This is a genomic window from Agrobacterium vitis (assembly GCF_037039395.1).
Taxonomy (GTDB): domain Bacteria; phylum Pseudomonadota; class Alphaproteobacteria; order Rhizobiales; family Rhizobiaceae; genus Allorhizobium; species Allorhizobium vitis_E.
In genome coordinates, this window is the sequence record NZ_CP146242.1 from 343,229 (window position 1) to 400,899 (window position 57,671).

General features: G+C 58.8%; 52 protein-coding genes and 2 pseudogenes (2 of these 54 running past the window's edge). 31 read left to right on the forward strand and 23 right to left on the reverse strand.

Going from position 1 to position 57,671, the window contains the following annotated elements; all coding sequences use genetic code 11:
- On the reverse strand, positions 1 to 478 hold the 5' portion of the coding sequence (locus V6582_RS04175; protein WP_156632342.1) for a glutathione S-transferase family protein. Its footprint begins 203 nt before the window's first position; the window shows 478 of its 681 coding nt (coding positions 1-478); its start codon is at positions 476 to 478; the stop codon falls past the left edge of the window.
- Between the two features lie 159 nt (positions 479 to 637).
- On the opposite strand from V6582_RS04175, the gene V6582_RS04180 reads away from it, so the two are divergent.
- Complete coding sequence (locus V6582_RS04180) at positions 638 to 2,521, forward strand: ABC-F family ATP-binding cassette domain-containing protein (RefSeq protein ID WP_071585308.1); 1,884 nt, start codon at positions 638 to 640, stop codon at positions 2,519 to 2,521.
- Between the two features lie 611 nt (positions 2,522 to 3,132).
- Positions 3,133 to 5,040: a HAMP domain-containing methyl-accepting chemotaxis protein gene (locus V6582_RS04185; RefSeq protein WP_156632343.1), complete on the forward strand. Its 1,908-nt coding sequence runs from the start codon at positions 3,133 to 3,135 to the stop codon at positions 5,038 to 5,040.
- Positions 5,041 to 5,113: 73 nt separating this feature from the next.
- Here the strand turns inward: V6582_RS04185 and V6582_RS04190 are convergent, their stop codons facing one another.
- On the reverse strand, positions 5,114 to 5,563 hold the full coding sequence (locus V6582_RS04190) for a DNA polymerase III subunit chi (protein ID WP_156632344.1): 450 nt from the start codon (positions 5,561 to 5,563) through the stop codon (positions 5,114 to 5,116).
- Between the two features lie 15 nt (positions 5,564 to 5,578).
- On the reverse strand, positions 5,579 to 7,072 hold the full coding sequence (locus V6582_RS04195) for a leucyl aminopeptidase (protein ID WP_156632345.1): 1,494 nt from the start codon (positions 7,070 to 7,072) through the stop codon (positions 5,579 to 5,581).
- A 356-nt stretch (positions 7,073 to 7,428) separates the two neighbouring features.
- Here V6582_RS04195 and V6582_RS04200 point away from each other — a divergent pair, with 356 nt between their 5' ends.
- From V6582_RS04200 to V6582_RS04215, 4 genes are all read left to right on the forward strand, one after another.
- The gene (locus V6582_RS04200; protein WP_156632346.1) at positions 7,429 to 8,235 is read left to right on the forward strand and encodes a phosphatase PAP2 family protein; all 807 of its coding nucleotides are present in this window, start codon (positions 7,429 to 7,431) and stop codon (positions 8,233 to 8,235) included.
- A gap of 225 nt (positions 8,236 to 8,460) precedes the next feature.
- Positions 8,461 to 9,645, forward strand: a complete 1,185-nt coding sequence (gene lptF / locus V6582_RS04205; protein WP_156632347.1) for an LPS export ABC transporter permease LptF — start codon at positions 8,461 to 8,463, stop codon at positions 9,643 to 9,645.
- Positions 9,642 to 10,730 carry an LPS export ABC transporter permease LptG gene (gene lptG / locus V6582_RS04210; RefSeq protein ID WP_156632348.1) on the forward strand — a complete coding sequence of 363 codons (1,089 nt, stop codon included), beginning with the start codon at positions 9,642 to 9,644 and terminating at the stop codon, positions 10,728 to 10,730. The genes lptF and lptG overlap by 4 nt, the downstream gene beginning before the upstream one ends.
- Positions 10,730 to 13,063, forward strand: a complete 2,334-nt coding sequence (locus tag V6582_RS04215) for an LPS-assembly protein LptD (protein WP_420360194.1) — start codon at positions 10,730 to 10,732, stop codon at positions 13,061 to 13,063. The genes lptG and V6582_RS04215 overlap by 1 nt, the downstream gene beginning before the upstream one ends.
- 108 nt (positions 13,064 to 13,171) lie before the next feature.
- Here the strand turns inward: V6582_RS04215 and V6582_RS04220 are convergent, their stop codons facing one another.
- Positions 13,172 to 13,516 carry a hypothetical protein gene (locus V6582_RS04220; RefSeq protein WP_156632349.1) on the reverse strand — a complete coding sequence of 115 codons (345 nt, stop codon included), beginning with the start codon at positions 13,514 to 13,516 and terminating at the stop codon, positions 13,172 to 13,174.
- Between the two features lie 201 nt (positions 13,517 to 13,717).
- Between V6582_RS04220 and V6582_RS04225 the strand changes: the two genes are divergently transcribed.
- Genes V6582_RS04225 through rsmA form a run of 3 tightly spaced genes read left to right on the forward strand, consistent with a single transcriptional unit; the run spans position 13,718 to position 16,541 of the window.
- The gene (locus tag V6582_RS04225; protein WP_156632350.1) at positions 13,718 to 14,665 is read left to right on the forward strand and encodes a SurA N-terminal domain-containing protein; all 948 of its coding nucleotides are present in this window, start codon (positions 13,718 to 13,720) and stop codon (positions 14,663 to 14,665) included.
- An 8-nt stretch (positions 14,666 to 14,673) separates the two neighbouring features.
- Entirely contained in the window at positions 14,674 to 15,714 is a 1,041-nt protein-coding gene (gene pdxA, locus V6582_RS04230) for a 4-hydroxythreonine-4-phosphate dehydrogenase PdxA (protein ID WP_156632351.1), read from the forward strand.
- Positions 15,714 to 16,541 carry a 16S rRNA (adenine(1518)-N(6)/adenine(1519)-N(6))-dimethyltransferase RsmA gene (gene rsmA, locus V6582_RS04235; RefSeq protein WP_156632352.1) on the forward strand — a complete coding sequence of 276 codons (828 nt, stop codon included), beginning with the start codon at positions 15,714 to 15,716 and terminating at the stop codon, positions 16,539 to 16,541. Before pdxA ends, rsmA begins: the two co-directional genes overlap by 1 nt.
- A 29-nt stretch (positions 16,542 to 16,570) precedes the next feature.
- On the opposite strand, the gene V6582_RS04240 is transcribed toward rsmA, so the two are convergent.
- The 8 genes and pseudogenes from V6582_RS04240 to fabD all read right to left on the reverse strand — a co-directional run bounded on the left by V6582_RS04240 (position 16,571) and on the right by fabD (position 24,379).
- The gene (locus V6582_RS04240; protein WP_234889710.1) at positions 16,571 to 17,251 is read right to left on the reverse strand and encodes a class I SAM-dependent methyltransferase; all 681 of its coding nucleotides are present in this window, start codon (positions 17,249 to 17,251) and stop codon (positions 16,571 to 16,573) included.
- 87 nt (positions 17,252 to 17,338) lie between these two features.
- Positions 17,339 to 18,001 (reverse strand): guanylate kinase, encoded by a 663-nt coding sequence (gmk, locus tag V6582_RS04245; RefSeq protein WP_156534253.1) that lies wholly within the window; start codon positions 17,999 to 18,001, stop codon positions 17,339 to 17,341.
- Between the two features lie 3 nt (positions 18,002 to 18,004).
- The gene (locus tag V6582_RS04250; RefSeq protein WP_156632354.1) at positions 18,005 to 18,895 is read right to left on the reverse strand and encodes a YicC/YloC family endoribonuclease; all 891 of its coding nucleotides are present in this window, start codon (positions 18,893 to 18,895) and stop codon (positions 18,005 to 18,007) included.
- Between the two features lie 55 nt (positions 18,896 to 18,950).
- Positions 18,951 to 20,192 (reverse strand): endolytic transglycosylase MltG, encoded by a 1,242-nt coding sequence (mltG, locus tag V6582_RS04255; protein WP_420360195.1) that lies wholly within the window; start codon positions 20,190 to 20,192, stop codon positions 18,951 to 18,953.
- A 333-nt stretch (positions 20,193 to 20,525) separates the two neighbouring features.
- Positions 20,526 to 21,788 carry a beta-ketoacyl-ACP synthase II gene (gene fabF / locus V6582_RS04260; protein WP_070167384.1) on the reverse strand — a complete coding sequence of 421 codons (1,263 nt, stop codon included), beginning with the start codon at positions 21,786 to 21,788 and terminating at the stop codon, positions 20,526 to 20,528.
- Between the two features lie 244 nt (positions 21,789 to 22,032).
- Positions 22,033 to 22,270, reverse strand: a pseudogene (locus tag V6582_RS04265) (acyl carrier protein).
- A gap of 295 nt (positions 22,271 to 22,565) precedes the next feature.
- Positions 22,566 to 23,303 (reverse strand): 3-oxoacyl-[acyl-carrier-protein] reductase, encoded by a 738-nt coding sequence (fabG, locus tag V6582_RS04270; protein WP_015915516.1) that lies wholly within the window; start codon positions 23,301 to 23,303, stop codon positions 22,566 to 22,568.
- Positions 23,304 to 23,434: 131 nt separating this feature from the next.
- A complete protein-coding gene (gene fabD, locus V6582_RS04275) occupies positions 23,435 to 24,379 on the reverse strand; it encodes an ACP S-malonyltransferase (protein WP_156632355.1) in 945 nt (314 codons plus the stop codon).
- A gap of 206 nt (positions 24,380 to 24,585) precedes the next feature.
- Here fabD and V6582_RS04280 point away from each other — a divergent pair, with 206 nt between their 5' ends.
- From V6582_RS04280 to V6582_RS04335, 12 genes are all read left to right on the forward strand, one after another.
- Entirely contained in the window at positions 24,586 to 25,629 is a 1,044-nt protein-coding gene (locus V6582_RS04280) for an aldo/keto reductase (protein WP_156632356.1), read from the forward strand.
- A gap of 156 nt (positions 25,630 to 25,785) precedes the next feature.
- Positions 25,786 to 26,691: an RTX toxin gene (locus tag V6582_RS04285; protein WP_156632357.1), complete on the forward strand. Its 906-nt coding sequence runs from the start codon at positions 25,786 to 25,788 to the stop codon at positions 26,689 to 26,691.
- Positions 26,692 to 26,846: 155 nt separating this feature from the next.
- Positions 26,847 to 27,890: a M4 family metallopeptidase gene (locus tag V6582_RS04290; RefSeq protein WP_349508918.1), complete on the forward strand. Its 1,044-nt coding sequence runs from the start codon at positions 26,847 to 26,849 to the stop codon at positions 27,888 to 27,890.
- A gap of 54 nt (positions 27,891 to 27,944) precedes the next feature.
- Positions 27,945 to 28,229 carry a protealysin inhibitor emfourin gene (locus tag V6582_RS04295; RefSeq protein WP_156632359.1) on the forward strand — a complete coding sequence of 95 codons (285 nt, stop codon included), beginning with the start codon at positions 27,945 to 27,947 and terminating at the stop codon, positions 28,227 to 28,229.
- Positions 28,230 to 28,534: 305 nt separating this feature from the next.
- Positions 28,535 to 28,996 carry a 30S ribosomal protein S6 gene (gene rpsF, locus V6582_RS04300; RefSeq protein ID WP_015915511.1) on the forward strand — a complete coding sequence of 154 codons (462 nt, stop codon included), beginning with the start codon at positions 28,535 to 28,537 and terminating at the stop codon, positions 28,994 to 28,996.
- A 12-nt stretch (positions 28,997 to 29,008) separates the two neighbouring features.
- Positions 29,009 to 29,257, forward strand: a complete 249-nt coding sequence (rpsR, locus tag V6582_RS04305; RefSeq protein WP_015915510.1) for a 30S ribosomal protein S18 — start codon at positions 29,009 to 29,011, stop codon at positions 29,255 to 29,257.
- A gap of 164 nt (positions 29,258 to 29,421) precedes the next feature.
- A complete protein-coding gene (locus tag V6582_RS04310; protein WP_337739286.1) occupies positions 29,422 to 30,459 on the forward strand; it encodes a DUF2232 domain-containing protein in 1,038 nt (345 codons plus the stop codon).
- 45 nt (positions 30,460 to 30,504) lie between these two features.
- Positions 30,505 to 31,080 (forward strand): 50S ribosomal protein L9, encoded by a 576-nt coding sequence (rplI, locus tag V6582_RS04315; RefSeq protein WP_060715864.1) that lies wholly within the window; start codon positions 30,505 to 30,507, stop codon positions 31,078 to 31,080.
- A 253-nt stretch (positions 31,081 to 31,333) separates the two neighbouring features.
- A complete protein-coding gene (locus V6582_RS04320) occupies positions 31,334 to 32,830 on the forward strand; it encodes a replicative DNA helicase (protein WP_156632361.1) in 1,497 nt (498 codons plus the stop codon).
- 146 nt (positions 32,831 to 32,976) lie between these two features.
- Entirely contained in the window at positions 32,977 to 33,759 is a 783-nt protein-coding gene (locus V6582_RS04325) for a transporter substrate-binding domain-containing protein (RefSeq protein ID WP_156632362.1), read from the forward strand.
- Between the two features lie 115 nt (positions 33,760 to 33,874).
- The gene (locus tag V6582_RS04330; protein ID WP_156632363.1) at positions 33,875 to 34,546 is read left to right on the forward strand and encodes an amino acid ABC transporter permease; all 672 of its coding nucleotides are present in this window, start codon (positions 33,875 to 33,877) and stop codon (positions 34,544 to 34,546) included.
- Positions 34,543 to 35,202: an amino acid ABC transporter permease gene (locus V6582_RS04335; protein WP_156632364.1), complete on the forward strand. Its 660-nt coding sequence runs from the start codon at positions 34,543 to 34,545 to the stop codon at positions 35,200 to 35,202. The genes V6582_RS04330 and V6582_RS04335 overlap by 4 nt, the downstream gene beginning before the upstream one ends.
- Before the next feature lie 41 nt (positions 35,203 to 35,243).
- Here V6582_RS04335 and V6582_RS04340 read toward each other — a convergent pair whose 3' ends face one another.
- Together V6582_RS04340 and V6582_RS04345 are read right to left on the reverse strand one after the other, a co-directional pair.
- Positions 35,244 to 36,125 carry an AraC family transcriptional regulator gene (locus V6582_RS04340; protein WP_156632365.1) on the reverse strand — a complete coding sequence of 294 codons (882 nt, stop codon included), beginning with the start codon at positions 36,123 to 36,125 and terminating at the stop codon, positions 35,244 to 35,246.
- A gap of 267 nt (positions 36,126 to 36,392) precedes the next feature.
- Complete coding sequence (locus V6582_RS04345) at positions 36,393 to 37,421, reverse strand: IS110 family transposase (RefSeq protein ID WP_060718548.1); 1,029 nt, start codon at positions 37,419 to 37,421, stop codon at positions 36,393 to 36,395.
- A gap of 155 nt (positions 37,422 to 37,576) precedes the next feature.
- Here V6582_RS04345 and alr point away from each other — a divergent pair, with 155 nt between their 5' ends.
- The 8 genes and pseudogenes from alr (at position 37,577) to V6582_RS04385 (ending at position 47,122) form a co-directional block, all read left to right on the forward strand.
- Positions 37,577 to 38,740, forward strand: a complete 1,164-nt coding sequence (gene alr, locus V6582_RS04350; protein ID WP_156634846.1) for an alanine racemase — start codon at positions 37,577 to 37,579, stop codon at positions 38,738 to 38,740.
- Between the two features lie 125 nt (positions 38,741 to 38,865).
- On the forward strand, positions 38,866 to 40,266 hold the full coding sequence (gene radA / locus V6582_RS04355; protein ID WP_015915501.1) for a DNA repair protein RadA: 1,401 nt from the start codon (positions 38,866 to 38,868) through the stop codon (positions 40,264 to 40,266).
- 136 nt (positions 40,267 to 40,402) lie between these two features.
- Positions 40,403 to 41,413 (forward strand): UDP-glucuronic acid decarboxylase family protein, encoded by a 1,011-nt coding sequence (locus V6582_RS04360; protein ID WP_156634845.1) that lies wholly within the window; start codon positions 40,403 to 40,405, stop codon positions 41,411 to 41,413.
- Entirely contained in the window at positions 41,404 to 42,384 is a 981-nt protein-coding gene (gene galE / locus V6582_RS04365) for a UDP-glucose 4-epimerase GalE (RefSeq protein WP_337739415.1), read from the forward strand. The genes V6582_RS04360 and galE overlap by 10 nt, the downstream gene beginning before the upstream one ends.
- A 113-nt stretch (positions 42,385 to 42,497) precedes the next feature.
- The gene (locus V6582_RS04370) at positions 42,498 to 43,814 is read left to right on the forward strand and encodes a UDP-glucose dehydrogenase family protein (protein ID WP_156634843.1); all 1,317 of its coding nucleotides are present in this window, start codon (positions 42,498 to 42,500) and stop codon (positions 43,812 to 43,814) included.
- A gap of 189 nt (positions 43,815 to 44,003) precedes the next feature.
- Entirely contained in the window at positions 44,004 to 44,627 is a 624-nt protein-coding gene (locus V6582_RS04375; RefSeq protein ID WP_156634842.1) for a CvpA family protein, read from the forward strand.
- A gap of 216 nt (positions 44,628 to 44,843) precedes the next feature.
- A pseudogene (gene purF, locus V6582_RS04380) lies at positions 44,844 to 46,335 on the forward strand (amidophosphoribosyltransferase).
- Positions 46,336 to 46,381: 46 nt separating this feature from the next.
- On the forward strand, positions 46,382 to 47,122 hold the full coding sequence (locus V6582_RS04385; RefSeq protein ID WP_156634841.1) for an SDR family NAD(P)-dependent oxidoreductase: 741 nt from the start codon (positions 46,382 to 46,384) through the stop codon (positions 47,120 to 47,122).
- 60 nt (positions 47,123 to 47,182) lie between these two features.
- On the opposite strand, the gene V6582_RS04390 is transcribed toward V6582_RS04385, so the two are convergent.
- From V6582_RS04390 to V6582_RS04430, 9 genes are all read right to left on the reverse strand, one after another.
- The gene (locus V6582_RS04390; RefSeq protein ID WP_349508919.1) at positions 47,183 to 47,683 is read right to left on the reverse strand and encodes a hypothetical protein; all 501 of its coding nucleotides are present in this window, start codon (positions 47,681 to 47,683) and stop codon (positions 47,183 to 47,185) included.
- A complete protein-coding gene (locus tag V6582_RS04395; RefSeq protein ID WP_349508920.1) occupies positions 47,677 to 48,264 on the reverse strand; it encodes a hypothetical protein in 588 nt (195 codons plus the stop codon). Before V6582_RS04395 ends, V6582_RS04390 begins: the two co-directional genes overlap by 7 nt.
- On the reverse strand, positions 48,261 to 50,210 hold the full coding sequence (locus V6582_RS04400) for a glycosyltransferase family 2 protein (protein WP_156634839.1): 1,950 nt from the start codon (positions 50,208 to 50,210) through the stop codon (positions 48,261 to 48,263). The genes V6582_RS04395 and V6582_RS04400 overlap by 4 nt, the downstream gene beginning before the upstream one ends.
- 241 nt (positions 50,211 to 50,451) lie before the next feature.
- On the reverse strand, positions 50,452 to 51,315 hold the full coding sequence (gene rfbA / locus V6582_RS04405; RefSeq protein WP_156533140.1) for a glucose-1-phosphate thymidylyltransferase RfbA: 864 nt from the start codon (positions 51,313 to 51,315) through the stop codon (positions 50,452 to 50,454).
- Positions 51,316 to 51,392: 77 nt separating this feature from the next.
- Entirely contained in the window at positions 51,393 to 52,298 is a 906-nt protein-coding gene (rfbD, locus tag V6582_RS04410) for a dTDP-4-dehydrorhamnose reductase (RefSeq protein WP_349508921.1), read from the reverse strand.
- Entirely contained in the window at positions 52,295 to 53,350 is a 1,056-nt protein-coding gene (rfbB, locus tag V6582_RS04415; RefSeq protein ID WP_156634940.1) for a dTDP-glucose 4,6-dehydratase, read from the reverse strand. Before rfbB ends, rfbD begins: the two co-directional genes overlap by 4 nt.
- Positions 53,351 to 53,403: 53 nt before the next feature.
- Positions 53,404 to 53,967 carry a dTDP-4-dehydrorhamnose 3,5-epimerase gene (gene rfbC, locus V6582_RS04420; RefSeq protein ID WP_156550836.1) on the reverse strand — a complete coding sequence of 188 codons (564 nt, stop codon included), beginning with the start codon at positions 53,965 to 53,967 and terminating at the stop codon, positions 53,404 to 53,406.
- 184 nt (positions 53,968 to 54,151) lie between these two features.
- Positions 54,152 to 55,786, reverse strand: coding sequence for a glycoside hydrolase family 28 protein (locus V6582_RS04425; RefSeq protein WP_349508922.1), 1,635 nt, complete (start codon positions 55,784 to 55,786; stop codon positions 54,152 to 54,154).
- 73 nt (positions 55,787 to 55,859) lie between these two features.
- Positions 55,860 to 56,015 (reverse strand): hypothetical protein, encoded by a 156-nt coding sequence (locus V6582_RS04430; RefSeq protein WP_156633575.1) that lies wholly within the window; start codon positions 56,013 to 56,015, stop codon positions 55,860 to 55,862.
- 116 nt (positions 56,016 to 56,131) lie between these two features.
- Here V6582_RS04430 and cysS point away from each other — a divergent pair, with 116 nt between their 5' ends.
- A complete protein-coding gene (gene cysS / locus V6582_RS04435) occupies positions 56,132 to 57,517 on the forward strand; it encodes a cysteine--tRNA ligase (protein ID WP_156633576.1) in 1,386 nt (461 codons plus the stop codon).
- A 129-nt stretch (positions 57,518 to 57,646) separates the two neighbouring features.
- On the forward strand, positions 57,647 to 57,671 hold the start of the coding sequence (locus V6582_RS04440; RefSeq protein WP_156633577.1) for a VOC family protein. It continues 368 nt past the right edge of the window; 25 of the gene's 393 nt are visible here — the first part of the coding sequence; the start codon lies at positions 57,647 to 57,649; its stop codon lies beyond the right edge, outside the window.

The window sequence follows — 57,671 nt, forward strand, 5'->3', positions numbered from 1 at the left end:
TTGCCGGAAAAGCCGCAATCGCGCCGTCGCGATCCGGGAAAATCTCTTCCAGCACCTTGCCGAACAGCGCTTCGCGGGTTTTGCGAAAATGCGCCTGATCGGCGGGAGAGATCATGTTGTAGATATCCATAAGGGCGATGGCACTGATGGCCGGATGGATGGTGGATTGCGAATAGCCTTCCACAAACCGTGCCAGCGCCTTGCCGCCCTCGCCGCGAAACAGGCTTGGGCGATCTGGATAGGCCTCCTCCAGATAAAGCGCGATCTGGAAACTGTCCGCGACCACCTTATCGCCATCGCGCAGGATCGGCACCAGTTTCGAGATCCCCTCCTCCACCGTTGGAATTTCGGTAAAGGCCAGCGGCTTTTCCTCGAAGCTCAATCCCTTGTGGCGCAGCGCCAGGATGATCTTCCAGCAATGCGGTGAAAACGGACGAGTGAGGTCCGTGCCTGCAAGTGAGTAGAGAAGTCGGGTCATCGGTGGTGGCCTCCGGTCGAAACAATCCGACTATCGGATGTCAATCGTCCCAACTATTCAAATCAAAAATGCTTATATCAGCCATCAACATCAAGACTGACGCCCTTCCCCACTCCCGCCCCCTTGCCTTCCCGGCCATCATCGGCCAAAACGCCAGCCATGATTACCATCAATGACGTCTCCGCCCGTATTGCAGGCCGCCTGCTGATTGACCACGCCAGCATTTCGCTGCCAACAGGCACGAAAGCGGGTCTTGTCGGCCGCAATGGTGCCGGTAAATCCACCCTGTTCAGGGTGATCACCGGCGACCTGGGAGCCGAAAGCGGCTCGGTCTCCATTCCCAAGAATGCCAAGATCGGTCAGGTGGCGCAGGAAGCCCCCGGCACCGAGGATAGCCTGATCGAAATCGTGCTGGCGGCCGACAAGGAGCGTACGGCATTGATGGCGGAGGCCGAGACGGCCACCGACCCGAACCGGATCGCCGACATCCAGATGCGGCTGGTGGATATCGATGCCCATTCGGCGGAAGCGCGCGCCTCCAGCATTCTTGCCGGTCTCGGCTTTAACCAGGAAGCGCAGTTGCGCCCGGCCTCGGCTTTTTCCGGCGGCTGGCGGATGCGCGTGGCGCTGGCCTCGGTGCTGTTTGCCGAGCCGGACCTTCTGCTGCTGGACGAACCGACCAACTATCTCGACCTTGAAGGCACGCTGTGGCTGGAAGACTATATCCGTCGCTATCCGCACACCGTCATCATCATCAGCCATGACCGCGACCTGCTTAACAATGCGGTCAATGCCATCGTCCATCTCGACCAGAAGAAGCTGACCTTCTATCGCGGCGGCTACGACCAGTTCGAGCGCCAGAAGGCCGAGAACGACGAATTGCAGATGAAGTCGAAGGCCAAGAGCGATGCGGCGCGCAAGCATCTTCAGGCCTTTATCGACCGGTTCAAGGCCAAGGCCTCCAAGGCCAAACAGGCCCAGAGCCGCGTGAAAGCGCTGGAGCGCATGGGCACGGTCTCCGCGGTCATTGAAGATCATGTCCAGCCGATCACCTTCCCCGAGCCGGAAAAGCAGCCGGCATCGCCGATCATCGCCATCAATGGTGGTTCTGTTGGTTACGAACCCGGCAAGCCGATCCTGAAAAACCTCAACCTGCGCATCGATGCGGATGACCGCATCGCGCTGCTGGGATCGAACGGCAACGGTAAATCCACCTTCGCCAAATTCATTTCCGGTCGTCTGCCGCCGGAAAGTGGAGACCTGCGGCTGGCTCCCAGCCTGAAGATCGGCTTCTTCGCCCAGCATCAGCTGGACGATCTGGTGCCGGAGGATACGCCGGTGGAACACGTGCGCCGGCTGATGCCGCAGGCGCCGGAAGCCAAGGTGCGCGCCCGCGTCGCCCAGATGGGTCTGGCCACCGAAAAGATGGCCACCGCCGCCAAGGATTTGTCCGGCGGCGAAAAGGCCCGGTTGCTGATGGGCCTTGCTGCCTTTCACGCCCCCAACCTGCTGATCCTCGATGAGCCGACCAACCATCTCGACATCGACAGCCGCCGTGCGCTGATCGAGGCGCTGAACGATTACGACGGCGCGGTCATCCTGATCTCCCATGATCGCCACCTGATCGAGGCAACGGTGGACCGGCTCTGGCTGGTCAATAACGGTACCGTCACCACATTCGAGGGTGACATGGAAGAATACCGCGACCTGATTGTCTCTTCGGGTAAAAAAAAAGAAGAAAAAATTGACGTAACCGTCGAGGCCGGGAAAAAAGCCGACCAGCGCAAGGCCAATGCCGAAAAGCGGGCCGCGCTGGCACCGCTGAAGAAAAAGATCAACGAAATCGAATCATTGACCAAGAAACTGGAGACAGTGATTCAAGGTCTTGATGCAGAACTTGCAGATCCGGTTCTCTATGAAAAGCATCCGGCCAAGGCGGCGGAAAAGGTCAAGCAGCGCGGCGAGGCTGCCGCAAAGTTGAGCGCTGCCGAAGAGCAATGGCTGGAGCTTTCGACCGAATATGAAGAGGCGATGGCGGGTTAGTCCATCTTTCTGATTGTAATCTACCAGCATGACTGGACGTCACCGATGCTATAGTTGCGATCAAAATCGCAATCAGATGTGCGAAACAAAAAAACAACTTTAAATTTTAAATACTGATTATATTGAGCAATGCACTAGTCCGATACTCAACGGTCGGATCGGACAGGACTACCGGAAACCCGCCTTTGCATTATTATTTTTGCATCGCAAACAAAAGTCATTCGGCTGAACGCGGCGGAGCAATTCTCTAAACCCCTGAATCTTCTAGGATAAGTCAATAATCCCCTAAAATATTAGGGTTAATTATCTATTAGAGATATTTTAAATATTAGACAACATCATCCTCGGCAAGGACAGGACGGCAAGAAACATGCCGATTTTTATGTCCCTCCGTTGGCCTTCAACGCTCGCCCCAAGCGCGAATGCCGCATCCCGTCTGCCAGCAGGTTCAGCCGCTCTACGGCTTTTATATATCCATTCCACCACGGTGCTGTTCCAGCACCTGTCACATGATGAAACTCCCGGTCTCTGCGCAATGAATTGTGCGGAATGGTGCACGCACGCCGTCGGACAAAGATGATCTTTGCCATAGGCTCGATTGGAAAAGATCAATGCATCTGAATTTTTCGCTCAAGACATCGCTGGCCAGCGCGTTTAGCGGCCTGATGTTGCTCCTTCTTCTGCAAGGCTGCTTTGCCCTGTCGTCCATGTCCGGCGTGTTTGACAATGTCGAAGGATTGGCGAAAGACGCCGTTCCCTCGGTCGATATTACCAACCGCCTCAACATATCGCTTGCCAATCTGCGTGGCCTTGAAATGCGCCATATTCTGAGCACGACGCCCCAGGCCATCAGCGAGGCCGACGACGCGCTGAAAACGGAAATGCAAAAGCTGGACAAGCGGATGAAGACCTATGAAACGCTGATCTCGCTGCCAGAAGAACGCAAGGCCTATGATGCCTTCAAGCTGGCCATGGCATCCTATGTGACGCTGCACAATCAGATGGTGGCCTATTCGTCTCGTGGGGAAAAGGACAAGGCCGCAGCATTGCTGACCGACAGCATGGTGACCGCCTATACAGCCATGGACGATCAGGCCGATATTTTCCGTGACGCCAATGTCGATGCGGCCAACCGGATGTATGACAATGCGGCCGCTGCCTTCCGGCTTTCGCTGTTGCTCAATGGGCTGGTGCTGGCACTGGGTGCGGCGGCGGGAATTGCAGCAATGGTTTTCGTCTTCAAGGGTGTCTCCAATCCTATCGAGCGGCTGACCCGGTCTATGCGCCGCCTGGCCGACGGCGATCTTCAAACCGAAGTGCTCTATCTGGAGCGTGGCAACGAAATTGGCGACATGGCCCGTGCGCTCGAAATCTTCAAGCAGAACGGCCTGCGTGTACAGATGATGAATGCCCAGGAATTGCATATGCGGCAGAAATCCGATGAGCTTCGCAACAGTATCGGCGAAGTGGTCGCTGCCGCCGTTGTTGGCGATTTCAGCCAGCGGATCACCCGGGATTTCGATTTCGAAGATCTGAACGCCTTTGCCTCATCCATGAACAAACTGGTACAGTCCATCGATACCGGGCTTGGCGAAACCCGCCGCATCGTCGCCGCTCTCTCGGATGGCGACCTCACCGATACGATGCGCGGTCAGTTCCATGGCGCGTTTGCCGAGTTGCAGCAGAATGTCAACGCGACGATGTCCGCGCTTCGGGCGATTGTCGGCGAAGTGCGCTCCTCCATCGACATGATCAATTCCGGCTCCGGCGAATTGCGGTTTGCCTCGGACGATCTGGCCAAACGGACAGAACAGCAGGCCGCAACCCTTGAGGAAACGTCCTCGGCGCTGGAGGAAATTACCACCGCAGTTCATTCCTCCAATGATCGTGCCCAGCAAACCAGCCGCATGGTGGACGAGGCCCGCCGCAGCACCGAACAATCCGCCTCCGTCGTCCACGACGCCATCTCGGCCATGGGCCGGATCGAACAGGCGTCAGGGGAAATCGGGCAGATCATCAACGTCATCGATGAAATTGCCTTCCAGACCAATCTTCTGGCGCTGAACGCCGGCGTCGAGGCGGCGCGTGCCGGCGAAGCGGGCAAGGGGTTTGCGGTCGTTGCCCAGGAAGTACGCGAACTGGCCCAACGCTCCGCTGGGGCCGCCAAGGACATCAAGTCCCTGATCACCAAATCGGGCGAGGAAGTCAATGCAGGCGTGCGGCTCGTCACCGCCACCGGCGATGCGCTTTCCAAGATCCGCGATCATGTGGTGGATATCAACGCGCAGGTGCATCAGATCGCCAATGCCGCCAAGGAACAGTCCTTCAAGCTGCAAGAGGTCAATTCCGCCGTCAGCCAGATGGACCAGGTCACCCAACGCAATGCCGCCATGGTGGAGGAGACCACTGCGAGTACCAACCAGCTGGCCGATGACGCCCAGAACCTCGCCCGGCTGATCTCGCATTTCAAGCTGGAGGCTGGCGCAGCGCGCCAGAGGCCACAGCATCAGGCGGCGTGAGCCGGACGCGGTTTTACATCATTGACGCGGTCGCCCGCGTCAATGTTTCGTTTCAAGCGTGAAGCAACATCAACTAAGCCTTCTTTTCCCATCGGCCCTGGTTGTTCTGTTGCCAATAGGTGAGCGAATGGCCCTCGCCTTTCAGCCGTTTCCATTCGCCTCTCGCCGTTTCCAACTCGCCCTGATCATGACCGTCGAACACGAAGACGATCCGGTCATAGACAAGCGGCAGGTCCGGCACGGCGCCGTCGATATAGAAGCGCACCGTCGCCCCATTCGGATTGTCTGACGACAGACAGAGAAGGATCGGCTGGGCCTCCGCCTGCTCGCCAGTGCTGATGCCATGCGCCAGAAAACTGTCGTCGCGAAAGGTCCATAAATGCTGATCCAGCCGGTCGCACCGCTCGGGATCGCGCATTTCCACGCCAACCTTCCAGCCGCGCTCGACGCTTTTTTCCAAAAGCGCCGGAAGCGCATCTTCCAGCCGGGTTTCGGTCAGGTGATAGAACAATACCTCGGTCAAGGCCGGGCTATCCCCTTACGCTTCATAGGCGTCACGCACCAGCTGATCGAGCAGACGCACACCAAAGCCCGACGCCCAGGACTGGTTGATCTCGTCCTTCGGCGATGCCATCGCCGTACCGGCAATGTCGAGATGCGCCCAGGGCGTGTCGCCCACGAAGCGCTTCAGGAACTGCGCCGCCGTGATCGAACCGCCATGCCGTCCACCAGTGTTCTTCATATCGGCGAACTTGCTATCGATCAGCTTGTCGTAATCCTTGCCGAGCGGCATGCGCCACAGGCGCTCATTGGTGGAAAGACCGGCCTTCAGCAGATTGTCCGCCAGCGTATCGTCATTGGAAAACAGCCCGGCATGCAGATTGGCCAGCGCCACCAGGATGGCGCCGGTCAGCGTCGCCAGGTTGATCATCAAGGCAGGCTTGAAACGGTCATTGCAATACCAGAGCGCATCGCACAGCACGAGACGGCCTTCAGCATCGGTATTGATCACTTCAATGGTCTGGCCGGACATCGAGGTGACGATATCGCCTGGGCGCTGCGCATTACCATCAGGCATGTTTTCGACAAGGCCGAGAATGCCGATCGCATTGACCTTGGCCTTGCGGGCCGCCAGCGTGTGCATCAACCCGATGACGGCGGCAGCACCGCCCATGTCACCCTTCATGTCTTCCATGCCGCCCGCCGGCTTGATGGAAATGCCGCCAGTGTCGAACACCACGCCCTTGCCGATGAAAGCAATGGGCTGTCCACCCGGCACGCCACCCTTCCACTGCATGACAGCAAGGCGCGGCGGCCGCACCGAGCCCTGGGCCACACCCAGAAGCGCGCCCATGCCAAGGCTGGCCATTTCGGTTTCGGTAAGAATTTCCACCTCGACGCCAAGTGTTTCCAGCGCCTTGGCGCGATCGGCAAATTCCACCGGTCCCAGCACATTGGCCGGCAGGTTGACAAGATTGCGCGCCAGAAGAACGCCATCGACAACCGCCCTGCCCTCAGCGGCAAACGACCGTTCAGCGGCGTCGGCCACAGCGGTCACCAGGGTGATCTGGACCGCAGACGGTGTCTTGTCGTCATCGTCTTTCTTCTTCGTCTTGTAATCGTCGAAGGAATAGGCGCGCAGCAGCATGCCGATGGCAAAATCACGCACGGCCTGCGCCGTCACGGCCAGCCCGTCCGCATCGAGAAAGATTGTCGCTCTCTCCGAGCCTTTCAGATGAGCCGTCGCCACACCGCCCAGACGCAGCCAGTCATGATCGACAAGATCGGCAGCCTTGCCAGCTCCGATGACGATCAGCCGATCCGCCGGAGAACCGGTTGGCGCGATAATGTCGAGAGCCGACATCGCCTTGGCCTTGAACTTCGCCGTTGCGGCGGCCTTTGCGAAAATCCCGGACGGATCGATCATCGCCGCCCCGGCCGGCAAGGTGGCCTCGGCCTCCTTCAGGCTGAGGACCAGGCCCGTCTCAAGCGAGACGGATGGGGCAAAGGAAATTTCCAGTTTCATGGACATGGCTTACTCCGGCACTGCATGTTTGATCGCGATTGTCACGATTTGCTTTGGGCGCCGATCATGTCGGTTTTGCGCATGATTGCAACAGGGGCCGCCCTCTTGTCCTCACTCTCGCGCAAAGAAGCGATTTGCCCATCCCGCCCCGGTTGGGCATCGATCAAAACACTGCACCCCAGACAGACCCGAATTTGGCCGTCTCAGACCCCTGAATACAGTAAAGATTTGTAATACGTGGCCTGCCCGCAACTGGTCTTTGTCTTATAACATCTATAAGCACTAGCTATGATGCAAATCAGCACCGGGGCGAAAGAGGACCGGGGCAAGCCCGCGTTGTGACGAGCCTCAAGAGTTTGACGATGAAGACCAGTGCCCGCAAACCCCAACTGACCGTCACGGATATATTTGGACGGCACTGTCGCATTCCCGATCTCACCCGGTCCTCCTTTACCACCGCCGCCCTGCTTTCCACCATCTGGGTGATGCTGCTGGTGGTGTTCTATTCAGCTCCCGGCTTCGATATCGCGGTGTCGGAACTGTTCTTTCGCGCCGGCAATTGCACAGCGCATGAGGCAAACACGATCTGCGGCGGCTTTCCCATCGCGCGCGAGCCGGTCCTGAAGGCGATCAGGCAAATTCTGTTCTACACGCCGCATGTGGTTGGCGTCGGCGTGCTGGTGGCGCTGATCGTCAAACTGTGTCAGCCGCGCGCCGCCTGGCAGCAGGAACAGATCGTCAAGCTGGTTCTATCGCTGCTGGCAACGGCCATCGGCCCCTATCTGCTGGTCAATGTGTTTCTGAAGGACATGTCCGGCCGGCCACGCCCCAACCAGACCATGTTTTTCGGCGGGCCCTATGGGTTCGAACCGGCGGGCAGTTTTGCCGGTGCCTGCGACCAGAACTGTTCCTTCATTTCCGGCGAGGCCGCGGGGGCGGGCTGGATCATCTGCATCGTTCCCCTGCTGCCAGCCACCTGGCGCCGGCGCATTGGCTGGCCGCTGGTCTTCGCGTCGCTTGCCTCGCCACTGCTGCGGCTGGCCTTCGGGGCGCACTACCTGTCCGACGTGGTTCTGGGCTGGCTGTCTTCCCCGGTGATTTTCGCCATCGTCTTTGCCGTGGCAAACGGATGCGGGCTTTTGCGGGCCAGAAATCAGGCCCGTCTTTAGACTCTGTCAGGTTGCTATTGAACCAGAGAGACTCTCAATTCTGTTGTTGCGTAGTCTCTTCGGGAAAACCGAGTTCTACTTTTCCCTGACAAACTGCAAACAAGGCACATACATATGCCTGTTGCCAAGAAGCACCATTAAAAAGTCCTGCACAGGTGATTGAAGCATCGGGTCTTGTGTTTTGCCCTGACGATGGGCAAATAGGCGCTATTGGCAGGATCCGGCATGAAGCTTCTTGAGTCCTATATATTGCGGCGTGTCGCGCAGATGTTCCTGACGGCACTTCTGCCTGTGCTGGCGATCATCTGGACAACGCAGGTCCTGGCACGCATCAATCTCGTGACGGATACCGGACAGTCGGTCGGCTCCTTCGCCACGCTGGCAACGTTGATTCTGCCCACCATCATTCCCATCGTCATGCCGTTCGCGCTGGTTATTGGCATTACCCAGAGCCTGACGGCGATGAACAACGATTCCGAACTGGCCGTCATCGACGCCGCCGGTGCGTCGCGTGCGGTCATTCTCCGGCCGATCCTGCTGTTTGCACTGGCCATCAGCGTCATCACGCTTGTTATCACCAATGAAGTGCAGCCGAAGGTGAAGGTTGCCGCACGCCAGATGATCGCCAATGCCTATGCAGACCTTCTATCGACGGTGATCGAGGAAAAAACCTTCCGCAAGGTGGAAGACGGTCTCTATGTGCAGATTTCCCAGCGGCTGGCCGGGCGTGTCCTGAAGGGGCTGTTCGTCGCCGATTACCGCGATCCGGCCTACTCGCTGATCTATTATGCCCGCGAAGGCGCTGTCGATGACACGGGGACCGCCCTGATCATGCATGACGGCGAGGTGCAGCGCAAAGCACCGGGCGGCACGGTTTCAATCGTTCGCTTCGATTCCTATGCCTTCGACCTGTCCGACCTGACGGAAACCCGGGGCAAGGCAAAGATGCGGCCAAGCGACCGCAGCCTGGGCTTCCTGCTCAATCCGGATACAAACGACGACGATTACAAGGATCACCCGGGCGAATACCGGGCGGAACTGCACAAGCGCATGACGGAATGGCTGCTGCCCTTTGCCTTCGCGCTGATGTCGCTGGCCATCGCCGGCGACGCCCGCTCCCACCGGGAGGCGCGACTGCATCCCATGGTCTCGGCGTTGACCTTCGCGCTTATCCTGCGCTGGCTGACCTTCTATGCCGCCAACAAGTCCGAATCGAATGCGGCGTTCATCGTCCTGATGTATGCGACACCGCTCGCCACTGCGGCGATTGGCACCCTGATGCTGATGCGCCAGAAGAAGTCGCAATTGCCGGCTCCCCTGCGCCGCGTGATCGAAGCGACACGGTTGGCCTTTCAGCGGAGATTTGCTTCCAATAGCGCCAACGGCCAGGACAATGGAGGCAGCGCATGATGCTCAACACGCTCAGCCGCTATTTTCTCAAGCGCTATGCAATCACCGTCTTCTGGTTTGTGATCGGCGTCGCGGCGATCATTTTCCTCATCGACTTCAGCGAGGTCAGTGGCCGGTTCTCCGACAATGAGCAATCCTCACTGTTCGGCGTCTTCCTGCTGACGCTGATGCGCCTGCCGCTGCTGCTACAGCAGACGGTACCCTTCATCGCGCTGTTTTCCGGGATGGTCACCCTGATCACCCTTAACAGGCGCTCCGAATTGGTGATTGCGCGTGCTGCGGGGATTTCGGTCTGGCAGTTCATGTTCCCCTTCCTGCTGGGCGCTTTCCTGCTCGGCTGCGCCACATCCCTGCTGATCAATCCGCTTGCCGCTCTCGGGCAGAAACAGGCCGCGATACTGGAGGCCGAATACAGCGACCCCGGCAAGGCCACCAACAACAAGAACTCCGTGCCATGGATGCGCCAGATTACCGGCAAGGAAGACACCATCATCGGCGCGACCTCGGTTCTTGAAGACGGTACGCTGCTGATGCAGGCGGTGTTTATCCACTTCGACGGCCAGGGTCGAATCACCTCCCGTCAGGATGCACGCACAGCGAAGTTGCAAGATGGTTACTGGTTGCTTAAGGATGTCGTCGAGACCAAGCCTGGCGAAACGCCCAAGCGCGAGTCCTCGGCACAAGTTAGCACCAATTTGAAACAGGAATTTGTACAGGAGCGTCTCGCACAGCCGGATACTGTTGCTTTTTATGAACTTTCTCAGAAAATCGCAGTTGCCAAATCCTATGGCGTCTCAACGAAGAATCTGGAAACGCAGTTTCATACGCTGCTCTCCACTCCCTTCCTTTTCGTTGCGATGACCCTGATTGCTGCAACTGTTTCTCTCAAATTCAGTCGGTTCAACCAGTCACGCTCCGTGATTCTGGGTGGAATCATTTCGGGCTTCGTGCTTTATGTGGCGACAGTGCTCGTGAAGGCGTTCGGAAGCAGTGGCGTTGTGCCTCCGTTCGTTGCGACCTGGGTTCCTGTCATCGTTGCGACAGCGCTCGGGGCGACGATCCTGCTTCATCAGGAGGATGGTTAGTGGCGGCAATTGACCGCGGAAATATAAAACGGCTTTTCACAGCCCTGCTGGCAGGTGTCGCCTTTAGTGCGACCCTCGTTCCTGTGCCTTTTTCTTATGCACAGACTGCCACCAGCAATGGTTTGGTGTCACCGAAAATTCCCGCCGATGCGAAGCTCATGCTCGCAGCGAATGAAATGATATATAACAAGGACGCCCAGAAGGTGACTGCGGTCGGCGGCGTCCAGATCAATTACGCTGGCTACCAGATGGTATCCAAGCGTGTTGAATACGACCAGAAGACCGGTCGGATGATGGCCTATGGCAATATCGAACTGATAGAGCCTGATGGTAACCGCATCTATGCCGACAAGATGGACGTCACCGATGATTTCGCCAACGGCTTCGTCAATAGCCTGCGCGTGGAAACCACGGACAATACCCGTATTGCCGCCCAGAAGGGCGAGCGGGTCAATGGCGACCAGATGATCCTCTACAAGGGTGTCTACACCGCCTGTCTGCCGTGCGCAGAACAGGGACGTGCGCCCTTCTGGCAGATCAAGGCGGAACGGGTCATCCAGAATGGCAAGACCCATACGATCCGCCTGGAAAATGCTCGCTTCCAGCTGTTCGGCAAATCCATTGCGCTGATCCCGTCAATCGAGGTTCCCGACAATACCGTCAAGCGCAAGTCGGGTTTCCTGTTCCCCGAATTCAGCACGACTCAAAAACTCGGCTTCGGGGTAGTTGTTCCCTATTACTGGGCCATTTCTCCACAGACCGACGCCACGATCAAACTGGGTGGCTTTACCAGCCAGGGCGTGCTGCTTGATGCAGAAGTGCGCCATCAGTTCGAGGATGGATTGGCGACCTTGCGAATCGCTGGCATCGATCAGTTGAATCCGGGCAAGTTCGACAGCGGCACCACGGATGCCGAGAAGACCTTCCGGGGCATGATCGGCTCGACCGGCAAATTCGACATCAATCCAAACTGGAGCTTCGGTTGGGATGTGATGTTGGAGAGCGACAACAACTTCGCACGCACCTACGATCTGGAAGGTTTCAACCAGAAAACCCATACCAATCAGGTCTATCTGACCGGCCTTGGTGATCGCAATTCCTTCGACATGCACGCCTATTACTTCGACATCCAGGATGCCGACAGTAAGGATGTAGCCGAGCGCAAACAGCCGATTGTCACCCCGACCATCGACTACAGCTATTATGCGCCGGAACCGTTCATGGGCGGGGAATTGTCGGCAACCATCAACTTCACGGCTCTGACACGCTATAACAGCGACATTCTAACCCTGAACAATGGCACTGAACGCTTCAGCGGACTGAAGGGCAATACGACCCGTCTGACCGGTGAATTGGAATGGAAGCGCACCTTCGACACACCGGAAGGCGTGTTGCTGACACCGATCCTCGCCGCACGTGGCGATGCCTTTGGCAATAACATGGATTCGCCAGGAACAAGCTATTCCGGCAACTATAACGACGCTGCTGGCGTGACCCGTTCGATGGTAACGGCAGGGCTTGAGGTTCGCTATCCTTGGCTGATCAGCGCGCCCGGCAGCACTCACGTGATCGAGCCGATTGCTCAGATTTTCGTGCGGCCCGACGAGCAACAGGCTGGCAGGCTTCCGAATGAAGATGCGCAAAGCTTCGTCTTTGACGCCAGCAACCTGTTCGAGCGCGACAAGTTCTCCGGCTATGACCGGGTCGAAGGCGGCACACGTGCCAATGTCGGCGTGCGCTATACCGGGTCGTTCGACAGTGGCTATACATTGCGCAGTATTTTCGGGCAGTCCTACCAACTGGCCGGCAAGAACTCCTTCGCCTCCTCCGACCTGGTCGCGGCAGGAAACGAATCGGGTCTGGAAACCGCAGTGTCCGATTATGTCGGCATGGTCGGGCTGGATACGCCCTATGGCATTTCAACCTCGGTCAATGCGCGGTTTGATGAAAAGACCTTCGAGGTCAAGCGGACAGATTCGGCCATTGGTTATCACAATGACCGGCTGCAAACGAATTTCATCTACACCCAGATCGCAGCACAGCCCCATTACTTCTATGATTACGATCGCGAAGAGATACAGAACGCCAGCTCGGTCAAGATTGGCGATTTCTGGTCGGTCTTCGGTTCGGTTACCTGGGATGTGAAGAAGGACAACGTCAACCGCTATGGCATCGGCGTGTCCTATGCCGACGATTGCACGATCTTCTCCATCGTCTACAAGAACAAGGACGACGACGAATCCGCCAATGACTGGTCCATCGGCGCCCGCCTGACATTCCGCACATTGGGCGATGTCAAAGTCGGCGATACCGACGTCACCGGGTTTAATTGATCAGTCTTGCCTTTCGAAGCCCGCTGTTTTCCCTGGAAAGCAGCGGGCGACATTCCTGATCATCCAAAATATCAATAGCATTGTGCGGAAACTGGAATCGGCACGATGCTACTCGTTTTTATTTTCGCATCGGATTTTTTTGAAATCCGGGTCCCACTTTTCGATCTGATGCCATTGAGCACTTTCAGGAAAAGTAGAAACCGGTTTTTCCAGCCGGAAATGCGTGAAAACAAAAGCGAGAGCGTTGCTGCTGTTCCATGAAGAGCAGATGCGCTTTAAAACAGATGTCTTTTTGTAAGAAACGCTGCCGCACTGTTGATTGAAGCGCCGTTTCTTATGGAAAAGCCATTGTTTCGCCGCAGGGTTTGTGCAATCGATCCTGCAATAAAGCATTTTCAGCAAAAGTGCGGTGCGGCTTTGTGGTGAAAATGCCTGAAAGTAAAAACGGAGCATTCTGCGATTCACTTGGAAGCGGGAATTCTCCAATATGCTGTGACTGCTGCATAATTCTTTGAATCAATGCCGATTTAAGAAATTATGCCGCAGAGTTTACCGGGCAAAAACATGCGTGTTTTTAACGGTAGACCCTGAACACGATCATTCAGAGGGTGCCGCGCGCCGTTCGATCGCTGCGACACGGGAAAAGGACAGGTGATGACCTTGAGCAATAAAACTTTGCGCGCCGCTGTTGTTGCAACGGTGGCTTTGGTTTGCGTGACAGGCTTTGCGCCAGCGGCGATCACTCCAGCCATGGCCGATACCGGCGTGGCTGTCGTCGTCAATAAAACCGCGATTACCAATACCGATTTGGCGCGGCGGATCGCCTTCCTGAAACTTCGCCACGAGACCGGTGACGTCGCGAAGAAGGCCCGTCAGGAATTGATCGACGAGCAGCTGAAACGCCAGGAAATCGCCCGGGTCGGGATGTCCGTCAGCACCATGGATGTCGATCAGGCTTTTGGACGGTTCGCCGCTTCCAACAAGCTGTCGACACAGCAGATGGGCCAGATCCTTGACAAGGCCGGCGTCGGCGTCGAGCATTTCAAAGCCTATATTGCCGTGCAGATGAGCTGGCCGCGACTGGTCAACGCCCGCTATGCGTCGCGTTCGAAGATGAGCAACCAGGACATGGTTACCCGTCTGCTTGAAAACAAGCAGAAGCCGGTGACGACGGAATACACCCTGAAACAGGTTATTTTCGTTGTTCCCGTCGCCAAACGCGCCACCTTGACCGCCAAGCGCAAGGCAGAGGCCGACGCGTCCCGCGCCAAATTCCCCGGCTGCGACCAGGCCATGGATTTTGCCAAGAACTATCTCGACGTATCGATCCGCGACCTTGGCCGGGTGATGAAACCTGAATTGCCTGACGACTGGAAGCCTTTGATCGAAGGCGCCAGCGGCAACACCACGGGTACGCGCGTTACGGAACGCGGGGTTGAATATCTGGCGATCTGCGAACAGAAACAGGTCTCCGACGATCTGGCCGCCGAAGCGGTTTTCAAGGCCGAGGATATCGGTAAGGAAGACAAGTCCAAGGGCGATCCGAACTCCGAAAAATACCTGACCGAACTGCGCTCCAAGGCCCAGATCATCAATCGTTGAGCATCATCATGTCGGATACCAGCCAGCATCTTCCCCTCGCCTTGACCCAAGGCGATCCAGCGGGGATCGGCCCGGATATCGCCTTGGTGGCATGGACGAAGCGCAAGGCGCTCGACCTGCCACCATTCCTGTTTCTGGGCGATCCTGCCGTGCTGAAAAGCCGTGCGAGACTGCTGGGGCTGGACATTCCTTTCAAGGAAACCGGAGCAGAGGACGCGGCAGAGGTTTTCGAAACCGTATTTCCGGTTCTGCCGATCCCTGTTGGTATCGATGTCGTGGCTGGCGAACCGCATGTTGCAACCGCACGCTCAACCATCGCCGCCATCGAAATGGCTGTCGATCTTTGCCTGAAAGGCCAGGCTGGCGCGGTCGTGACCAATCCCGTCGCCAAATCCGTGCTCTATGAAGGCGGATTTGGGTTTCCCGGTCATACCGAGTTTCTGGCCGCTCTTGCCGAAAAGGCCACGGGCCAACCGGTCATGCCTGTCATGATGCTGGCCGGCGCGCAATTGCGGGCAATTCCCGTCACCATCCACATGCCCCTGAGCGCGGTGGCGCCAGCACTGAGCGCAGAGCTGATCATTCGCACCTGCCGGATCACCCACGCAGACCTGCGTGACAAGTTCGGAATTGCCGAGCCTCGGCTCGCCGTTGCGGGGCTTAATCCGCATGCTGGCGAAGGCGGCGCCATGGGCCGCGAAGACGACGAGATCATTGCACCAGCCCTCAAGATCCTGCGCGCAGAGGGGATCGATGCTTTCGGGCCGTTGCCTGCCGACACCATGTTTCATGAGGAGGCGCGCAGCCGCTACGACGTCGCCGTCTGCATGTATCACGATCAGGCACTGATCCCGGTCAAGACCCTGGATTTCGACGGTTCGGTCAATGTCACGCTCGGCCTGCCCTTCGTGCGCACGTCGCCCGATCACGGCACCGCGTTCGGCCTCGCCGGTCAGGGCATTGCCCGCGAAAACAGCCTGGTCGCGGCGCTGCGTCTGGCCGTCGATATCAGCCGCAAGGCTGCCCTCACCCACGCATTGGCCGTCTGATGGCCGCTCTGGACGGATTGCCGCCGCTGCGCGACGTTATCCAGCGCCACGGGCTGGATGCGAAGAAAGCGCTCGGCCAGAATTTTCTTCTGGACCTCAACATCACCCAGAAAGTCGCCCGCACCGCCGGTGACTTGACGAATGCGACGGTATTCGAGGTCGGTCCAGGTCCTGGGGGCCTGACGCGGGCCTTGCTGGCGCTGGGCGCCAAGAAGGTCATCGCCATAGAGCGCGACAGCCGCTGCCTGCCGGCGCTGGCCGAGATTTCCGACCATTATCCCGGCCGCCTCGAGGTGATCGAGGGCGATGCCCTGAAGACCGATTTCGAGGCCATGGCGCCGGATGGTCCGGTGAAAATCGTTGCCAACCTGCCCTATAATGTCGGCACGCAATTGCTGATCAACTGGCTGATGCCGCGCCAATGGCCACCCTTCTGGGATTCGTTGACGCTGATGTTCCAAAAGGAAGTCGGCCAGCGGATTGTGGCAGAGGCTGATGACGACCATTATGGCCGCCTCGGCGTGCTCTGCGGCTGGCGGGCTGAGGCCCATATGGCGTTCGACCTATCGCCGCAGGCCTTTACACCACCGCCGAAAGTGACATCCACAGTGGTGCATCTGACGCCGCGCCCTGCCCCCATTCCCTGCGAGATCGCCAAGCTGGAAAAACTGACCCAGGCCGCCTTTGGTCAGCGGCGCAAGATGCTGCGTGCCAGCCTGAAACCACTGGGCGGTGAAGCGCTTCTGAACCGCGCCGAGATCGATCCGTCACGCCGGGCTGAAACACTCTCGGTCGAGGAATTCTGCCGGATTGCCAATCTGCTGTAGCCACTACTCAATCAAACCTGCGCGCCCGATCACGCCTTCGGGACGCGCAGGGTAAACAGGGCGACCCGGCCATGACGGCGGACGTCCACATCCTGAAAATACACACCGAGCGTCTCCTCAAGGCCCTCCTGCGTGTCGTGACGATTGCCGAAAACACCCTTGGCGTTGTAGACCGCCATCAGTCGTCGGCCATAGTGGTTATGACCGGCGCTATCCCCGAGGATTGTCGCTCCGTAGATCACCCCGCCGGGTTCCAGATAGGGCGACAGATTGGTAATGGAAGCTGACTTTTCCGCCATGCTGCCCGGCAGGCAGTGATAGAGATAAAACAGCGAAATCGAGGAAAAACGGCAGTCTGATGGCAGCGGCTGCGGTCGCATCACGTCGCCGACATAGGTGCTGCACGGTCGGCCCAAAGACCGGCCCAGGCGCGCCTCGGCCGCCTTCAGGCTGTTCGGATTGAGGTCGAGCAGGCTGACCTTCTGATGCCGGCCAATCCCCGCTTCCGCAAGGTAATAGCCCGTGCCAACGCCGACATCGAGGTGATTGTCGCTGAGATGCGCCTTGAAGAACGGGAGCAGCACCGCGCGGGTCGGGCATGTCCAAGCGAAGCGATTGGAAAAACCGAGCACGACGAGATCATAAAGCTTCAGGGTCAGCGGCGAATAGATCGCCGCACCCGAACTGCTATCGAGACCATTCTCCACCATTGGCATCTCTCTCCTCATGCCACCAGGAACAGACTGTCTGGCTTCGGACCCTCCAGTCCTGAGCCTTTGTAAAGCTTTGGCCCTTTGTTAAAGCTTTGGCTCTTCCGTAATCAGGTTATTGACGAAATCGAACAGGCCCGGGCGGCGGTCGCGACGCAGGCGCTCGGCCTTGACGATTGACTGCACAGCATCGAAGGCCGAATTCAGATCGTCATTGACGATGACATAATCATATTCACGCCAATGCTCGATCTCGGAGCGGGAGTTGGCGAGCCGGGTCTGGATCACCTCTTCGGAATCCTCCGCGCGGCGGTGCAGGCGCGATTGCAGCTCGGTCATGGTCGGCGGCAGGATGAAGACCGAGACGACATCGGCGGCCATTTTCTCCTGCAATTGCTGGGCGCCCTGCCAGTCGATGTCGAACAGCATGTCGCGCCCCTCCGACATTGCCACCTCGACCGGCTCGCGCGGTGTGCCGTAGAAATTGCCATGCACTTCCGCCGATTCCAGCAGAGCATCCGAAGCCTTGAGCCGTTCGAATTCACGTTGCGAAATGAAGTGGTAATGCACGCCCTCGATTTCACTCGGACGGCGCTGGCGCGTGGTGACGCTGACCGACATGCCGATCTGCTTGTCGATATCCATCAGCGTGCGCGAAATGGTCGATTTACCCGCCCCCGAGGGTGAGGAAATCACCAGCATCAGGCCGCGCCTGGGAATAGTGGCGTTTTTGGACGCTGCGATGGACATGTTTCACTCCAGATTTTGGACCTGCTCGCGGAACTGGTCGATGACGACCTTCAATTCGATCCCGGCCGCTGTAACCGCGGCGGAATTGGACTTAGAGCAGATGGTATTCGATTCGCGATTAAATTCCTGCGCCAGAAAATCGAGCTTGCGCCCGACCGGTCCGCCAGCGCGCAGCAGGGTACGGGCCGCAGCCACATGCGCTTTCAGCCGGTCGATCTCCTCGCGCAGATCAGCCTTGGTGGCCATCAACGCCGCCTCGGCATAGAGCCTGTCCTTGTCCAGAACAGGTGCGGAGGCCAGCAATGCGCTGATCTGCGTGGCAAGACGTCGAGCGATCTCGTCCGGGCTGCGGGATGGATCAGCCTCGATGACCAAGGCCAGTCGCTCGATTTCACCGATATGCGCAAGCAGCACCGCTTGCAAGGCAAGTCCCTCGTGCGACCGCATCTCCGCGAGCGCGGCGACCGCGGTTTCCAGTTCGCCCAGCAGCATTTGCCGCCGTGCGGCCAACTGTGTGCCGTCGTCCTGCGCCTCGCGCAGATCGACAAGGCCACGGATGGACAGAAGCGTATCGAGCGACAATGGTTCGGCAGAAACGATGCCCGGACCCAATTGAGTGCGCAGCGCCAGAACAGCATCGAGGGCATCGCGGTTGACCACCGCTTCCATACGGTTGTCGCTGGCCGTCAGGCTCAGGCCAACCTGCACATTCCCGCGAGACAGGTGCAAGGCAACGGCAGCCTTGACCTCGGTTTCCATGTCTTCCAGGCCCGGCGGCAGGCGAAGCCGCACATCCAGCCCCTTGCCATTGACCGAACGCAGCTCCCAGGCAAAACGATAGCGGCCGATCTGACCTTCATTGCGGGCGAACCCGGTCATCGATTGCAATGTCATCGTGTGTTTTCCATCGCCGCCCTGTTTCATCGGTCATCCGGCCAGCCGCATCATGTTATTTTTTCTTCACCGGCTTCGGAGCCTGGTCAGGGTCCGCCTCGGGCTGGCCATCGACGGCCTGGCCAGGATCTGCACCCCGGTCCGCCTCCAGCTTGCGCCAACGCCTGACATTGGCATTATGCTCATCGAGGGTCGATGCAAAGACGTGACCGCCGGTGCCATCCGCGACGAAATACAGATCGGAGGTGCGCCAGGGATTGGCAACCGCCTCCAGCGCCGCGCGGCCCGGATTGGCAATCGGTCCCGGCGGCAGGCCCTTGATCACATAGGTATTATAGGGCGTCTGCTTCTGCAGGTCCGACTGGTAGATCGGCCGGTCGGCAGGCTTACCGTCGCCGCCGAACAACCCGTAAACGATAGTCGGGTCCGATTGCAGCCGCATGCCCTTCTGCAGCCGGTTGAGGAACACCGAAGCCACATGGGCGCGCTCGTCATCCTTGCCGGTTTCCTTCTCGACAATGGAAGCCAGAACCACGAATTGCTCCTTGGTCTTCAAGGACAGGTCGGGAGAGCGATTGGCCCAGATCTGATCGACAAGACGTTTCTGTCCATCGAGCATCTGATCGACAACTTCCTGCCGCTTGGTGCCCCGGGTGAATTTATAGGTATCCGGGCGCAGGCTTCCCTCTGGCGGCAGAGCCTTTGGCAGATCGCCCTCCAGCGTCTCATCCTTGGCCAGCCGATCGAACATCTGTTTGACCGTCAGCCCCTCCGGCAGCGTCACCGAATAGAGAATGGATTTACCCGACCGCAGCAGTTCGAGAATATCCTTCATCGAGGCGCCAGCCTTGATCTCGTATTCGCCAGCCTTCAACGTATCGCCGTCATGCAGATAGGTCGATGTCATGTAACGGAAAATCCGCGCATCGGAAATCATGCCATTGCGCTCAAGGCTGGTGGCGATTTCGGACACGCCCGCACCGTTGCGAACCAGGAAATTGGCGTTGGTCGGGAGCGGACCGGGGTCCTGAAACGCCGAGACGACGTAATAGAAGGCAGCCACGGCGGCAACGCAGGCAAAGACCAGCAAGGTCATCACGAAATTCAGGAACACCACCACCTGGCTTCGCGCGCGCCGGGAGCGACGCGGCGGTTGCGGCACCCGCTCCGGCCTCAGGGCTTCCGAGGGCGATTTAGGGATGAAAGGCCCTTTTGCCTGGTTTTGATTTTGGGGCTGCTGTTCGCCACCGTTGCTGGAACGGTTGGCTTCCTGGTCGACGCGATCGCTCACCGGCACTCCTCTTCTGTTCGGTCATGGTGCTTTTGGGCAAGCATTACGGCAAAAGCGGGTTCCGGACACGTGTCTTCCGGCGTTGTAGCGACGGCAGGGGCTGAAAACCAGACCTTCAAACCCAACCCTGCCCTTACCAAGGGACAGGATCGGCCCGGCAGAGTTTCATACTCTACCCCTGCCCTTCAGAAAAGGCAGGGGATCTATTTTTCCGACGGGTCGGGATTGAGAGCATAAGCAAGGCCTGAGTCCCAGGAGTGCAAGCGGTTGTCCCGTTGCTCTCGAGGCTGCCGATTGTCTTTTCGGGAAAACCGGTTTGCGCTTTTCCTAAGGCAAACTCTAGCCTTCGAAGCGCCGCAGCACCAGCGATGCATTGGTGCCGCCGAACCCGAAGGAATTCGACAGGGCCACCCGCACGTCGCGTTTGCGGGCCTTATGCGGTACCAGATCGATGGCGCTGTCCACATCCGGCGTATCGAGGTTCAGCGTCGGCGGAACGATACCATCCCGAATGGCAAGCGCCGAGAAAATGGCTTCGACCGCACCGGCGGCCCCCAGAAGATGACCGATCGCCGATTTGGTCGATGACATCGAAATCTTCGAAGCGGAAGCGCCGACCAGACGCTCGACAGCGCCAAGCTCGATCGTATCGGCCATGGTCGATGTGCCATGGGCGTTGATATAGTCGATATCGGCAGCCGTCATCCCAGCGCGCTTCAGCGCCATGGTCATGCAGCGGAATGCGCCGTCGCCATCTTCCGCAGGCGCGGTGATGTGGAATGCATCGCCGGACAGGCCGTAGCCGACCACTTCGGCATAGATCTTGGCGCCGCGCGCCTTGGCATGTTCCAATTCCTCAAGCACCACGATCCCAGCGCCCTCACCCATCACGAAACCGTCGCGGTCTCTGTCATAGGGGCGCGAGGCCTTTTGCGGATCGTCGTTATGCTGGGTGGACAGCGCCTTGCAGGCGGCAAAACCGGCCAGCGAAATCCGGCTGATCGGCGATTCGGCCCCACCGGCCACCATCACGTCGGCATCGCCGAAAGCGATGAAGCGGCTGGCATCGCCGATGGCATGGGCACCCGTCGAACAGGCTGTGACCACGGAGTGGTTTGGACCGCGCAGCTTGTGGCGGATCGAAACATGACCGGCGGCCAGATTGATCAGACGGCCAGGAATGAAGAAGGGAGAAATGCGGCGCGGACCCTTGTCGCGCAGCGTATAGCCAGCTTCGACAATGCCTTCGATACCGCCGATGCCCGAGCCGATCAGCACGCCGGTGGCGATCTGATCCTCATCGGTCTGGGGTTTCCAGTCGGCATCGGCCAATGCCATTTCAGCAGCGGCCATCGCATAGACGATAAACGGATCGACCTTGCGCTGTTCCTTCGGCTCCATCCAGTCATCGGCATTGAAGGTGCCGTCTGTACCGTCGCCAAAGGGAAGGCGGCACGCGATCTTGGCCGGAAGATCCTCGACCTCGAATTCGGTTACCTTGCGGGCAGCGTTCTGGCCGGCAAGAAGCCGTGTCCAGGTGACGTCCGTACCGCAGCCAAGAGGAGATACCATGCCGGTACCGGTGATAACGACACGTCTCATTCGCCCGTTCACCCCACTCAAACAATCAAATGCTAACGCATGCCCCCTCAATCCGCCTCGATTGAAGGTGAAACATGCAACGGATTAGAGATTTCCAGCCCGATTGCCCGTCATCCAGGATGAGGTACGACTGTGAAACCTGAAAACAACGTCAAAACAAACAGGACCGCAGGTGCATGTGTTTTGCTTGCAGGTCCTTTGAAGGGGGCGGACAGACGCCCGCCCCTCTCAGGAAGATCAAGGATCAAGCCTGAGCCTTTTCGATGAACTTGACAGCATCGCCAACCGTGAGGATGGAGTCGAGCTGCATCGTCGGGGATCTCGACGCCGAATTCTTCTTCGAACGCCATGACCAGTTCGACCGTGTCGAGCGAGTCTGCACCGAGATCGTCGATGAAGCTTGCGCCTTCAACGACCTTGTCGGCTTCAACGCCCAGATGGTCAATAACAATTTTCTTTACGCGTTCTGCGATATCGCTCATGTCGGTTTCCTCGACCTCTAATATAAAAGGGAATGCCGTGATGACGTTCCCACCCTGTTTTGCGCCCGCGGGTCCGAAGACGTCGCCGGCATTTGCGTTGAACCCGCTCTGCACACGTTCGTTCCGTGCTCACGGTCAGGCGCAAGACCTTCCATTTCGTGGCCATTTTCTGGCCAGTTCCGGGACGACTGCTCACAGTCCCCGCCCGATTAACATGGTTTAAGTCTGCCGGAAAGCCCGAAAATCGATGCCCTCTGGTTGTTCCCAGACCAATTAAGCGGGTTTTGGCTTGTCTTCAGATCATTGCCATGCCGCCATTCACATGCAGTGTCTGGCCGGTGACATAGCTCGCTTCCGAAGAGGCCAGGTAGAGAACGGCAGACGCGATTTCGGCTCCCGTTCCCATGCGTTTCATGGGGATTGCCCCCATGATGGTGTCTTTCTGCTTATCGTTCAGCTTGCCGGTCATGGCGCTTTCGATAAAGCCAGGCGCAATACAGTTGACTGTGACGTTGCGCGCGGCGATCTCCTGGGCCAGCGACTTGGAAAAGCCGATCATGCCAGCCTTGGAGGCACAGTAATTGGCCTGGCCGGGATTGCCGGTCACACCGACAATCGAGGTGATGTTGATGATCCGGCCATAGCGGCGGCGCATCATCGGATGGGTCAGTTCCCGCGTCAGGCGGAATGTCGAGGTCAGGTTGACCTCCAGCACGCTGTCCCAATCGGCATCCGACATGCGCACGAACAGACCGTCCTTGGTGATGCCGGCATTGTTGACGAGAATGTCGACGCCTTCCAGTTCGGCTTCGGCCTTTTCGCCAAGCGCCTTCACTTCATCGCGGTCAGCGAGATTGGCGGGGAAAATCTTCACACGCTCGCCGAGGTCGGCGGCCAGCGCCTCCAGCTTTTCGACGCGGGTGCCATGCAAACCGACGATTGCGCCTTGCGCATGCAGCATGCGGGCGATTTCCTCGCCAATGCCGCCGGTTGCGCCGGTTACCAGGGCCTTGCGGCCGGTCAAATCGAACATGTTCAATCCTCGTTGCTTGAAACCCGGTTCCGCCCTGCGAAACGACAGCCTCATGTTAGAAACTTCTGCATTGTGCAATCTTCAGCCGCAAGGCTGGAAGCCCGGCCCCGCCGGGCCGCAAACCAGATGGCTTAAGACATCAACGCGGTCAGGGCCGCTTCGATATCGGCCGGCGAACCGACCGCCGTGCCGGTGATATTCTTGTCGATGCGCCGCACCAGACCGCTCAGCACCTTGCCAGCGCCGATCTCATAGAGAACCGAGACGGCATTGTGGCTGAACCACTCCACCGTTTCACGCCAGCGCACCTGACCCGTCACCTGCTCCACCAACAGGCGGCGGATCTCGTTCGGGTCGCTTACGGGAACGGCGACGACATTGGCGATCAACGGCACGACAGGCGCCTTCATCTCGACCGTCGCCAAAGCCTGGGCCATGGCATCGGCTGCCGGGCCCATCAGTGCCGAATGGAATGGTGCCGAGACCGGCAGCATGATGGCGCGCTTGGCGCCTTTTTCCGTCGCAAGCACTGATGCCTTTTCCACGGCAGCCTTCGCGCCGGAAATCACCATCTGGCCGCCGCCATTGTCATTGGCGATCTGCACCGGGCCGTCGCTGCTGGCCGCCTTGCAGACCTTTTCGACATCGCCGTGCTCAAGGCCCAGGATTGCCGCCATGGCCCCGGCACCAACCGGAACTGCGGCCTGCATGGCATTGCCACGAATGCGCAGCAGGCGAGCGGTATCGGCAAGGCTGAACGTACCGGCGGCACAAAGCGCCGAATATTCACCGAGCGAGTGACCCGCCACATAGGACACTTTGCGCGCCAGCGAAAAACCACGCGCTTCCATGACCCGCAGCACCGCGATGGACACCGCCATCAGCGCCGGCTGGGCATTGGTCGTCAAGGTCAGATCCTCGGCGGACCCGTTCCACATCACGTCCGACAGTTTCTGGCCGAGTGCATCGTCCACTTCGTCAAAAACCGTGCGGGCTTCCGGAAAAGCCTCAGCCAGATCCTTGCCCATTCCGACGACCTGGCTGCCCTGGCCCGGAAATGTAAATGCGACACCCATGCGGTACTCCCTGCTATTTTCCTCTCCAATTGACAAACTATCCCCGAGAGTCAAGCCTTGGAGGCAGTATCGACGCCTCAACCCCGGTGAAGTCACAGGCTTTGGAGGTGCATTGGCGGGTCTTGCGGATCGGAAAATTCCCTCTACATTCCGCCTCGATCCCTCCCTGCTCGCAAAGAGCTTTTTCAAAACCTGGACCATAGACCATGAAATATAACAGGCTTGGCCGCACGGATATGTCCGTCTCCTCAATCTGCCTCGGCACCATGACCTGGGGAAGCCAGAATACCAAGGAAGACGCCTTCGCACAAATGGACTATGCCCTTGATAAGGGCGTGAATTTCTTTGACACCGCTGAGCTTTATCCCACCACGCCACTCTCTGCCGAAACCTATACGGACACCGAGAAACTGATCGGCCTATGGTTTGAAAAAACCGGAAAACGCAAGGATGTGGTGCTCGCAACCAAGGTTGCAGGGGCCGGACGGCCCTATATCCGGGGTGGTGCGCCGATCAATGCCGACACGATCCGCGAGGCGGTCGATGCCAGCTTGATGCGGCTGAAAACCGATTATATCGACCTCTATCAAATTCATTGGCCCAATCGTGGTCATTATCATTTCCGTGGTGTCTGGGGCTATGATCCGTCCAACCAGGACCGCGTCCAGGTGCTGGCCGAAATTACCGAAAAGCTCGAGGCTTTGCAGGACTGCGTCACCGCCGGAAAGATCCGCGCCATTGGCCTGTCGAACGAAACCACCTGGGGCACCCAGAAATTTCTGGATATCGCCGAGCAAAAAGGCCTGCCGCGCGTCGCCAGCGTGCAGAACGAATATAACCTGCTTTACCGTCCGCACGATCTCGACATGGCGGAACTGTCCCACCACGAACAGGTCGGGCTGCTGTCCTATTCGCCACTGGCTGGCGGCATCCTGAGCGGCAAATATCTCGGTGGCGCCAAGCCCGCCGGATCACGCGGCTCAATCAACGGCGATATCGGTGGCCGTCTGACACCCCATCAGGAGCCCGCTACCCGCGCCTATCTGGAACTGGCGAAGCAGCATGGCCTCGACCCGTCGCAAATGGCGCTGGCCTTCTGCCTGACCCGTCCCTTCATGGCCTCGGTTATTATTGGCGCGACCAGCATGGAGCAGCTGAAAACCAATATTGGCGCTGCCGACATCACCCTGTCTGACGAAGTAATGAAGGGCATTGCCGCGATTTACCGGCAATATCCCATGCCGATCTGAGACAATAACTACGCAAGTGACCTAGGGGCTGGATATTTCCGGCCCCTTTATCGTTAACGGCTTGCTCACCGCGTTTTCAAGCAAGGCTGGCTTTACACTCCTTTATATATAAGTGTGCTCTTATCTTGTGGCTCGTACCGGGCACGGAGAGCGCACATGAGCAGCATCAACAGTTTCTATCGCGACCCAAATGCCGTGGCCTATGCAAGCCAGCTGTTTTCCGGCAACAGCGCGGCCAAGCCTGCCACAACGACAAACACTGGCCATAGCCAATCTGATCGTGGCACAGTCTCCGACAGTGCCGGGCAAAGGGCACTGGCCCGCATCATCGAAATTCTCAGCCTTGGCGATAGCGGCAGCGCCGACCAGGCCGATGTCAGCGAAAGCCTTGGCTATATTACCAGCGTCACCGGCACGGAAAGCAATGACAGCCTGACCTTTACCGGCCGCGGCGTCTATCAGGTCGAGACCGGCAATGGCGACGACAGCCTGGTGGCCAAAAGTGCCGCCATTGCGGGAATTGCACTTGGCGAGGGCAAGGACAGCGTGAAGGCTAGCGCCGCCCTGCTCTCGGAGATCGACGGCGGAGCCGGTGATGACGACATCCAGTTAACCGGATCGCTGATCATGACTGTAAGCGGCGGCGACGGTAACGACACGATCAAAGCCTCCGGTGACACGCTTGCCAATATAGATGGCGGAGCTGGCGACGATACAATGTATCTCGAAGGCAGCCGCATTTTCGCCTCTGGCGGAACCGGCAATGATACGGTGACCATCAACCAAACACCCGGCAGCAATAGCGTGGCCGAATATGCCTTTGCCGCTGGCGACGGTCAGGACAGCGTGACCACGGATGGGCCACTCTCTCTTCGATTGGGCGGATTTCAACAAAGCGATATCACCGTCACCGCTGGCACCAATAGCCTGATCCTGACCTTTGCAGGGTCGTCCGACAAGATGACCGTGACCTTTGACGGCGCGGCGGCCAAAGGCCCCACCCCAAGCTTTGCATTTGCCAATCATGATGGCCACCTGATCCTCCAGATCAAATCAGCCTGATCGCTTTTCCCAAGATTGTGTGATCTCCCCTGCTTGCCCGCGACTTTGTCTGGCAGGGCATGGAACCTGCTGGCGCCCTGATCGTTTTCCCGAATAAATTTTAACGACACTTTATACTCCCCTCGGTGGAAATCTGATCAATCATGGAGGTTGCCATGTGCCGCTATTGCCAAATCATTCCCGAAAAAGTGCTGATTGCCCTGTCACATGACCAGGATTTTCCAGCCGCCGTCCGCGAGCGGTTACAGGAAACCATGCATCACGACCATCAAGTGCGCCAGTTTCGAGACAGCGCCCGACAACTGACCATCGCCAAGCGGCCTTTTCGGGCGTTTTCCGTGACCGTGGCCCAGGCACCGGACATCCCGGTCTATACCTGCAATAACGGCATGACCCTTCCCGGCGTGCAGATCGTCAATCCCGGTTCTTCAACGGACGCCCAGGTGAAGACCACATTCGACACCACGAGCGGGGTCGAGGAATTCTACAGCAGCGTCTTCAAGCGCAATTCCATCGACGGCAATGGCATGACCATCCTGTCTTCGGTCCATTACGGCAAGGACTATAACAACGCCTTCTGGAACGGCTCGCAAATGGCCTATGGCGATGGTGACGGGGAAATTTTCACCCCGTTTTGCGAGAGCGCCGATGTGGTTGGCCATGAACTGACCCATGGCATCACCCAATATACTTTGGGACTTGACTATGAAAACCAGCCGGGCGGGCTGAATGAGAGCTTGTCGGATGTATTCGGCAGCATGTTCAAGCAATGGACGAAAGGCCAGAGTGCCGATGAGGCCGATTGGCTGATCGGCAACGACATTCTTGGCTCAGCCGCGCGGCAGAAATATACCTGCCTGCGCGACATGGCCAATCCGCAAGCATCCCATTGCATGGCCGAGCAGATCAGCCATTTCAGCGATTACCGCGATGGCATGGACCCACACGAGAGCAGCGGCATCGCCAACCGCGCCTTTTATCTGGCAGCCACCCGCATCGGCGGCAAAAGCTGGGACAAGGCCGGGCAGATATGGTATGATGCGCTCACTCGCAATGGCAGCAACCCGGATATGACCATGGCGGAATTTGCGGAGGCGACCCGGGCCGGAACTGCCAGACTTTATCCGGGAGACGGATCGCTCGCTGAAGCGCTCGATACCGCCTGGAGCGATGTGGGACTGCAAAATGCTTCGGTCTGATGTGTTTGCCAAGGTCACGGCGACATTGATAAAGACCGTAAAGGTCAAAAGCGCATGGATGAACTCATTCTTGAAAAAACGGGCGGCTTTGCAGGCTTCGGCGGCGCAAGATCGGCACTGCGCAGCGATGGGGTCTGCGCCGTCGAAAAGCTGAGCGCGGCCGAAAAACAGCTGATCGAAGAGTTTTTCCGGCAGTCTGTGCCTCAAACAGCCGCCGTGACGGATGGCTTTCGCTATCGCATCGTCTGGCCGTCACGTTTCGGCGACCAATCCGTGGAAGTGCCTGAAAGCCTGGTGCCGGATGAAATCAAGGCCGCTGTCAAGGATCGGCTCCGGTAAGATCGCCCACATAAGAATGCCTCGGTGCACAACCGATAGGTTTCCCCAGCTTTTTGCTTGCTTTCCGGCTGAAACCAGCTATAAGCCCGCTGTTCGCAACACCCGGTCTTTTGGCTGGTGGCTGAACGGAGGGCCGGCAGACTTGTTTTGCCGTCAGAAACGAAAAGCGTTTCGGCCTCCCGTGTCTCCGCTCTCGACCGTCTCGTACAACGCTTTTCTTGCCCCGGGCCATGCCCGTTCAGGAGCAGTCGTTGAGGCTTAGCGCCGATCCGGGTGATGATCACAGCAAGAAAGGCAAAGCTATCATGGCTCTTTATGAACATGTATTCCTTGCCCGGCAGGATATGTCCGCACAGCAGGTTGATGCCCTCGTAGAACAATACAAGGGTGTTATCGAAGCAAATGGCGGCAAAGTCGGGCGCGTAGAAAACTGGGGCCTGAAGTCCCTGACCTACCGTATCAACAAGAACCGCAAGGCTCACTACGCTCTCATGGACATCGATGCTCCGGCTGCTGCCGTGCACGAAGTCGAGCGTCAGATGCGCATCAACGAAGACGTTCTTCGTTACATGACCATCGCCGTTGAAGCCCACGAAGAAGGCCCGTCTGCCATGATGCAGAAGCGCGACCGCGACGACCGTCCGCGCCGCGATGGCGACCGTCCGGATCGTGGCGACCGCGGTGATCGTGGTGATCGTGGTCCCCGTGAAGGTGGCCGTGAAAGCTTTGGTGATCGTCCGCGCCGTCCGCGCGAAGATCGCGCATAAGGAGATTTGACTATGGCTGAAGTTTCCTCTTCCACGGTTCGTCGTCCGTTCCATCGCCGTCGCAAGACCTGCCCCTTCTCCGGCGCCAACGCTCCGAAGATCGACTACAAGGACGTGCGTCTGCTGCAGCGCTACATTTCCGAGCGCGGCAAGATCGTTCCCTCGCGGATCACGGCTGTTTCGCAGAAGAAGCAGCGCGAGCTGGCCAAGGCCATCAAGCGCGCCCGCTTCCTCGGCCTGCTGCCTTACGTCGTTGCGTAATTTGGGCGTCGTTGCTTAATCTAAGCTGACGTGACTTTGCGGCTCCCGTTTTCGGGGGCCGTCTCCCTTCCGCGATGGGCGTGGATCGGAACGGATAAATCCCATGTTGAGGTGCAGGCCGCTTGCCGGTATCGCCCTCTAACTGCCAGGCGCAGGACAGCGACGTGAAACAATTGGACGGAAAATTGCTGCTGACCGGCTTTCTCGCCGGCGTGACCGCCATCTTTTTGGTGCTGGCGGCCAATGCACAACCGTCTTTTTCTTCTGTTTTCTATGCGGCATCCGCCCTGCCCGTGATGATTGTCGGCCTGCGCTGGGGCAATGTTCCCGCCATCGTCGCCATCGTTACCGCAGCCTTTGCTGGCGCGCTGGCGGTCTCGCCGCTGTTTGCCTGCGCCATGGCCGTATTTACCCTTCTGCCAGCCGGCTGGATCAGCCATCTCGCCAATCTCGCCCGCCCGGCGTCTGAAATCGGCGGCCCGGACAAGCTGCTCGCCTGGTATCCCTTGTCGGATATCCTCATGCATCTCTGCGGATTGGTCTGTATCGGCGTTATCTTCCTCGGTGTGATGATCGGCTATGATGCTGAACTGGTCGGCACCATGATCGATGCGTTGATGCAGACGCTGACCGATCGCGATCCGACCGTTGCCGCCACCATGGGCAGCACCGCCGGGATCAAGTCCACCATGCTGCTGACCCTGCCGATCGTGCAGGGTGGCATGTGGGTCATCATGCTGTTTGCCGCCTATTACCTGGCAAGCCGGATCGTTGCTGCCTCAGGCAATGCGCTGCGTCCGCGCGAAGATATTCCCTCGGCGCTGCGCATGAACCGCAATGCGCCGTTCATCTTCCTGGCCGGCATCGTCGCCTGCTTTATCGGCGGCGTTCCGGCCCTGATCGGCGCAACTGTCTGCGGCACATTCGGGGCAGGCTTTCTGCTCGGCGGTTTTGCATCGCTGCATCAACGCACCCGTGGCAAGGAATGGCGCGTACCGGCGCTGATCCTCACCTATATGGCGTCTCTTCTGGCCTTTCCGGCCTTCTTCATTGTCATTCTCGGCCTCATCGATACACGGCGGACCGTTGCCCTCACCCCACCGAGGACAACAGGAAAGCCCGATGCGGACGGCAAACCCGATGCGGGTCGCAAACCTGATTCAGACAGCAAGTCCGATGACGGCAACACACCCGAAACATGAGCTTCCAAACTTGAATTGCCCAACTTGAATTGAAAGGAACATAGCATGCAAGTCATTCTTCTCGAGCGCATCGCCAAGCTTGGCCAGATGGGCGAAGTGGTTAAGGTTCGCGACGGCTTTGCCCGTAACTACCTGCTGCCAACCGGCAAGGCACTGCGCGCCAACGCCGCCAACAAGGCCCGTTTCGACGCCGAGCGCGCCACCCTCGAAGCCCGCAACCTCGAGCGCAAGTCCGAAGCCCAGACCGTTGCCGACGTTCTGAACGGCAAGTCGTTCATCGTCGTCCGTTCGGCTGGCGAAACCGGCCAGCTCTACGGTTCGGTTGCGGCTCGTGACATCATCGAAGCTCTGGCTGCCGAAGGCTTTACCGTTTCGCGCAACCAGGTCGAGCTGAACAACCCGATCAAGACCATCGGCCTGCACAACGTTACCATGCACCTGCATGCCGAAGTTGAAATCAGCATCGAAATCAACGTTGCTCGTTCCGCTGAAGAAGCCGAGCGCCAGGCCAAGGGCGAAAGCCTCACCTCCGCCGACGCCATCTACGGCGTGGACGAAGACGCGCTGCGTCCGGAAGACTTCTTCGATCCGGATGCCGACCGCGATGGCGACGACGAATAAGATATTCATCATTATCGATTGAAAAAACGCCCGGATTTTCCGGGCGTTTTTTTGTGCGGATCGGGCTAAAATAGATGTTCACAGAACTGAGTCGCTCCATGCCACAGTCAATGGAAAAAGCAGGGTCAGCATGTTTTTTTCTGCCCTGGCGCATCAGGCCTGTGAACTACTGTGTTTATCGCAATGCGCCCTTTAACCGCCCCACAGGATCGCTAGGAATGCGGGTTCCAGCGAAAGAGAACGGATAAAGCCCATGAACGATGTTGCGCGCAGGTTAAATCCTGCCCAGCCGGCAGAGCCCCATTACCGGGAAGCCCCGAACAATATCGAGGCAGAACAGGCTTTGCTTGGCGCCATTCTTGTCAATAACGATGCCTATTATCGTGTCTCGGATTTTCTCAAACCCGCACATTTTCATGAGGGCCTGCATCGGAAGATCTACGAGGTCGCCTCCGACATTATCCGCATGGGCAAGACCGCCAATCCGGTGACGATCAAGACCTTCCTGCCCTCCGACCAGATGATTGGCGATTTCACCATTGCCCGATATTTGGCCCGGCTGGCGTCTGAAGCCGTGTCGATCATCAATGCCGAGGACTATGGACGGGCGATCTACGATCTGGCTCTGCGACGCGCGCTGATCACCATCGGCGAAGACATGGTGAATATCGCCTTCGACGCACCGCTCGACATGCCGCCGCAGGCGCAGATCGAAGATACCGAGCGGCGTTTGTTCGATCTCGCCGAGAACGGCCGCTATGACGGCGGGTTCCAGTCCTTCAACGATGCCGTGGCCCAGGCCGTCGATATGGCAGGCGCCGCGTTCGAGCGCGATGGTCATTTGTCCGGCATTTCCACCGGCATTCATTCACTCGACAGCAAGATGGGCGGTTTGCAGCGCTCCGACTTGATCGTCCTGGCTGGACGTCCCGGCATGGGTAAGACGTCGCTCGCCACCAATATCGCCTGGAACATCGCCGCATCCTACGAGCCGGAAGTGCAGCCGGACGGGTCGTTCAAAGCCAAGAATGGCGGCGTGGTCGGCTTCTATTCGCTCGAAATGTCGTCCGAACAACTCGCCACCCGTATCATGTCCGAGCAGACCGAAGTGTCCTCCTCGAAAATCCGCCGTGGCGATATTACCGAACAGGATTTCGAAAAGCTGGTCGGCTTTTCCCAGACCATGCAGAAGGTACCGCTGTTCATCGACCAGACAGGTGGTATTTCCATCGCCCAGCTTTCTGCCCGTGCCCGCCGCCTGAAGCGCCAGCGTGGCCTCGATTGTCTTGTCGTGGACTATATTCAGCTGATGACCGGCTCGGGCAAGTCAGGGGAAAACCGCGTCCAGGAAATCACCCAGATCACCACCGGCCTCAAAGCGCTCGGCAAGGAGCTGAACGTGCCAATCGTCGCGCTGTCGCAGCTGTCGCGTCAGGTGGAAAGCCGCGACGACAAGCGTCCTCAGCTCTCCGACCTTCGCGAATCAGGCTCGATCGAGCAGGACGCCGACGTGGTGATGTTCGTGTTCCGCGAGGAATATTATGTGCAGAACCTCGAACCCCGCGACCAGGGCGACCCAAAATATCCCGAATGGGAAGCCCAGATGGAAAAAGTACGCGGCACGGCGGACGTGATCATCGCCAAGCAACGTCACGGACCGACCGGCACCGTCAAACTGGCCTTCCAGGCGCAGTTTACCCGCTTTGCTGATCTCGCCGATCCGAGCTTCACGCCTTACGAGGAAACCTGACCATGCTTTGCGCGGAGCATGCTTAAACTTTGCGCAAATGCACACCGTCAATACAGACAGAACCAAGAGCCGCCTTTTCCAGGCGGCTTTTTGCATAGTGGCATAGCAATTGCTTTCTGAGGAGCAACATCAACCCGGAGCATCCTATGCATCGTCGTACCCTGCTTGCCCTTGGCCTTTCCCTTGCCACCTTTGCCGCCGTGCTGCCGGCCCATGCCGATGCGCTGAGCGACATTACCACCCGGGGTACGCTGAAAGTGGCGGTGCCACAGGACTTTCCGCCATTTGGCAGCGTCGGCCCCGACATGCAGCCCGTCGGATATGACATCGATACCGCAGCCCTGATTGCCAAAAAACTGGGCGTCAAGCTGGAACTGGTGCCTGTTACCAGCGCCAACCGCATTCCCTATTTGCAGACCAACAAGGTCGATCTGGTGATTTCCAGCCTCGGCAAGAACCCGGACCGTGAAAAGGTCGTGGATTTCTCCACCGCCTATGCGCCTTTCTACAATGGCGTGTTTGCACCCGCCGACACCGCCATCAAGTCCGCTGCCGATCTGTCGGGCAAGTCGGTCGGCGTCACCCGTGGCGCGGTCGAGGATCTGGAACTGACCAAGGTTGCGCCCTCCGACGCCACTATCAAGCGCTATGAGGATAATAACGGCACAATTTCCGCCTTCCTTTCCGGTCAGGTCGATGCGGTTGCCACCGGCAATGTCGTCGCTGCCGCTATCCTCGCCAAGAACCCACCGAAGCGTCCGGAGCCCAAGTTCCTGATCAAGAATTCACCCTGCTTCATCGGCTTCAACAAGAACGAACCGGCGCTGACGGAAAAGCTCAATGCGATTATCGCCGAAGCAAAGGCCGATGGCTCGCTGAGCAAGATTTCCGAAAAATGGTTGGGCGCCCCGCTTCCCGCCGATCTCTAATCGGACGGTATAACCATTTCCTGCACAATCACCGCAGCCCTGACGGCTGAGGTGATTGTGCAGGCCAGATACGGCAGCAAAGCCGAATACCCTCGCTTTGCCAGCAGGTTTCATCATGCATTATATTTTCGATTTCAGCTGGTTTGGCGAATACTATCCGATCATCCTCAAAGGGGTCGGGGTGACGGTCGAACTGACACTGGTCGGTGGCGTCGTCGGCATTGCCTTCGGCATCGCCTGCGCCTGGGCGCGGGCCTTGGGACCGAAATGGATCAAGCCACCGGTTGCCGCCTATGTGGAACTGATCCGCAATACGCCCTTCCTGATCCAGCTGTTCTTCATCTTTTTCGGCCTACCCTCCACCGGGCTGAGGCTCTCCGAGATGGAAGCCGCCAATCTGGCGATGATCATCAATCTCGGTGCCTATAGCTGCGAAATCATCCGGGCTGGCATCGAGGCAACCCCGAAAGGCCAGTTCGAGGCCGGGACCGCGCTGGCGCTTCGACCGCTGCAAACCTTCCGGCTGATCATTCTGGTTCCAGCCCTGCAACGCATCTGGCCGGCGCTATCGTCGCAGCTGGTCATCGTTATGCTCGGTTCCGCCGTCGTGTCACAGATTGCCGCCGAAGACCTGACCTTTGCCGCCAATTTCATCCAGTCGCGCACCTTCCGGGCCTTTGAAGCCTACATGATCTCCACCGCTCTCTATCTGGTGCTGGCCATCGGCCTTCGGCAATTGCTGGCGCTGCTCGGACGGCAGATATTTCCGAAAGGGGTGACCCGATGATTGAGTTCACCCTCTGGGATATGGCCCGTAATCTGTTGCTGGCTGCCCGCTGGACCCTGGTTCTATCACTGGTATCCTTCCTGTCCGGCGGCGCATTGGGACTGGTGGTCTTGATGTTGCGCATTACCAAACAGCGCATGCCCCGAATCTTCGCGCGTGGCTTCATCGAGTTTTTCCAGGGCACGCCGCTGCTGATGCAGTTGTTCATCGCCTTTTTCGGTCTCGGCCTGTTCGGTATCGACGTTCCCGCCTGGCTCGCTGCCGGTGTGGCGCTGACCTGCTGGACCTCGGCTTTCCTGACCGAGATCTGGCGCGGCTGCGTCGAAGCCGTGCCGAAGGGCCAGTGGGAAGCGGGCACCAGCCTGGCTCTCACCTATCGTCAGCAGATGCGGCTGATCATCCTGCCGCAGGCCATGCGGATCGCCATTCCCCCGACGGCGGGTTTTTCGGTTCAGGTGGTCAAAGGCACGGCCCTGACCTCGATCATCGGCTTTGTCGAATTGTCGAAGGCTGGCACCATCGTCACCAATGCCACTTTTCAGCCCTTCACCGTCTATGGCTTGGTCGCGCTGTTCTATTTCGCCATCTGCTACCCGCTGTCGCGCTACTCCAAATATCTGGAACGCCGTTTCGGCGCGGCGCCCGTCGGACATTGACTCGCAGGCATTGAATCAGGGGCATTGATTTCATCCGGCTTTTATCCCCGGCGAAATTGCGCCGGGGTCATTCCCGTCCGCGCCTTGAAATTGCGGGTAAAATGCGCCTGATCGGCAAAGCCGCAGGCAAAGGCAACGTCGGCAGGCGCAGCATCTTTCACCAGCATATGTTCGGCCTCACGAATGCGCCGGAATGTCAGATAGGCATGCGGCGTGATGTGATAGGTGGCGCGAAAACTGCGGATGAGATGCGCTCGGCTACAGCCAACAAGGTCAGCTATGTGTTCCAGGCCAATGTCCTCAGCGAAATAGGCATCAAGATAGTCCCGCACCCGGCTCATGGCCTTATCAGGGACCTTGCCCGCGCGCGCAAAGCCAGCTTTCTGGCCAACAGACCCATGGCAGACCTTCCCATGACGGGCGAAGAGAGCGGCAAGAACCTCCAACATCCCCTCCTCCGCTTCCAAGGCGTCTCTCGCGTCCTCCATCCGCCGGTGCATCCGGTTAAAAACAAGCGCAAGCGCGGGATCGCTGACCATCTGCTGCGGGAATGATGGCGTGCCGCTGGAAGGTCGTTCACCTATGTCCTCCAGCAGTTCCCGCAGAATGGCGACCGACGGATAGATCATCCGGTATCGGTAAACCCCGCCCGCCGAACCGCCATCATGGATCTCCTCCGGATTGATCAGATAGAGATCGCCCGGCCCGCACATCCGACGGCAGCCACGGATGGTGGCAATTTTCTGCCCGGTCTCCATGGCGCCAATACCGAAATGCTCATGGGCATGCGGGGAAAACCGGTGAGTGATGAAGGTCGCACTCATGCAATCCATGCCGCCAAACCGGGCATCCCGCCAGAAGCGGGTCTGCTCGCGGATGGGCGCTGACGCAGGGCTGGTGGAAACCGGTGAAAGCATGTTCATCGCCAGACATATGTGGACACCCCCTCGGTCAAGCCTTTCTTCTGATCTTTTTGAACCCGGCTGGCTGCTCGCATATGTCCGGCCTCTCTGATGATCGGCCGAACGGCCGCGGGCCTTGATGAAATCCGCGGATCATGGTCCCAATCAAAAAAGCGCATTCTGCAGATGCAGTCTCGCGAACGGGTTGTCCTGATCCCCGGCGGAACCGGTATTCATCACGATCGTCTGGCAGGCCCTCCGAACTCGGTGACGCTGGTGCGTCGGTTTCTATGCGATGGCGTTTGTGTATACCGTCTGCCGAGTCATCACGGCCCATGCGATCCGCGCCATCTTGTTCGCCAGCGCCACGGTCGTCAGGCGCGGGGGCTTCGTTAACAACAATTTCCTGACCCACTCGATGAGCGGCCCGTGCATCTTATGCCTGACATGCCTGAGGACGGCTGTCGCGCCGACGATCAGCAGCGTTCGCAGATATCGGTTCCCGGCCTTCGTGATCCTGCCGAGGCGCTCTTTTCCTCCAGACGAATTCGATCGTGGCGTCAGCCCGAGCCATGCGGCAAATTCTCGCCCCGACCTGAAGACTGACGCATCAGGCACCGTCGCCGCCAGTGCTGTGGCAGTGATGACGCCGACGCCCGGGATCGTCGCAAGCCTGCGGCCTGCTTCGCTCGTTCGTTGCCATTCGCGTATCTTGGCTTCAAGTGTCCTGACCTCGGCGGTCAGGGAGTCGATTTGCCTGGCCAAGGATACGACAATGTCAGTCACGAGCGGCGGAACGTCCAGCTCTGTCGGCTCGTGTGCGAGCACCCGCTCGACGAGCTCTGCCGTTCTTTCGATCCCGACCGGCGCCACGATGCCGATCTCGGTGAGATGGCCTCGTAAGGCGTTCACCAGCATGGTCCTCTGCCGGATGAGGAGAGCACGCGACTTGTGCACCATCAGGATCGACTGCTGCGACGCGGTTTTGATTGGAACGAACCGCATGGTCGGCCGGGTCACAGCCTCGCAGATCGCCTCGGCATCCACCATGTCGTTCTTCCCCCGCTTCACGTACGGCTTCACATAAGCCGGCGCCATCAGCTTGACCTCATGGCCCATGCCTGTCAGTTCGCGAGCCCAGTGATGCGCGGAGCCGCACGCCTCCATGCCGATCAGACTCGGCTCCAGCTTGGCAAAGAATGCAAGAAGGTGTGTGCGCCGGAGTTTCTGAGCGATCACGACACGACTGCTGTCATCAATGCCGTGAACCTGGAAGACATTCTTTGCAAGGTCGATTCCGATTGTCAGCCTGGACATCCCGTTTCCTTTCCAACGTTTGATTGGTCCCTGCCGATATTCTCGGCGGTAGTGGTGGGGGTGTCCACATCATCAATAACACCAGCCCGGCATTTCAGTCTTGAAGAAAAGTGATAGGGTCCGGCTACCATTATTGTTCGCAAAAAGCTGTTTCCATGACCCTCCCTGCCTTTTCCATCCCCCCCTCCGATGAATTCCTGACCGCTCCGCTGCGCGTGACAATCGACCTGCAAGCACTGGCCGACAATTGGCGCGAGATGGCGCAGCGATCCGGCAAGGCGCGGGCGGGTGCCGTGGTGAAGGCCGATGGCTACGGAATCGGCATCGAGGATGCCGGTCAGACGCTTTACAATGCGGGTGCGCGGGATTTTTTCGTGGCGCTGCCATCGGAAGGCGCGACCTTGCGGACCTATGCGCCGGACGCCCGGATTTTCGTACTGTCAGGGATCTGGGAAGGAATGGAACCGCTGTTTTTCGAGCATGACCTGGTGCCGGTGATTGCCAGTGAGGAACAGTTGGCGTTCTGGATGCGGGCCGTGGCCGAGCATGGTGATCATCCATGCGCCCTGCATGTCGATACCGGTTTCAACCGGCTGGGCCTCAGCATGGACGACGCAATGTTCCTGGCGACTGACGTTTCGCGCCCGGCCAGCTTTTCACCGGTGCTGATTTTGAGCCATCTCGCCTGCGCAGACGATCCATCCTCGCCGATGAACCAGCAGCAATTGCAGGCTTTTCATCAGGTTAGCGCGGCTTTCGAGGGAATTGAATCAAGCCTTTCAGCCTCTGCTGGAACTTTACTCGGCCCCGGTTACCACTTCGACCTCACCCGCCCCGGCATCGCGCTTTACGGCGGCGAAGCGGTCATGGGCCTGCCCAACCCGATGCGCCCAGTGGTCAAGGCCGAGGCGCGCATTCTCCAGATCCGCCAGGCCAGGAACGGGGAAACCGTCAGCTACGGCGCCACCTGCAAGTTGGCGAGAGAAAGCCGTCTGGCCATTGCCTCCGTCGGCTATGCCGATGGCTACCTGCGCAATCTCTCAGGCCACGGCACGGCATTGCGCGATACCGGATCGCCGGGGGCCTATGGCTCTATCGCCGGATACAAGGTGCCGGTGGTTGGCCGCATCACCATGGACATGACGATCTTCGACGTCAGTGACGTGCCGGAAAAAGCGATTGCCGCTGGCGACTATATCGAACTGTTCGGGCCAAACATGCCCATCGATGACGTCGCCCGGGCGGCAGGCACGATCGGCTATGAAATGCTGACCGGCCTCGGCCTGCGCTATGAGCGGCATTATCTGGAGGCCGAATAGGACTTTAGCCCCTTGCATCGGCCCGGCATTTCTCTTAGTTGATAGCACGTATTCACTTTTTGTTCTCATCCTTCCCCTCGCATCGCGATGCCGGGATGGTGCAATCTTCGTGCGAAAGGCAATGCATGGCCAAGGCCAAGACCCAATTCATCTGCCAGAACTGCGGAACGGTTCACAGCCGCTGGGCTGGAAAATGCGATGGTTGCGCACAATGGAACACCATTGTCGAGGAAGACCCGATGGGTGGCATCGGCTCTGGTCCCGGCAAGGTGCCAAAGAAAGGCCGGGCGGTGACGCTGACCTCGCTGTCGGGCGAAATCGAGGAAGCGCCTCGCATTCCGACCGGCCTGTCGGAGCTGGACCGGGCGACCGGCGGCGGTTTCGTGCGCGGCTCCGCCGTGCTGATCGGCGGCGATCCGGGCATCGGTAAATCCACCCTGCTGATGCAGGCCGCCGCCGCCTTGTCGCGGCAGGGTCATCGCGTCGTCTATGTCTCGGGCGAAGAGGCGGTAGCCCAGGTGCGGCTGCGCGCCCAGCGGCTGAACGCCGCCGATACCGATGTGCTGCTGGCAGCGGAAACCAATGTCGAGGATATTCTGGCGACAATTTCCGAAGGCAAACGGCCCGATCTTGTCATCATCGATTCGATCCAGACTCTCTGGAGCGATACTGCCGATTCGGCCCCCGGCACGGTGACGCAGGTGCGCACCGGCGTGCAGGCGATGATTCGTTTCGCCAAACAGACTGGTGCCACCATGGTTCTGGTCGGCCACGTCACCAAGGAGGGCCAGATCGCCGGTCCCCGCGTCGTAGAACACATGGTCGATGCGGTCCTCTATTTTGAGGGCGACCGGGGCCACCATTACCGCATCCTGCGCACCGTCAAGAACCGTTTCGGACCCACCGACGAAATCGGCGTGTTCGAAATGTCGGACCGGGGCCTGCGAGAAGTCGCCAATCCCTCGGAACTGTTTCTGGGCGAACGCAATGAAAAAGCGCCGGGCGCTGCGGTATTTGCTGGCATGGAAGGCACACGGCCCGTGCTGGTCGAAGTGCAGGCGCTGGTGGCCGCGACAGCGCTTGGCACGCCGCGCCGAGCCGTGGTTGGCTGGGATTCCAGCCGCCTGGCAATGATTCTGGCCGTACTGGAGGCCCATTGCGGTGTCAGGCTTGGCCAGCACGATGTCTATCTGAATGTGGCAGGCGGCTACCGAATCACCGAACCCGCCGCGGACATGGCGATTGCCTCGGCGCTGGTCTCATCGCTGGCTGGCGTCGCTCTGCCCGCCGATTGCGTCTATTTCGGCGAAATAAGCCTTTCAGGTGCGGTTCGGCCGGTATCGCACACAGCGCAGCGGTTGAAAGAGGCCGAAAAACTTGGCTTTTCCTCCGCCGTGCTGCCCGCTTCTTCCGTCGATCTGCCGAAACGCACCGGCAAATGGGGCGAAATCGAAAGCCTGCCGGATCTGGTGGCGCGCATTGCCGGATCGAAACTGAAATCGCGCCAGCAGGGCAATGAGGATTGATGCAAGGGCTCGGTCGCACCAGTAGCGGCCAGGTTGCGAGCCTTGTCGCTCATAACGGTTGATTGCTTGTAGCCTGGAATTGACAGGGCCGGACCCCTTCCCCTACATGAACGGCAACGGACTGCAAGAGGACGCTATGGGAAAGACACGGACGGCATTGGTGACCGGCGGCGCTGGATTTCTCGGTTCCCACGTCTGCGCACGATTGCTTGACGAAGGCTGCGATGTGGTCTGCCTGGACAATCTCCAGACCGGGCGGCGCAAGAATATCGAACCTCTGCTGGCCAATCCCAAACTGTCCTTCATCCAGGCCGATGTCCGCGATCCCTTGCCGGAAGGCCGCTACGACGAGATCTGGAATCTCGCCTGCCCCGCCTCGCCGCCGCAATATCAGATCGATCCTGTTGGCACGATGTTGATCAACGTGCTCGGCATGAAAAACGTGCTGGACCTGGCTGTCGCCTGCGGCGCGCGGGTGTTTCAGGCGTCGACCAGCGAGATCTACGGCGATCCGCAGGTTCATCCGCAGACGGAAAGCTATCGTGGCGCAGTCAACACGATAGGGCCTCGCGCCTGCTATGACGAAGGCAAGCGCGCCGCCGAAACCCTGTGTTTCGATTATCACCGCCAGCATGGCGTTGAAATCAAGGTGGTGCGGATCTTCAACACCTATGGGCCCAACATGGACCCGCAGGACGGACGGGTGGTTTCCAACTTCATCGTTCGCGCCCTGGAAGAGGCGCCGCTGGAGCTTTATGGCGGCGGCACCCAGACCCGGTCCTTCTGCTATGTCGATGATCTGATCGAGGGTTTTTTCCGGCTGATGCGCTCCGACGCCTCGATCACCGGGCCTGTGAATATCGGCGATCCCGGCGAGTTTACCGTGCGGGAACTGGCTGACATCATTCTGGAAATGACCGGAAGCCGGTCGGTTATCGTCGACAGGCCGCTGCCGAAGGACGATCCGCTGCTGCGGCGTCCCGACATCACCCTTGCCGGGCAATTGCTGGGCTGGGCGCCGAAAGTGCGGCTGCGCGAAGGACTGAAGCGGTCGATCCCGTATTTTGCGGCGGAAACGGGACGCACCATTAACATCAGTGCTGTCAACACCAGAGCAGCCAACATCAATCTGGATACATTGTCATGAAGAACATCCTTGTTGTCGGCGGTGCCGGCTATATCGGAAGCCATGCCTGCAAGGCCTTGTCCAAGGCGGGCTACACACCAGTTGTTTATGACAACCTGGTCCACGGCCATGCGGATTCGGTCAAATGGGGACCGTTCGAACAAGGTGACATTGCCGATGGCGAACGGCTCGATGCGGTTCTCAGCAAATACCAGCCGGAATGCGTGATGCATTTCGCCGCCTTTGCCGCTGTTGGCGAATCGGTGACGGACCCGGCGAAATATTACAATAACAACATCCATGGTTCGGTCTGCCTGCTGGACGCCATGCGCCGCAACGGCGTCGACACCATCGTGTTTTCCTCCACCTGCGCCACCTATGGCGAGGTCAAAAGCCTGCCAATCGTCGAGGAAGCGCCGCAGAGCCCGGTCAATCCCTATGGATTTTCCAAGCTGGTGATCGAGCAGGCGCTGAAGGATTACGGCCATGCCTATGGATTGAAATGGGTGGCCATGCGCTATTTCAACGCCGCCGGTCTCGATCCGGAAGGCGATCTTGGCGAACGTCACGACCCGGAAACCCATGCGATTCCGCTGGCGGTTCTGGCAGCCATGCGCCAGACCGAGTTTAATGTGTTCGGCACCGATTACGATACGCCTGATGGCACGGCGATCCGCGACTATATCCATGTCTGCGATCTTGCCGACGCCCATGTCCTGGCCATCGACTACCTGCAAAAGGGTGGCGAAAGTGGCGCCTTCAATCTGGCGACCGGCAAGGGAACATCGGTCAAGGAATTGCTGGACGCGGTGTCTCAGGCGGTCGGCGCCGACGTGCCGATCAAATATGCGCCGAGGCGGGCTGGCGATGCGCCGGTTCTTTACGCCTCCGGCGACAAGGCCCGCAGCCTGCTGGGCTGGACGCCCCAATATACCGATATCAACCTGATCGTGAAAACGGCGGCGGACTGGTTCAAGGCACACCGCAATTAAGGCCAACAAAACCAGGGATTGTCGACATGGTTCGACATGAACCGCAAGGCAATCCCGTCCACCGTATACCCCCCGCCCATCCCACACCCTTTGACAGGAAAGCGGCAGAATTCATGAACGTTCGCATTACCATGGTAGGCACCGGCTATGTGGGCCTGGTCAGCGGCGCATGCTTTGCCGAGCTGGGCCATGACGTGATCTGCGTCGACAAGGACCAGCGCAAGATTGAAATGCTGCATCAGGGCAAGATGCCAATCTATGAGCCGGGCCTGGATGAACTGGTGCAGCGCAATGTCGCTGCCGGGCGCATCACCTTCACCACCGACCTTGCCGCAAGCGTCAAGGACCGTGATGCCGTGTTCATCGCCGTCGGCACGCCAACCGAGGCGGGCTCGGACCGCGCCGACCTGAAATATGTGTTTGCCGCCGCCGCCGAGATTGCCAAGGCCGTCACCGGCTTTACCGTCATCGTCACCAAATCGACGGTACCGGTTGGCACCAACCGTCAGGTGTTTGACATCGCCAAGGCCAATGCCGCCCCTGATGTACAGATCGCTGTTGCCTCCAATCCCGAATTTCTGCGCGAAGGCGCCGCCATCAAGGATTTCCTGGAGCCGGACCGGATCGTCGTCGGCGTCGATACCCCTCAGTCTGGTGAGGTGATGGAGCGGATTTATGCGCCGCTGCTGCTGAACGGCAATGTTCCCTTCTTCAGCACCGGGATTGAGACGGCTGAACTGATCAAATATGCCGCCAATGCCTTTCTCGCCGTCAAGATCAGCTTCATCAATGAAATGGCCAATCTGTGCGAGGCCGTCGGCGCCACGGTCGAAGACGTGGCCCATGGCATCGGTCTGGACAAGCGGATCGGCCGGGCCTTTCTCAATACCGGCCCGGGCTGGGGCGGCTCCTGCTTTCCCAAGGATACCCGCGCGCTTCTGGCGACCGCCGCCGATGCCGGGATCGACTCACGTGTCGTCTCCTCGGCAGTCGATGCCAACAACCAGCGCAAGGCCGATATGGTCACCCGGGTGATCGAAGCCGCGGGCGGCGATGTCGCGGGCAAGAAAATCGCCGTGCTGGGTGTGACCTTCAAAGGCCAGACCGATGACATGCGCGAAAGCACCAGCCTGGTGATGCTGCCCGCCTTGCAGGCAAAAGGCGCAAAGGTCGCCGCTTTCGATCCGTCGAACCCGCATGACGCCGCAAGCCAATTGCCGGGCGTCGAAATGACCAAGACAGCCAAGGAAGCCGCGACCGGTGCCGATGTTCTGGTCATCCTCACCGACTGGATGGTCTTCAAGACCTATAATTTCAAGGAAATCGCCAGTGTCATGGCTTCTCCTGTACTGGTCGATCTTCGCAATATGTTCAGTGCCAATGAAGCGCAGAAGAACGGCTTTTCCCATTATGTCTCTCTGGGACGGTGAGTACTTCCTGGGAACGGGTCGTTCGGAATGATTTTTGGCGTAAAGTCACATTTGTGTAACAAACTCGGCGAGGATTGATCCTTCCACTGCGTGACATCGTGGTGTAAGGAGAGGCCGCCGGAACAGCCGGACCGGAAAGATCAAGAAACCTGGCGACCCCTTCGCGGCCTAGTCCTGGAGTTGAACGGAATGCCCATTACGATTTTCGACGGTATTGTCATCGGTGTCGTGCTGTTTTCAGCCGTGCTGGCGATGATCCGCGGCTTTTCACGCGAGATCCTGTCGATTGCCAGTTGGGTGGGCGCCATTGCGGCGGCCTATTATCTCTATCCCTTCATTCTTCCCTATGTGAAGAATTATACCAATGACCAGCGGATCGCCGTTGCCGCCTCTGCCGGTGGCGTCTTCCTGCTTGCCCTGATCCTGATCTCGTTCATTACCTCGCGCATTGCCGATTTCATCATCGACAGCCGGATCGGCGCATTGGACCGCACTCTTGGCTTCCTGTTTGGAGCTGCGCGCGGCATCCTGCTGCTGGTGGTGGCCGTGGCGTTCTGGAACTGGCTGATCGATGCCAAGCAGCGGCCGGACTGGGTCAACAATGCCAAGTCGAAGCCGTTCCTCGATGCGCTGGTGGTCAAGCTGGAAGCCGTGCTTCCCGACGATATCGAGCCTCAACTGCGCGCCCGCATCCTCGGCAAGCAACAGACGGCACCAGCTGAAGGCCAGGCCCCTGCCGACGATGCACCTGCACAAACGCCCGGCCAAACGCCAGCCCAGACACCAGGTCAGGCACCCGCGCCGGCCAACTGATATCGTCGGCCTTCTGGACGTTGATAGCAGGCTTGCTTATATAGAGCTGGCCTGTCCGAATTGCTTAAGACCATCAGATCCTGCCAGGAACTGAACCCGGGGATTGAGCCGAGACAAAGAATGAGCGCTAACCATAATGGAAATCGGCGCTCCTCACTGCATTTCGTCACCCGTGCCCCGTATCGGCGCGCATGTATCGAGCAAAGGCTTGCTGCAATGAAACAGTCTATTTCCTCGACTTTCCTCGAAGACCTCGATGGCGACACGCTGCATGAAGAATGCGGTGTGTTCGGCATTCTGGGCCATCAGGATGCCGCAACGCTGACCGCTCTCGGACTGCATGCGCTTCAGCATCGCGGCCAGGAGGCAGCCGGACTGGTTTCCTTTGACGGCAAGCAGTTTCACACCGAAAAGCATATGGGCCTTGTCGGCGACCATTATACCAATCCGGCAACGCTCGCGAAATTGCCGGGTTCTGCGGCCATCGGCCATACCCGCTATTCCACCACTGGCGAAGTGGCGCTGCGCAATGTGCAGCCACTGTTTGCCGAACTGGAGGAAGGCGGCATCGCCATTGCCCATAACGGCAATTTCACCAATGGTCTGACGCTGCGCCGCCAGATCATCGCCACCGGCGCGATCTGTCAATCGACCTCCGATACGGAAGTCGTGCTGCATCTGATCGCCCGCTCCCGCCACAGTCTCGACCGCCGACCGCTTCATTGATGCCATCAGGCAGATGGAAGGCGGCTATTCGATGCTGGCCATGACCCGCACCAAGCTGATCGCCGCCCGCGACCCGATCGGCATCCGGCCTCTGGTGATGGGCGATCTCGACGGCAAGCCGATTTTCTGCTCGGAAACCTGCGCGCTGGACATTATCGGCGCGAAATTCGTACGCGATGTCGAAAACGGCGAAGTGATCATCTGCGAAATCCAGCCCGACGGCTCGATCACCATCGACAGCCGCCGCCCGGCGCGTCCACAGGCCGAGCGTCCTTGCCTGTTCGAATATGTCTATTTCGCCCGCCCCGATTCGGTCGTCAGCGGTCGCAACGTCTACCAGACCCGCAAGGCCATGGGCATGAACCTGGCGCTGGAAGCGCCTTGCGACGGCGATGTCGTGGTGCCTGTTCCCGATGGCGGCACACCGGCAGCTCTGGGTTATGCCCAGGCCAGCGGCATTCCGTTCGAATACGGCATTATCCGCAATCACTATGTCGGGCGCACCTTTATCGAGCCGACGCAGCAGATCCGCGCCTTTGGCGTCAAGCTGAAACATTCGGCCAACCGGGCGATGATCGAGGGCAAACGGGTCATCCTGGTGGACGATTCCATCGTGCGCGGTACGACCTCGCTGAAGATCGTCCAGATGATCCGCGATGCCGGTGCCAAGGAAGTTCATATTCGCGTGGCCAGCCCGATGATCTACCATCCGGATTTCTACGGCATCGACACGCCGGATGCCGAAAAGCTGCTCGCCAATCAATATGCGGGTGCAGAAGCCATGGCGAAATTCATCGGTGCCGATTCGCTGGCCTTCCTATCTATCGACGGGCTGTACATGGCGGTGGGCGGCGAGGCCCGCAATGCCGCCAATCCACAATTTACCGATCACTATTTCACCGGCGATTACCCGACCCGTCTTCTGGACAAGGAAGGCGAGAAAATGGGCCGCAAGGTGTCGGTTATGGCCAGCAATGGCTGAGGCCGATTGTCGGCGTTTCATGAGATAATGAGGGGGAAGAGCGGACATGACGGTTGATCTCACGGGACGGATCGCGCTGGTCACCGGCGCGTCACGCGGCATCGGCTATTTCACCGCGCTGGAACTGGCAAAGGCAGGCGCGCATGTGATTGCCTGCGCCCGCACCGTCGGGGGCCTGGAAGATCTCGATGACGCCATTACCTCAGCGGGTGGCAGCGCAACCCTGGTGCCGTTCGATCTCGCCGACATGGGCGCCATCGATGCCTTGGGCGGATCGATTTTCGAGCGCTGGGGCAAGCTGGATATTCTGGTTGCCAATGCCGGCGTGCTCGGCACGATCTCGCCCGTCGCCCATGTCGAGGCCAAGGTGTTTGAAAAGGTGATGACCATCAATGTCACCGCCACCTGGCGGCTGATCCGCTCGATCGATCCGCTGATCACCAAATCCGACCAGGGCCGCGCCCTGATCCTGTCCTCCGCTGCACCGCATAAATGCAAGCCGTTCTGGGGCCCCTATTCAGCCTCCAAGGCTGCGGTGGAAGCCTTGGCGCGCACCTGGGCTGCCGAGAACCAACGCCTGCCGCTCCGCGTCCTCTCGATTGACCCCGGCGCCACCCGCACCGCGATGCGCGCCCAGGCCATGCCAGGCGAAGACCCTGATACATTGCCGCATCCTTCGGAAGTTGCCAAAGCCCTGTTGCCACTGGTCGGTCCGCAGCAGACGGAAACGGGCAAACTGTTTATCGTGCGGGAACAGAAGATCGTCGATTATCCGCCCTACGGCTGATCGCGATTGCGGACAGCCTGGACGGCATCCTGCGATCTTGAAAAATATTGAAGTCGATTTTTACGGTAAAAGGGGCTCGAACGCTGTGCCCATCAGCGCCACTTTGCTGCGGATGCGCTCGGCTCCCACAGCTCTTTCCGCCGGATTATCGATCAGGCGGATGATTTCCGCGATCCAGGCGGCCTGATCGTAGGGCAATCGAGGTTGCGCATCATCAGCCTCGGCGCCATAGGCCAGACCTTCCGAAAATAGCCCTGCTGCTCCCAGCCGGGCGACATCGATGAATTTGGTGCAGGCGCGGCTATCATTGGCCTCGGACGGCGCCAAGGGCACCAGCATGATATCGACCTGCGCCCTTCCCGCGTAAACCAGATATTGCGGCCAGGAGACGGGCGCTTTCACCGTTACGCGGTTCATGTCTTTCCAGATCGCGCGCGCCTTCTTGCCCGCAAACACTTCGAACACAGCCTGGGGCCGTTGCGCCAGCACGGTCTGGATGACCGGCTTCAGGAAGTGATGTTCCGCCACATGCACCCCAGTGGCATGATAGGCAATTACCACCTTGTCCTGGCTGGCGGCGTCATTCGCTCTGCCATCGGCGTGTAATCGGCGCTCCCAAAGGCTGCTGGGGGAGCTGGTGGCAGTATCCGGGCCTTCGGTTCGCCAATCGCCTGGAACAATTGCGGTGTGGACAGCCAGAGAATGTCGAGATGGCGGTTCAGGCGCCGCAGCGGATAGAGTGCCCGAAACCACAGAAACAGGCTATAGGCGATATCGGCGTCGCGGCTGGAGATCACCGCATTGATGTCGTCATCCAGCAGCAGACCGACGCCCGCAAGCTTGTCGGCATGGGTTTCAATCCACCGCAGCAAGGGCCGCGATGCATAGCGACAGATCACCACAAATGCGCCCTCTGGGTCGAGTGCGCCTGCATCAAGCTTTCTGATATCGTGAACCTGATAGGGAGGCATGCCTTCTGCACTCAGCCGGACAGGCAGATAATAGTCAAACGTGGGGTTTGGAACGCGGCCAAAGACCAGTACCGATTTGACCGGACGGCGCGGCGTTCCATCCGCGTGTTCCCGCAGGCGGGGTCGCGGCAAAGCTTGTTCCAGAACCGGCCAGTACCACCGTTTTTTCATCGGATACGGCCACTCCTTGCCGACAGGTCGCGAGGCGCAGCTTCCAGCACGAAATCGCCAGCGCTCAGCGAGCAGTTCGGATTGTAGCAGGGATCATTGTCGATCACGTCAGCCCAGCGTTCGAACATTACCTTCTCCTCTCCGGCAAAACGCAGCCGCTTTTCGACGGTATCGTCCCGCCCACGTGATACGGATTCACGATGAACAAGGCGTGCATGAGGCGTCCAGACGATATCGAGACCGGCGTGGCGGAGCTTCAGACAGTAATCGACGTCGTTAAAGGCAACCGGCAAATTCGCTTCATCCATGCCACCCACCTGCAACCAATGGCTCTTGCGGGTCAAGAGGCAGGCCGCCGTGACGGCGGAAACATGGCGGCGCTGCGCAAGCAGGCCGTGATCCTCGCCACCGTCGGGGTCATGAAAGTGGAAGCTGTGGCGGGCGATAGAGCCCGCCCCCAGCGTGACACCGGCATGTTGCACAAAACCGTCAGGATAAAGCAACAGCGCGCCAACCGCACCGACCTGAGGATCGTTCAACTCGGCATTCATCTCTCCCAGCCAGTCGCGGTCCAGAGGCTCGACATCGTTGTTGAGCAGCAGGATCCGTTCATGCCGGGCCTGATCGACGCCGAGATTGCAGGCTCTGGAGAAATTGAAGGTGCCGGGCATCGGCAAGCGCCGCACATGGCCCTCCGCCTCGATCCTGTCGAGGAGAATGCGCGTCGCGTCCTCCTTGCTGTCATTATCGATGACGATAATGTCCAACTCGCCGCGATCGGTGCGGCCCAGCAGGCCGTCGAGACAGGCGGAGAGAAGATCCGCCCGGTCCCGGGTCGGAATGATCACGGTGACAGGGGGGCGGTAGCTGCCCTGCTGAAGCAAGGGCCGCGATGGCATAAAAGCCGGTCGTGGAGAGGACCGGTGAACCAGAACGCGGGGCAGATGAAGAATGTCCCCCGCTGCCGCCGCCTGGATGACGAGTTGGTTCGCATCGACATTGGCGACATCGACAGGGCGCGGCAGGCAGGCCGTGCGTAAGAGAACGCAATCCATCGGCAGCCAGCCGGTTTGCACCAAGGGCAGGTTCCAGGCCGGTTTGAACAACGGCACGGCAGGTCCGCCCTTGCGGGTAGTCTGGTCCTCGTCGCAATAGACCCCCGCCGCCTCTGGGTGGCGGATCAGGCAATCCACCATCCATTGCAGCGCCAATGGCGATAAGGTGACACCCGCAGGCACCAGCAACCAGAACAGATCCTTCTGCGTCGCGCGGTTTGTTAGGCCACCGGGCAGGTCTTCCAGACCCAGGCATTCAACTGGACGATAAGTCTGCCAATCCAGGCTTTTGCGGGTGACGGCCCGCCCCTTATCCGCTCCCGTAATGCTGACCAAAACGGGAGGCGCCAAGCTACCGGCGATAGGTGGTGGTCTGTCGGTATCGTCGCGCAGCCGAAGCCAGTCACGATAGCGGGGAGACGATAAAGCCTCGAAATACCGGAGGAACCGGAACGTCGCGCCTTTGACGTTTCGCGCCGCCAGCAAGCGGAGCAAGGTCTGCACGGTATGGGGCCAGCGGATCAGCACCCGCAGAACGGCTTCGGCGATGGACAGCGTGCGGATCGTGACAGTCGGCTGCCGCCCCGCAACGGGCTCATCCTTTGCCGGTGGGGCCATGACCGTGCCAACAAGTGTGATGGCGTCCAGATCGTCAGGCATCCACCCCAGAAAGCGTCCGGTTTTGTTGACGATCAGCGATCGCTTGAGAATGGCAGGGACCCGACCGGGACGATGAAGCAAGAGACGCGGCGACGGTCCAAGACAACCATCGGGATCATCAACTGAAATCATCACCGGCTTATCGGCCAGATGGCGGGCAGCCGGACCCTGCGCGGCGCATACCTGCGCCAGCCCAGCCGAATCCTGTCCATCAAGCACACTGGTCTTCAACGCATTACACCACCGATAAGACCGTTGGATGCGCTCCACAGCCGATACAATATTTCACCGGGCCTCACTTTTGAAACGCCAACACCGACCGCAACGAGACCTTCGCTGGCATTTTACCGCATAAACCTTAAATCAAAGTCGATTTGAGGAAAAAATTATGCAGCATATATAAACTGTTACAGCGCCACACCTTCTCAGGTGCGTGGCGCTGTATTGCAGATACGCGTTCGGTTTAAAAGCGTCAGAGCACTTTTTTCAGCAGATATTGCCCATAGGCGCTCTTGCCATATTGCAGGCCGAGCGTCTCCAACTGCTGGGCGTCGATGAAGCCGAGCCGATAGGCTATCTCTTCCGGGCAGGAGATCTTGAAGCCCTGGCGGCGTTCCAGCGTGGCGACGAATTCCGAGGCATCCAGCAGACTGTCGGGGGTCCCGGTATCCAGCCATGCATAACCACGGCTCATCTTTTCGACACTGAGCCGGCCCCGTTCGAGATAGACCCGGTTGACGTCGGTGATTTCCAGCTCGCCGCGCGCCGATGGCTTAAGGTTTGCGGCAATATCCACGACATCCTTGTCGTAGAAGTAAAGCCCGGTCACGGCCCAGCTCGAGCGCGGTACCTGAGGCTTTTCCTCGATCGAAACCGCCTTCATGTCCTTGTCGAATTCCACCACGCCATAGCGTTCCGGATCGTTGACGTGATAGGCAAACACGGTTGCCCCGTCATTGCGGGCCACAGCACTTCTGAACAGGTCGTTGATGCCGTGACCGTAGAAGATATTGTCCCCCAGAATGAGGCAGGACGGGCTGGAGCCGACGAAATCCGCGCCGATAATATAGGCCTGAGCCAGGCCATCCGGCGTCGGCTGCTCGGCATAGGTCAGCGAAATCCCCCATTTCGACCCATCACCCAGCAGGCTTTGAAAATTCGGCAGATCCTTCGGCGTCGAAATGATCAGGATATCGCGAATCCCGGCCAGCATCAGTGTCGAGAGCGGATAATAGATCATCGGCTTGTCATAGACAGGCATGAGCTGCTTGGAGGTGACTAGCGTCATGGGATGCAGGCGGGTGCCGCTGCCACCGGCTAGAATGATACCCTTCATTTATAAAACTCCTGACACGTCATTTGTGTTCGTTGTCTTTTGAGGAAAGCCGGCGACCATCGTTGCCCAGACAAACTCTAAACTGCCGCTGGCCGCCGTAACCGATCAATGACCAGTTCCGTCGACACGCGCCAATCGGGGATATCGATAGCATGAACCCTGGCCAGTTTGGCGCAATCCAGCCGGGAATTCGCAGGCCGTTTGGCGGGCGTCGGGTAGGCGCTGGCCGGGATCGGATTGACTTTGGCCGAGGGGCCGTTTTGGTCAGCAGACAGCCTGAAAATTTCAGCTGCAAACTCCGCCCAGCTCGCCTCTCCTGATCCCGTCATATGGAATGTGCCGCGCAGATCGGCGTCCTTGGACGACAGCAGGTTTTCGGCAACTTTCAGCACCGCATCGGCAATATCGAGCGCCGAGGTCGGATTGCCGATCTGGTCGGCCACTACGCCCAGTTCATCGCGGGTTTCGGCCAGCCGCAACATGGTCAGCAGAAAATTCTTGCCGAACGGGCTATAAACCCAGGCGGTGCGCAGGATCGCGTGGTTGTCGGTTTGCGCCGCCACCCGGCGCTCGCCTTCCAGCTTGCTGCGGCCATAGACGCCAAGCGGCGCAACCGGATCGGCCTCGTTATAGGGCGAAGCCTTGCTGCCATCGAAGACATAATCGGTCGAGATATGGATGATCGGGATATCCAGCGCCTTGGCAACCCGCGCCAATTCCCCCGGCCCTTCGCCATTGACCGTGAAGGCTGCGGCCTCGTCGGTTTCGGCCTGATCGACTGCGGTATAAGCGGCAGCCGAAATAATCAGGTCGGGCTGAGCGGCACGCACAGCCGCTTCAATCGTCGAGGGATCGGCCAGATCGAGCTGCGGCCGCCCCAGGGCGACCAGGTCAAGATCCTTGCGATCGCTGGCTTTCTCAAGCAGTGACTGCACGACCTGCCCGGCCAGGCCAGTCACCAGATAGCGCTTCACGCCGCTCATTTCGCGGCTTTCAGCAGGCCAAGACGGCTGCCATCATAGCCCTGGCGCAACGGCTCCCACCACCAGCGGTTTTCGAGATACCATTTCACGGTCTTTTCGATGCCGGTCTCGAAAGTTTCCTGGGCCTTCCAGCCGAGTTCGGTTTCCAGCCGCGTCGCGTCGATGGCATAACGGGCGTCGTGGCCGGGACGGTCGGTCACATATTGGATCAGCGCGTCATGCGGTGCGCCCGACGGATGCAGTCCATCCATCAGCGCGCAGACGCGGTTGACGACATCGATATTGCGTCGCTCATTGCGTCCGCCGACATTATAGGTTTCGCCGATCTGACCACGTTCAGCGATGATATCAAGCGCCCTTGCATGGTCTTCGACGTAAAGCCAATCGCGGATATTGGCGCCATTGCCGTAAACCGGCAGAGGCTTGCCTTCCATGGCGTTGATGATCATCAGCGGAATGAGCTTTTCCGGGAAATGGAAGGGGCCGTAATTGTTGGAGCAATTCGACACCACCACCGGCAGGCCATAGGTGCGCGCCCAGGCCTTGGCGAGATGATCGGAGGCCGCTTTCGAGGCTGAGTAGGGAGAGCTCGGATCATAAGGGGTGGTTTCGGTAAACAGACCCTCATCGCCCAGCGATCCATAGACTTCGTCGGTCGAGACATGCAGGAAGCGGAAACCGTCCTTGCTCGAACCTTCCAGCCCCTGCCAATAGGCGCGGGCGCATTCCAGCATGGTGAACGTGCCGAGCACATTGGTCTCGACGAAATCCTTCGCCCCGGTAATCGAGCGGTCGACATGGCTTTCGGCGGCCAGATGCATGACACGATCAGGCTTGAAGCTTGCAAAAGCCGAAGCAATCGCCTGGCCGTCGCAGATATCGGCCTGAAGGAACCGGTAAAGCGGATTTGCCTCGACCGATTTCAGCGAGGTCAAGGTGCCGGCATAGGTCAGCTTGTCGACATTCAGGACGTCATAGCCTTTTTCAAGCACCAGATGCCGCACGACGGCCGATCCGATAAAGCCGGCGCCGCCGGTTACAAGTACGCGCATGATTTTCGATATCCCCTAGCGTTCATAGAGCTGAATGGCAAAAGCAGAGGCGCTTAAGGCCGATAGACGAAATTCGTCTCGAGTTCACTCAGCTTTGGCTGCTTCTTGTCCTTGTCAGACAGGATGGCGTTGTCTTCCGTCACCGGCCAGTCGATCGCCAGCGCCGGATCGTTCCACAACAGGCCCCGGTCATGATCCGGGCTATAATAATCCGTCACCTTGTAGCTGATCACGGTATTGGGCTGCAATGTGCAGAAGCCATGGGCAAAACCCGGCGGCACCCAAAGCTGGCAGCCATTTTCAGCAGTCAGTTCGGCTTTCACCATCTGGCCATAGGTCGGCGAGCCCTGGCGAATATCGACAGCGACATCCAGCAAGGCGCCAGCCGCACAGGAAACGAGCTTGCCCTGCGCCCTCGGGTCCAACTGGAAATGCAGGCCGCGAACCGTACCAACCTCTGCCGAAAACGACTTATTGTCCTGAACGAAGGTGAAAGATCCCACTTCGCTTTCAAACAGGCTGGCCCGGAAGGTTTCCATGAAATAGCCGCGCGCATCCCCAAACCGCTTTGGAGTGATCAGAAAAACGCCCGACAGCTTCGTTTCTTCAAACTGCATTCTTATCCCTTTGAATTAAGCCCCTCGCGCAGTTAACAATCTCGATCTATCAGAGCAAGAAAAATGCTAGGTGCCCACCGTCTTAACCGGAAGATTATGACGTTATTCGGACAGTTCTCTACGATCATCTGCCACCATTGCAGGCAAGCGTCTGCCATTTATGTCTTTTTACGACACTATCCGTTCAGAACGGTGCGCCCTCCACAAAGCTTGAGAACGGCACGAAGGCCGACGAGCAATCGAGCGGCGGAACCGGATCTTCCTCACTGGCATCCACGAGATTGACATTTTTCACCCGGCGCGCTGGATCTGCCTTCAGAAGATCGGCAAAGCTGACCGAGCCAGGCCCCAGCGTGACATGGGCATTGAGCGGCGGATCTTTTGCCGCCGGATCGGCAGATCCGACCAGAAGCGGCTGAGGGCCATCGAACTGCACCGTGTCAAGGAAGAGGCCGAGCGGCTGATAATGCGCATCGTCCTTGATACCACGCAGAACCACATGGCCGCCGCTGCCGGTCGTGCTGCCCGTGTAGCGCATGTTGCGCACTGTGATGCCGGAAAAATCCGGGATGCGGTCGCCGGTTTTGTCCGAGTAGCGGGTATCGAACACCAAGGGGAAGGCAACATTGCGCATGCAGACATCTTCATACAGCACATTCGTGACCTTACCGCCGCGCGACGTATCCGACTTTATCCGCAGGCCATTGCCGTTCGGGCTGTCATGGCCGTCCATCACCAGATCGTAGACATGGATACCGTCCACGCCGGAATCGGTCTCGGAGCCAATCGACATCCCGTGGCCGTAATAGAACCGGTTATGGGCAAAGGTCATACGCGTCGACGGTTTGTCGCCGCCGGCCTTGATCGCCACGTGATCGTCGCCAGTGCTGATCGCGCTGTAGGCGAGCACGACTTTCGAGGACTGACCCGGGTCGAACCCATCGGTATTCTTGACCGTATCAGGCGTGAAACAGGTGGCGGGCGTTAGCTTGTCAGGCGTGGTCTCCGGCGGGCAGGCATAATCCGGGCGGGTATAGACGGCACTGGGGCTGAGGATCTTTATCCCCCAGGCGGTCAGGCCCGTCACACCATTGCTCGCCACATGAAAATTCGGGCTGTTCAACAGGGTGATCCGATGCAGAGTAAAATCCTCGCCGCCATCGATTTCCATCAGCCGGAACACATGCTGGATCAGGCCCTGCTTGGATTGCCACGCCACATCCCACCAGGATCGCTTACCGGCATTGTCGCCGGACAGCAGCAGCGAGCCGCCGCGCCCATCGATTTTTCCTTCGCCAACGATTCCGCTGCCTTTGGTGTCCTTGGCCGCAATCAGCGGCTTGCAGGTCTTGGCGGATGAGGTATTGGCCGTGCCGCAATCGCCAGCACCGCTGTCGTAATCCTTGGGATCGCGGGAGGCAAACAGCGTCACCCCCTTGTCGATCCACAGCACGACGCCACTCTTCAAACTTAGCGGTCCGCTCAAAAACGCATCCTGACCCTCACCGCCAGGCACCAGCTTGACGGCGCCGCTGGCGCAGCCGTCAATGGCAGCCTGCAAGCGCATCTGGTCTGGATGAGGAGCCTTGCCATCGGCATCGACATGGTCGAGGGAACCGTCCTTAGCTGTCAGGCCAGCCGTCAATGTCGCGCAGAGGTTGGAGGGAGCCTCCGGCACGGTCACCGACCCCCATTGGGTGGCAACAGCCGGCTCCGCCGCCCAGACCGCAGCAGGCGCCAGAGCGCAGAAAGCCACCGCGCCAAGCAACCGGCCAACGGCAGACTGTGGAAACAGGCGGGCAAAAACAGGTCCGGGCATAGGCTTATCCTTCAGCGGCGTCATGCAAAACAACAGTTCGCGCACCTTCTTCAAACCGGTGAATGTCCCAAAATCAAGGCCGCTCCATGCTCTGCGCATCCAGATAAAGCAAAAATTTTTCGCGTGGACGTAAAAACCAGCAGCAGCCGACCTCAAGGCGCAAAAATCCGTTGACCAAAAACCGGGGTCGCGTCATAAAGCCAACCATGAAAACGAGCACCTGCACCATCTGCTGGATCATTATTCGCTAGCGCATTCGCTGGCCCGGCCGTTTTCGTCTCTTGCAAAAGTCCCAGATGACAAACGCTCCGGTCCAGCCGGTTATCATTACGTCTGGAGACTGCCATGGCCGAGGGCCTCAAGCTTTACAACACACTGACGCGCAGCAAGGTCGAGTTTACCCCGATCGACCCTAAAAATGTGCGCATGTATGTCTGCGGTCCAACGGTTTATGATTTTGCCCATATCGGCAATGCCCGGCCCGTCATCGTGTTTGACGTGCTCTACCGGCTGCTGCGTCATGTCTACGGCGAAAATCACGTCACCTATGCCCGCAACATCACCGACGTCGATGACAAGATCAATGCGCGGGCGCTCCGGGATTTTCCCGATCTGCCATTGAATGAGGCGATTGCCAAGGTGACGCAAAAGACGGCGGATCAGTTCCAGGCCGATGTGGCGGCACTCGGTAACTTGCCGCCGACCATCGAGCCGCGCGCCACCGACAATATTCAGCAGATGATCGACATCATCGAGACGCTGATCGCCAAGGGCCATGCCTATGTGGCAGAAGGCGAAGTGCTGTTTGATACCAAGTCCATGGCGGCTTACGGCCAGCTCTCCAAGCGCAATCTGGATGAGCAACAGGCAGGCGCACGCATTGCTGTCGAGGCTCATAAAAAACATCCCGGCGATTTCGTGCTGTGGAAACTATCGAGCCATAACGAACCCGGCTGGGACAGCCCCTGGGGCCGAGGCCGCCCCGGCTGGCATATCGAATGCTCGGCAATGTCGAAGCGCTATCTGGGCGAGGTTTTCGACATTCACGGCGGCGGGCTGGACCTGATCTTCCCCCACCACGAAAACGAAATCGCCCAATCCTGCTGCGCCAACGACACCAGCGTGATGGCCAATGTCTGGATGCACAATGGCTTCCTGCAGGTGGAAGGCCGCAAGATGTCAAAGTCTGATGGCAACTTCTTCACCATCAACGAATTGCTGGACACAGAGAATTTCGCCGGTCGGAAATGGCCGGGCGAAGTGCTGCGGCTGGCGATGCTGATGACCCATTACCGCGAGCCGATCGATTTTTCGGTGACGCGGCTGGAGGAAGCTGAGCGGCTGATTGCCAAATGGCCAACCGGTGGGGCAGACGATGCCGCGCCAGATCAAAGCGTGCTGGATGCACTGGCGGATGACCTGAATACGGTGGCCGCCGTGCAGGCCCTTCATGCGCTCGCATCTGCGGCCAATAGCGACCCATCCAAGCTCCCGGCCTTCGTTGCCAGCGCTGCTTTGCTTGGGCTCACGCCAAAGAAGGCGGAGGTCAATGACGATCTATCTGCCGCTATCGACGCCCTTGTCGAGATGCGCCTTGAAATGCTGAAAACTAAAAACTTTGCCGAGGCCGACAAGATCCGCGACGATCTTTTGGCAAAGGGCATTCAGCTCAAGGACGGCAAGAACAAGGACACCGGCGAGCGCGTGACCACGTGGGAGGTCAAGCGGTAAAAGGCTTGTGGCTCCATCCTCTTCTCCCCAGCGGGGAGAAAGTGGCGGCAGCCGGATGAGGGGGGCGAAGCCAAAACGTCCCTCAAAACGGGTTTGGTATATCTTTGCGACGGTATGGGAGCGACATCCATGATCGATCACATGAATATCAAGG

What these genes read in the sequence shown, in the direction of transcription:
- V6582_RS04180 (WP_071585308.1), top strand. Translation starts at nt 638, where the DNA reads ATGATTACCATCAATGACGTCTCCGCCCGTATTGCAGGCCGCCTGCTG.
- V6582_RS04185 (WP_156632343.1), top strand. Translation starts at nt 3,133, where the DNA reads ATGCATCTGAATTTTTCGCTCAAGACATCGCTGGCCAGCGCGTTTAGC.
- V6582_RS04195 (WP_156632345.1), bottom strand. Translation starts at nt 7,072, where the DNA reads ATGTCCATGAAACTGGAAATTTCCTTTGCCCCATCCGTCTCGCTTGAG.
- V6582_RS04200 (WP_156632346.1), top strand. Translation starts at nt 7,429, where the DNA reads ATGAAGACCAGTGCCCGCAAACCCCAACTGACCGTCACGGATATATTT.
- lptF (WP_156632347.1), top strand. Translation starts at nt 8,461, where the DNA reads ATGAAGCTTCTTGAGTCCTATATATTGCGGCGTGTCGCGCAGATGTTC.
- lptG (WP_156632348.1), top strand. Translation starts at nt 9,642, where the DNA reads ATGATGCTCAACACGCTCAGCCGCTATTTTCTCAAGCGCTATGCAATC.
- V6582_RS04220 (WP_156632349.1), bottom strand. Translation starts at nt 13,516, where the DNA reads ATGCTCCGTTTTTACTTTCAGGCATTTTCACCACAAAGCCGCACCGCA.
- V6582_RS04225 (WP_156632350.1), top strand. Translation starts at nt 13,718, where the DNA reads ATGACCTTGAGCAATAAAACTTTGCGCGCCGCTGTTGTTGCAACGGTG.
- pdxA (WP_156632351.1), top strand. Translation starts at nt 14,674, where the DNA reads ATGTCGGATACCAGCCAGCATCTTCCCCTCGCCTTGACCCAAGGCGAT.
- rsmA (WP_156632352.1), top strand. Translation starts at nt 15,714, where the DNA reads ATGGCCGCTCTGGACGGATTGCCGCCGCTGCGCGACGTTATCCAGCGC.
- V6582_RS04240 (WP_234889710.1), bottom strand. Translation starts at nt 17,251, where the DNA reads ATGGTGGAGAATGGTCTCGATAGCAGTTCGGGTGCGGCGATCTATTCG.
- gmk (WP_156534253.1), bottom strand. Translation starts at nt 18,001, where the DNA reads ATGTCCATCGCAGCGTCCAAAAACGCCACTATTCCCAGGCGCGGCCTG.
- V6582_RS04250 (WP_156632354.1), bottom strand. Translation starts at nt 18,895, where the DNA reads ATGACATTGCAATCGATGACCGGGTTCGCCCGCAATGAAGGTCAGATC.
- fabF (WP_070167384.1), bottom strand. Translation starts at nt 21,788, where the DNA reads ATGAGACGTGTCGTTATCACCGGTACCGGCATGGTATCTCCTCTTGGC.
- fabG (WP_015915516.1), bottom strand. Translation starts at nt 23,303, where the DNA reads ATGTTCGATTTGACCGGCCGCAAGGCCCTGGTAACCGGCGCAACCGGC.
- fabD (WP_156632355.1), bottom strand. Translation starts at nt 24,379, where the DNA reads ATGGGTGTCGCATTTACATTTCCGGGCCAGGGCAGCCAGGTCGTCGGA.
- V6582_RS04280 (WP_156632356.1), top strand. Translation starts at nt 24,586, where the DNA reads ATGAAATATAACAGGCTTGGCCGCACGGATATGTCCGTCTCCTCAATC.
- V6582_RS04285 (WP_156632357.1), top strand. Translation starts at nt 25,786, where the DNA reads ATGAGCAGCATCAACAGTTTCTATCGCGACCCAAATGCCGTGGCCTAT.
- V6582_RS04290 (WP_349508918.1), top strand. Translation starts at nt 26,847, where the DNA reads ATGTGCCGCTATTGCCAAATCATTCCCGAAAAAGTGCTGATTGCCCTG.
- V6582_RS04295 (WP_156632359.1), top strand. Translation starts at nt 27,945, where the DNA reads ATGGATGAACTCATTCTTGAAAAAACGGGCGGCTTTGCAGGCTTCGGC.
- rpsF (WP_015915511.1), top strand. Translation starts at nt 28,535, where the DNA reads ATGGCTCTTTATGAACATGTATTCCTTGCCCGGCAGGATATGTCCGCA.
- rpsR (WP_015915510.1), top strand. Translation starts at nt 29,009, where the DNA reads ATGGCTGAAGTTTCCTCTTCCACGGTTCGTCGTCCGTTCCATCGCCGT.
- rplI (WP_060715864.1), top strand. Translation starts at nt 30,505, where the DNA reads ATGCAAGTCATTCTTCTCGAGCGCATCGCCAAGCTTGGCCAGATGGGC.
- V6582_RS04320 (WP_156632361.1), top strand. Translation starts at nt 31,334, where the DNA reads ATGAACGATGTTGCGCGCAGGTTAAATCCTGCCCAGCCGGCAGAGCCC.
- V6582_RS04325 (WP_156632362.1), top strand. Translation starts at nt 32,977, where the DNA reads ATGCATCGTCGTACCCTGCTTGCCCTTGGCCTTTCCCTTGCCACCTTT.
- V6582_RS04330 (WP_156632363.1), top strand. Translation starts at nt 33,875, where the DNA reads ATGCATTATATTTTCGATTTCAGCTGGTTTGGCGAATACTATCCGATC.
- V6582_RS04335 (WP_156632364.1), top strand. Translation starts at nt 34,543, where the DNA reads ATGATTGAGTTCACCCTCTGGGATATGGCCCGTAATCTGTTGCTGGCT.
- V6582_RS04340 (WP_156632365.1), bottom strand. Translation starts at nt 36,125, where the DNA reads ATGAACATGCTTTCACCGGTTTCCACCAGCCCTGCGTCAGCGCCCATC.
- V6582_RS04345 (WP_060718548.1), bottom strand. Translation starts at nt 37,421, where the DNA reads ATGTCCAGGCTGACAATCGGAATCGACCTTGCAAAGAATGTCTTCCAG.
- alr (WP_156634846.1), top strand. Translation starts at nt 37,577, where the DNA reads ATGACCCTCCCTGCCTTTTCCATCCCCCCCTCCGATGAATTCCTGACC.
- radA (WP_015915501.1), top strand. Translation starts at nt 38,866, where the DNA reads ATGGCCAAGGCCAAGACCCAATTCATCTGCCAGAACTGCGGAACGGTT.
- V6582_RS04360 (WP_156634845.1), top strand. Translation starts at nt 40,403, where the DNA reads ATGGGAAAGACACGGACGGCATTGGTGACCGGCGGCGCTGGATTTCTC.
- V6582_RS04370 (WP_156634843.1), top strand. Translation starts at nt 42,498, where the DNA reads ATGAACGTTCGCATTACCATGGTAGGCACCGGCTATGTGGGCCTGGTC.
- V6582_RS04375 (WP_156634842.1), top strand. Translation starts at nt 44,004, where the DNA reads ATGCCCATTACGATTTTCGACGGTATTGTCATCGGTGTCGTGCTGTTT.
- V6582_RS04385 (WP_156634841.1), top strand. Translation starts at nt 46,382, where the DNA reads ATGACGGTTGATCTCACGGGACGGATCGCGCTGGTCACCGGCGCGTCA.
- V6582_RS04395 (WP_349508920.1), bottom strand. Translation starts at nt 48,264, where the DNA reads ATGAAAAAACGGTGGTACTGGCCGGTTCTGGAACAAGCTTTGCCGCGA.
- rfbA (WP_156533140.1), bottom strand. Translation starts at nt 51,315, where the DNA reads ATGAAGGGTATCATTCTAGCCGGTGGCAGCGGCACCCGCCTGCATCCC.
- rfbD (WP_349508921.1), bottom strand. Translation starts at nt 52,298, where the DNA reads ATGAGCGGCGTGAAGCGCTATCTGGTGACTGGCCTGGCCGGGCAGGTC.
- rfbB (WP_156634940.1), bottom strand. Translation starts at nt 53,350, where the DNA reads ATGCGCGTACTTGTAACCGGCGGCGCCGGCTTTATCGGATCGGCCGTC.
- rfbC (WP_156550836.1), bottom strand. Translation starts at nt 53,967, where the DNA reads ATGCAGTTTGAAGAAACGAAGCTGTCGGGCGTTTTTCTGATCACTCCA.
- V6582_RS04425 (WP_349508922.1), bottom strand. Translation starts at nt 55,786, where the DNA reads ATGCCCGGACCTGTTTTTGCCCGCCTGTTTCCACAGTCTGCCGTTGGC.
- V6582_RS04430 (WP_156633575.1), bottom strand. Translation starts at nt 56,015, where the DNA reads ATGGTGCAGGTGCTCGTTTTCATGGTTGGCTTTATGACGCGACCCCGG.
- cysS (WP_156633576.1), top strand. Translation starts at nt 56,132, where the DNA reads ATGGCCGAGGGCCTCAAGCTTTACAACACACTGACGCGCAGCAAGGTC.